At 61.1% G+C, this 45,834-nt stretch carries 32 protein-coding genes (1 of these 32 cut by a window edge); 5 read left to right on the top strand and 27 right to left on the bottom strand.

Features of this window, described 5'->3' with window-relative positions:
- Positions 1-514 precede the first annotated feature (514 nt).
- The 18 genes from HMPREF2874_RS02230 to HMPREF2874_RS02145 form a co-directional block, all read right to left on the bottom strand.
- The gene (locus HMPREF2874_RS02230; RefSeq protein WP_070648793.1) at positions 515-763 is read right to left on the bottom strand and encodes a hypothetical protein; all 249 of its coding nucleotides are present in this window, start codon (positions 761-763) and stop codon (positions 515-517) included.
- Between the two features lie 526 nt (positions 764-1,289).
- The gene (locus HMPREF2874_RS02225; RefSeq protein ID WP_070648792.1) at positions 1,290-4,685 is read right to left on the bottom strand and encodes a type I restriction endonuclease subunit R, EcoR124 family; all 3,396 of its coding nucleotides are present in this window, start codon (positions 4,683-4,685) and stop codon (positions 1,290-1,292) included.
- 178 nt (positions 4,686-4,863) lie between these two features.
- The gene (locus HMPREF2874_RS02220) at positions 4,864-6,042 is read right to left on the bottom strand and encodes a restriction endonuclease subunit S (protein WP_070648800.1); all 1,179 of its coding nucleotides are present in this window, start codon (positions 6,040-6,042) and stop codon (positions 4,864-4,866) included.
- Positions 6,043-6,053: 11 nt separating this feature from the next.
- Entirely contained in the window at positions 6,054-7,688 is a 1,635-nt protein-coding gene (locus tag HMPREF2874_RS02215) for a type I restriction-modification system subunit M (RefSeq protein WP_070648791.1), read from the bottom strand.
- A 563-nt stretch (positions 7,689-8,251) separates the two neighbouring features.
- Positions 8,252-10,828, bottom strand: coding sequence for a RelA/SpoT family protein (locus HMPREF2874_RS02210; protein ID WP_246823749.1), 2,577 nt, complete (start codon positions 10,826-10,828; stop codon positions 8,252-8,254).
- A 263-nt stretch (positions 10,829-11,091) separates the two neighbouring features.
- Positions 11,092-12,240, bottom strand: coding sequence for a protein translocase subunit SecF (gene secF, locus HMPREF2874_RS02205; protein WP_070484540.1), 1,149 nt, complete (start codon positions 12,238-12,240; stop codon positions 11,092-11,094).
- A gap of 2 nt (positions 12,241-12,242) precedes the next feature.
- A complete protein-coding gene (secD, locus tag HMPREF2874_RS02200; protein WP_070648790.1) occupies positions 12,243-13,946 on the bottom strand; it encodes a protein translocase subunit SecD in 1,704 nt (567 codons plus the stop codon).
- Between the two features lie 110 nt (positions 13,947-14,056).
- Entirely contained in the window at positions 14,057-14,431 is a 375-nt protein-coding gene (yajC, locus tag HMPREF2874_RS02195; protein WP_070648789.1) for a preprotein translocase subunit YajC, read from the bottom strand.
- Between the two features lie 307 nt (positions 14,432-14,738).
- Positions 14,739-15,725, bottom strand: coding sequence for a Holliday junction branch migration DNA helicase RuvB (gene ruvB, locus HMPREF2874_RS02190; protein WP_192830500.1), 987 nt, complete (start codon positions 15,723-15,725; stop codon positions 14,739-14,741).
- A 199-nt stretch (positions 15,726-15,924) separates the two neighbouring features.
- Positions 15,925-16,545, bottom strand: a complete 621-nt coding sequence (gene ruvA / locus HMPREF2874_RS02185; RefSeq protein WP_070648787.1) for a Holliday junction branch migration protein RuvA — start codon at positions 16,543-16,545, stop codon at positions 15,925-15,927.
- Positions 16,546-16,754: 209 nt separating this feature from the next.
- Positions 16,755-17,411, bottom strand: coding sequence for a crossover junction endodeoxyribonuclease RuvC (gene ruvC, locus HMPREF2874_RS02180; protein ID WP_070648798.1), 657 nt, complete (start codon positions 17,409-17,411; stop codon positions 16,755-16,757).
- 271 nt (positions 17,412-17,682) lie between these two features.
- A complete protein-coding gene (locus HMPREF2874_RS02175) occupies positions 17,683-18,441 on the bottom strand; it encodes a YebC/PmpR family DNA-binding transcriptional regulator (RefSeq protein ID WP_070648786.1) in 759 nt (252 codons plus the stop codon).
- Positions 18,442-18,588: 147 nt separating this feature from the next.
- Positions 18,589-19,356, bottom strand: a complete 768-nt coding sequence (locus HMPREF2874_RS02170; RefSeq protein ID WP_070648785.1) for a type 1 glutamine amidotransferase — start codon at positions 19,354-19,356, stop codon at positions 18,589-18,591.
- A complete protein-coding gene (locus tag HMPREF2874_RS02165; RefSeq protein ID WP_070648784.1) occupies positions 19,356-20,639 on the bottom strand; it encodes a Mur ligase family protein in 1,284 nt (427 codons plus the stop codon). Before HMPREF2874_RS02165 ends, HMPREF2874_RS02170 begins: the two co-directional genes overlap by 1 nt.
- A gap of 99 nt (positions 20,640-20,738) precedes the next feature.
- Entirely contained in the window at positions 20,739-21,872 is a 1,134-nt protein-coding gene (locus HMPREF2874_RS02160) for a hypothetical protein (protein ID WP_070648783.1), read from the bottom strand.
- A gap of 131 nt (positions 21,873-22,003) precedes the next feature.
- On the bottom strand, positions 22,004-22,576 hold the full coding sequence (locus tag HMPREF2874_RS02155) for an HIT family protein (RefSeq protein WP_049332458.1): 573 nt from the start codon (positions 22,574-22,576) through the stop codon (positions 22,004-22,006).
- A 146-nt stretch (positions 22,577-22,722) separates the two neighbouring features.
- Positions 22,723-23,292 carry a hypothetical protein gene (locus tag HMPREF2874_RS02150; protein WP_070648782.1) on the bottom strand — a complete coding sequence of 190 codons (570 nt, stop codon included), beginning with the start codon at positions 23,290-23,292 and terminating at the stop codon, positions 22,723-22,725.
- 380 nt (positions 23,293-23,672) lie between these two features.
- Complete coding sequence (locus tag HMPREF2874_RS02145; RefSeq protein WP_070648781.1) at positions 23,673-25,346, bottom strand: potassium channel family protein; 1,674 nt, start codon at positions 25,344-25,346, stop codon at positions 23,673-23,675.
- Positions 25,347-25,459: 113 nt separating this feature from the next.
- Between HMPREF2874_RS02145 and HMPREF2874_RS09130 the strand changes: the two genes are divergently transcribed.
- The 3 genes from HMPREF2874_RS09130 to HMPREF2874_RS02135 all read left to right on the top strand — a co-directional run bounded on the left by HMPREF2874_RS09130 (position 25,460) and on the right by HMPREF2874_RS02135 (position 30,040).
- Positions 25,460-25,690, top strand: a complete 231-nt coding sequence (locus HMPREF2874_RS09130) for a hypothetical protein (protein ID WP_141744435.1) — start codon at positions 25,460-25,462, stop codon at positions 25,688-25,690.
- Positions 25,691-25,938: 248 nt separating this feature from the next.
- Positions 25,939-28,848 (top strand): FAD-binding and (Fe-S)-binding domain-containing protein, encoded by a 2,910-nt coding sequence (locus HMPREF2874_RS02140; protein WP_070648780.1) that lies wholly within the window; start codon positions 25,939-25,941, stop codon positions 28,846-28,848.
- A 184-nt stretch (positions 28,849-29,032) separates the two neighbouring features.
- Complete coding sequence (locus HMPREF2874_RS02135; protein WP_070648779.1) at positions 29,033-30,040, top strand: GIY-YIG nuclease family protein; 1,008 nt, start codon at positions 29,033-29,035, stop codon at positions 30,038-30,040.
- Positions 30,041-30,119: 79 nt separating this feature from the next.
- On the opposite strand, the gene HMPREF2874_RS02130 is transcribed toward HMPREF2874_RS02135, so the two are convergent.
- The 7 genes from HMPREF2874_RS02130 to HMPREF2874_RS02100 all read right to left on the bottom strand — a co-directional run bounded on the left by HMPREF2874_RS02130 (position 30,120) and on the right by HMPREF2874_RS02100 (position 39,613).
- On the bottom strand, positions 30,120-30,398 hold the full coding sequence (locus tag HMPREF2874_RS02130; protein WP_070648778.1) for an aminotransferase: 279 nt from the start codon (positions 30,396-30,398) through the stop codon (positions 30,120-30,122).
- Between the two features lie 418 nt (positions 30,399-30,816).
- On the bottom strand, positions 30,817-31,335 hold the full coding sequence (locus HMPREF2874_RS02125; protein WP_083309815.1) for an HXXEE domain-containing protein: 519 nt from the start codon (positions 31,333-31,335) through the stop codon (positions 30,817-30,819).
- A gap of 219 nt (positions 31,336-31,554) precedes the next feature.
- The gene (thrS, locus tag HMPREF2874_RS02120) at positions 31,555-33,588 is read right to left on the bottom strand and encodes a threonine--tRNA ligase (protein WP_070648777.1); all 2,034 of its coding nucleotides are present in this window, start codon (positions 33,586-33,588) and stop codon (positions 31,555-31,557) included.
- 131 nt (positions 33,589-33,719) lie between these two features.
- The gene (locus HMPREF2874_RS09475; RefSeq protein ID WP_083309814.1) at positions 33,720-34,130 is read right to left on the bottom strand and encodes an ArsR/SmtB family transcription factor; all 411 of its coding nucleotides are present in this window, start codon (positions 34,128-34,130) and stop codon (positions 33,720-33,722) included.
- Positions 34,131-34,245: 115 nt separating this feature from the next.
- A complete protein-coding gene (locus HMPREF2874_RS02110; protein ID WP_246823748.1) occupies positions 34,246-37,191 on the bottom strand; it encodes a Rib/alpha-like domain-containing protein in 2,946 nt (981 codons plus the stop codon).
- A gap of 762 nt (positions 37,192-37,953) precedes the next feature.
- Positions 37,954-38,844: a fumarylacetoacetate hydrolase family protein gene (locus tag HMPREF2874_RS02105; RefSeq protein WP_070648776.1), complete on the bottom strand. Its 891-nt coding sequence runs from the start codon at positions 38,842-38,844 to the stop codon at positions 37,954-37,956.
- A 70-nt stretch (positions 38,845-38,914) separates the two neighbouring features.
- Positions 38,915-39,613 carry a lipoate--protein ligase family protein gene (locus HMPREF2874_RS02100; RefSeq protein ID WP_070648775.1) on the bottom strand — a complete coding sequence of 233 codons (699 nt, stop codon included), beginning with the start codon at positions 39,611-39,613 and terminating at the stop codon, positions 38,915-38,917.
- A 371-nt stretch (positions 39,614-39,984) separates the two neighbouring features.
- Here HMPREF2874_RS02100 and HMPREF2874_RS02095 point away from each other — a divergent pair, with 371 nt between their 5' ends.
- Together HMPREF2874_RS02095 and HMPREF2874_RS02090 are read left to right on the top strand one after the other, a co-directional pair.
- A complete protein-coding gene (locus HMPREF2874_RS02095) occupies positions 39,985-41,484 on the top strand; it encodes an anion permease (protein ID WP_070648774.1) in 1,500 nt (499 codons plus the stop codon).
- Between the two features lie 236 nt (positions 41,485-41,720).
- Entirely contained in the window at positions 41,721-43,232 is a 1,512-nt protein-coding gene (locus HMPREF2874_RS02090; protein WP_070648773.1) for a glycoside hydrolase family 1 protein, read from the top strand.
- Between the two features lie 102 nt (positions 43,233-43,334).
- Here HMPREF2874_RS02090 and HMPREF2874_RS02085 read toward each other — a convergent pair whose 3' ends face one another.
- The gene (locus HMPREF2874_RS02085; protein WP_070648772.1) at positions 43,335-44,453 is read right to left on the bottom strand and encodes a GNAT family N-acetyltransferase; all 1,119 of its coding nucleotides are present in this window, start codon (positions 44,451-44,453) and stop codon (positions 43,335-43,337) included.
- A gap of 144 nt (positions 44,454-44,597) precedes the next feature.
- Positions 44,598-45,834 carry the 3' end of an excinuclease ABC subunit UvrA gene (gene uvrA / locus HMPREF2874_RS02080; protein WP_070648771.1) on the bottom strand. It continues 1,652 nt past the right edge of the window, so the window shows 1,237 of its 2,889 coding nt (coding positions 1,653-2,889); its start codon lies beyond the right edge, outside the window; its stop codon occupies positions 44,598-44,600.

Genomic DNA, 45,834 nt, shown 5'->3' with positions numbered 1-45,834 from the left:
CGCCTCGGTAGCCGAAGCCGAGGCCGAAGCAGTCTCACTCGGTGCGGTGGAGGCGGCGGCTGCCGCCTCGTTATTTGCCTGCTGACCGCATGCCGCGAGCAGGCTGGCCAGACTGAAGAGTGCGCCGCCGCTCAGCAGTGCGCGGCGAGTCAAAACGGATTCAGGTCCCATTGGGTGCTCCAATCGTCGGTGATGGTGTGTATGTGCTAGTCGAGAAGCTTTCTTTAGATACATCAACGTATCCAAAAGCGACCAGACAAGGTTTCCTACGCTATCAACGCACCGGCGCATCACTATGAGTCCCAGAACCACCCTACAGGAAATTTAGCCATGTTTGCACTCTTTTGCGGTTTATGACAGTCAAAAAACCGCAATACATTATTTTCGCTATCAAACAACATTTGCCTACCGCAACGATGCCTATACTCTTACGGCAACGAAGCCACTTCCGTCAGGCCATCACATCGCCAAAATGCAGGGCCCTACTCCCCCGGCGGGTCCGCCGCGTCCTGACTCAGACGGCGAGCGCGTACATGTCGCGGAGGGCCTCTTCTGCCTCGTCGAGGGCGTATCCGCTCTGGCAGAGCGCGTCACAGCCGTTACCGTAGCGGAGGCCGGCGAGGAACTCGCGGTCGGTGACTTCAGGCAGATGTTCCATGAGGTATTCGCCGTTGTCGGTAAAGAAGTCGTCGATGTTGGCGGCGTCCTGGCCGGAGCAGAAGGTGCGGAAGTCTTCATCGCTGTAGTAGCCATCCGTGTACATGGGTTTCTCCTTTGGTCGTTCGATGGAGGAATGAGAACGCGTCGTTGTTCTCTACCACCAAAGGTACGGGGCACCCCTGACAAGATAAGGGGCTGTACCGCCCACGCCGGAGAAAATACACAAAAAATATTGTGTGACGAGGGGTTTTCTGGAGGTGCACTCCCCCGCCAAACTCCCCCGCCGTGCGGAAGATTAGGTGCGGACGGGCTTGCCTCCTGTGTGCAGTTGCCCCCCCTCCCATACACCGGACGGAAATTCAGTCATGGGTTACGGACTTCGATCATGGGTTAGTGACTTTGAGCTGGGGTTTTAACCCTCACCAAAGTCACTAACTCATTGCCAAAATCGGCACCGGGCAGAGGAGCTGCCCAGCAGCGTAGATCTGTGCCGATACCGGCCCTCCCCCACAAACGGCGAGAAGCCACATGTGTTTCGAGCAGCCACCAAAGAAGTGGCTTTTCGAAACACATGTGGCTTCTGGGCGGATTACCGCAGGCTACCGCCGGTTACAGCACGTCACCGCGGGTTATTCTCCGCCAAGGAACGGCATGAAGCGGACGATGTGCTTCTCCAGCTTCTGCTTCACGCGCTTCGCCTTGGTTGCTGCGTCTTCGGTTTTCGCACCGCCGAGCTTGCCGCCGAAGAGCGAGATTTTGCCCTTGACCAGGCGGCTGATCTTGCCGGGGATGGTGCGGCGGTTTTCCTTGAGTGCACGGTTGACGACGCGCTGGGTCTCTGCGGAGTCCAGCTCTTCGTCCTTCACGATGGTGTCTTCTTCGCGGGTGCGGCGGTCGGTCACGTAGTGGTGGAAGTGTTCCTGCACGTCGTGGTCTTCGGACTCGTTCAGGTAGGTGTCGAAGTAGTCCTCGATGATATCGCCGCTTTCGCGCAGGTCGGCGTCGTTACGAATTGCGAGGCGCACGCGGTCGCGGAAGTGCTCCACGCTGTCCTGCGCGGTTTCGGAGGTGCCGCTCTCCCCTGTCGCCTTGCCGTGGCGTGCGGCGCGGGCTGCCTTGACGAGCTCCAGGATGTAGAGCACACCGACTTCCTGCTGCCTGACCAGTTCGGTCAGGAAGGATACGCGATCAAATAGGTCAACTGCGGTCGGCTTTTCTTCGCCTTCGCCGGTTTCGCTGTCGGCGCTGTCCTTCGCTTCTTCCTGTTCGCGGCGCAGTTCGCGGGCTTCTTCGTAGATGTCGTTGTAGACACCGGTGTAGCCCTGCATGTCGTAGTCGCTGATGAGTTCGTTGCCGCCGTCGCGGATGAACTCGTCGTGCACGCGCAGTTCCTGCTGCAGTTTAAGCACCTGGTTCATCAGCTCGATGTAGCGGGCCTTGTCTTCGGTGGTGTCCACGGTGATGGAGCCGCCCTCGTCGATGGGGAATTCTTCGCGCAGGTCGGAGACGGCCTTGTCGTATGCGGCGTAGGCTTCCTTGTAGGGTCGGGTAAACGCGATGTCGAGGGCGGACTGGCCGCTGCTGTTTTCGGTGTCGCCGAAGAGGGTGAAGGCGTCCTTGGTTGCCTGTTCGAGGTCGCGGAAGCACACGATGTTGCCGGAGGGCTTGAGCGAGTTGAGGATTCGGTTGGTGCGGCTGTATGCCTGTACCAGGCCGTGCATCTTCAGGTTCTTGTCTACCCAGAGGGTGTTGACGGTCTTGGAGTCAAAGCCGGTCAGGAACATGTTCACGACAATGAGCAGATCCAGCTCACGCATCTTCATCTTGCGGGAGACGTCCTTGTAGTAGTTGTCGAAGGAGTCGCCGTCGGTGCTGAAGTTGGTGCCGAACATGGTGTTGTAGTCTTCGAGGTAGCCGTCCATGCGGCAACCGGTGCCTTCGGTGGCGAAGGTGAAGTTTTCTTCTTCGCCGAAGGTGTCGAAGAGCTGCCCGCCGTTGCCCTGCGAGTAGATGATGGCGACCTTGAGCTTCTGTTCGGGGCGCAGGGTGCCGTCTGCGATGCGTTCTTCTTGCAGGGTGTTGAGGGTGTCGTAGTAGGTGCAGGCAGCATCAATAGACGAGGTTGCCAGGATTGAGTTGAAGCCGCGCACGCGCTCTACGTAGTGTTTGGTGACGCCCTTGATGGTGCGGGTCTTTTTGACCTCGTAGCTGGTGGCTGCGCTCTGGTTGGTTTTGCGGTCGTAGTTGTCCAGGATGTAGGTGGCTACGGCTTCGATGCGTTCGGGGCTTTCGAGTACTTCCTTGCTCTTTGCGAACTTTTCGAGTTCCTTCGCGTCGGGGGTTTCGGCGCGTTCGGCGGCAATTTCTTCTGCGTAGGAGGTTTCTTCGAGTTCGGCGAAGTGGGGGCTGGTGTTGGTGTATTCCAGGTGAAATTTCAGCACGTTCTTGTCGTTGATGGCGTCGACGACGGTGTAGGTGTGCAGGCAGTCGCCGAAGACTTTGACGGTGGTGGTGCCGGGGCCGCCTGCGGAGTTTTCGTTGAAGATGGGGGTGCCGGTGAAGCCGAACATGCTGTACTTCTTGAAGCTCTTCTTGATGGCGGTGTTCATGCGGCCGAACTGGGAGCGGTGACATTCGTCGAAGATGATGGCTACGCGCTGGCCGTAGACGGGGTGTTCGGAGTCGGCGGTGATGAGGTTGGACAGCTTGTGGATGGTGGTGACCACGATGTTGGTTCCGCGGTCGGCGAGGCGGTTGCTGAGTTCGCGAGTGCTGCCGGTGGAGCTGACGGAGTCTGCCTGGAAGTTGTTGTATTCGAGCATGGTCTGGTAGTCGAGGTCCTTGCGGTCCACGACGAAGATGACCTTGTCGACGAGTCCGGTTTCTGCCAGGCGGCGTGCGGTTTTGAAGCTGGTGAGGGTCTTGCCGCTGCCGGTGGTGTGCCAGATGTAGCCGCCGGCTTCTTTGGTGCCGAGAATCTTAGGGTTGTTGTTGGCGATTTCGACGCGCTTAATGATTTTCTCGGTTGCCGCGATCTGGTAGGGGCGCATGACGAGCAGGTCCTGGCCTACGGTGAAGATGCAGTAGCGGGTCAGGATGTTGGCGAGGGTGTGGCGGGTGAGGAAGGTGCGCGCGAAGAGGATTAGGTCGTTGATGCGGTTGTTCTGTTCGTCTGACCAGTAGCTGGTGAAGTCGAAGCTCTTGCCTGCGGAGCCGCCGGAGTCGGTCTTACGGCTGGCGGTCTGCTGGTCTTCGACGTGCTTGTGGCGCACGGTGTTGGAGTAGTACTTGGTTTCGAAGCCGTTGCTGATGATGAAGATCTGGGCGTATTCGAAGAGGCGGTGCTGGTCCTGCTGGAAGCCTTCGTTCTGGTAGCGTTCGATCTGGTTGAAGGCTTCGCGGATGCTTACGTTGCGCTTCTTGAGTTCGATGTGTACGAGGGGTAGGCCGTTGACGAGGATGGTCACGTCGTAGCGGTTGAGTACTTTGCCGTTGGGGGCGGGTACGCGGTACTGGTTGATGACCTGCATGTGGTTGCGTGCGGGGTAGGCGGCGTCGATGAGCATGATGTTGCGCAGGGTGCCGTCTTCGAGGCGGAAGTCGATGAAGCGTTCTTCCTGGATGAGCTTGGCCTTCTCCAGGATGCCGTCGTTGGAGCGGGCGATGTGTTCGGTGAGCAGGCGGGCGAATTCTTCGTCGGTGAAGTGGAAGCCGCTGTTGGGGCCGTATGCGCCTTCTTCGGGGCGGGTGTTGAGGCGTTCGAGCTGTTCGCGCAGGTTGCGGATGAGCGCGGCTTCATCGGTGAGGCGCGGCAGGTAGTCGTAGCCCTGGGTTTTGAGGGTTTCGATGAGTTCGGCTTCGAGCTGCGCTTCGCTCTGGTGCTCACGCTTCTTCTGGTGCTGGGCCTTCCATTCCTTGTAGAGGCCAGTTCCCTTGAGCTTGGCAATGACGGTGAAGTCGTCTGAGCTGAGGATGCTTTCGGTGCGTCCTTCAGTGGGGCGGGGGTGGTTGGGTACGGTTTCCACGGGGTGCTCCTTTGCGTAGGGGTTGAGTGTGTGGATGGTCGGGCTCGGGGTTGGGGAGCCCGGTTTGTTGAGTGTGGTTGAGGTATGTGGTTGAGGTGTGGGGCCCGTGCAGGGATGGTGGGTGGCCACTACCCCTGCACGGGATTCACGCGTGATGCGCAGTTTGATGCGCGGGTGTCTACTGGTTTTCGCCCTTGCGGGGGAAGGTGAGTAGCTGGTCACGGTAGTACTCGTATTGGCTGCGACGCGCTGCGAGCTCTGCGGGTAGACCCTCGGAGAGGCTGGTGGTCAGGGTGTCGAAGCGGTCGAGAATATCGACAATGCGCTGCTGCTCTTCCAGAGAAGGAAGCGGAATCTCAATTGTTTCAAGATTCTTTCCCGATACTCGTCGAACTTTTGTACCGGTAATATGGCGAAGCTTCTGCCGCTGGAAGTCATGAGTTGTAAAGAAATATGAAACATACTTCGGGTTCATCTCATGACGGTAGATGTACGCATCTCCACTGATACCGGCAGGCGTTTCTCCAAGCCAGGCTAGAGCTTTACAGACATCTTCATCATTCTCACTAGTCGTGGCAATGACAAGATTTCCCTTTTCGGCTTTTCGAAGTTTGTCATAGACTTCATCATTGGCATACGACAAAGTCTTATCTTCGTGCAATCCGTAGCGGGTGAAAACCTGACCATAGTGAATGACAGGATTTCCAGATTCCTGCAAGTCCTTTTTCTGCAGCCCATTTCCACGAACAAAAGTTCCTAGAGATCCCAAGGGAACGCGGGGGCAGTCGAGGGCTTCGAAGAGCGAATCACGGTAGTACTCGTATTGCAGAGTACGCGCTTCCAGCTCCGCTTCCAGCTCCGCTTCCAGGTTCGTGAATTTGTCGAGAATTTCAACAATCGCTTCCTGAATCTCCAGCGGCGGAACAGGAACCTCAATATTCGAATACTTAGAAATCCACTGTCGAGCATGGTCAGACGAGTTATACACAATGCACTGCATCGCATAATAGACATACTTAAAAAGTGAATCAGTCCCACTCTTTAAAGTAAGCATCTTCATAGCACTCGACTTAGCTTTAAACGGGAATTCAACCCATTTAAAAGCAGTCGTAAAGTCATCAAAAATAATGACAGGCTCTTCCTTAGATGCAGGGTAAATACCCTCGGCCTCATTCGTATAACCGAGAATAAACGTTTTACCCGCAGTCAGCACCGGCGTAGGGTACGAGTCGTCATAGTCCTTAGACGATACAAGGTACTTCGTCGGCTGCTCATAGCCAAGGAGCTCACCCAGCGGGCGGTACTCAACCCCGTCTGGGCAGAGCTCAGCCACCAGGCGGTCAATATAATTCGTCACGTCCGCCACGATTACTCGCCGCCTTCCAGGCGCGCCACAATAGCGTCAATCTCCACGCGCAACTGAGCCTGACGAGCCACAATGTTCTCAATACGAGAATTCAGCTCAACAATATCCACACGCTCACGCGTGTCCTCCGGCTCAACCCAGCTCGACACCGCCAGGTTCGCCTCCTGCTCCAGCAGCTTCTCCACCGGAATCAGCGCCGAGAAATGCTCACGCTCCTCACGAGCCGCCAGCACATCCAGAATCTTCTCACGGTGCGCCTTACCCAGAATATTCTGGTTCGTGCCCTTATCAAAGAGCTGCGAAGCATCCACGAACAGCACCGAATGATCCTTACGGCGACCCTTCTTCAGCACCAAAATGCAGGTCGCAATGCTCGTACCGTAGAACAGGTTGGCGGGCAGCTGAATCACCGCATCCACCACGTTCTGCTTCAGCAGGTACTCACGAATCTTGCGCTCCGTACCGCCACGGTACAGCACACCCGGGAACTCAACGATAGCCGCCGTACCAGCCTCATCCAGCGACGCCAGCATATGCATCGTAAACGCCAGGTCAGCCTTCGACTTCGGCGCCAAAACCGCCGCCGGAGCGTAACGGTCATCGTGAATCAGAGTCGGGTCATCATCGCCCTTCCACTTCGTCGAATAGGGCGGGTTAGACACAATCGCACCAAACGGCTCCTCAAAATCGCCGCCCGCACCACCGCGGTGCTTCGGGTCAATCAGAGTATCACCGTGCGCAATACTGAAATCATCCACCGGCACACCGTGCAGCATCATGTTCATACGGCACAGGTTATAGGTCGTCAGGTTAATCTCCTGACCCACAAAACGCAGGCCGTCCGAGTTCTTACCCAGCTCACGCTTAACCTTCAACAGCAGCGAACCCGAACCACATGCAGGGTCATACACGGTACGAATCTGCTCGGCGTCACGGCCATCCATGGCGATCTTCGCCAGCAGCTCTGAAACCTCCTGCGGAGTGTAGTACTCGCCGCCGCTCTTACCCGCATTCGCCGCGTACATGCCCATCAGGTACTCGTAGGCGTCACCGAAAGCGTCGTTCTCGCTATCCTCGTAACCCTTCTCAAGGTTCATGTCCGCCACAGCGTCCATGAGCTTGAGCAGGTTCTCGTGACGAGCCGCCGGGCTCACACCCAGCTTATTCGAATCCAGCACAAAGTCGTCGAAAAGGCCCTTCACGTTATCCTCAGACTCGGTGCCACGCGCCGACTCTTCAAACGCCTTGAACACGTTCGCCAGAGTCTCGTTTAGGTTCTGATTATGAGGGGCGTTCTTGTACACATTCGAGAACAGCTGCGAGGGTAGCAACAGGAAGCCGCGCTCATTAATGAAGTAATCCTTAGCGTCCTCGTTTTTCTTAAACACGTCATCCGATAGGTCTTCAAAACGCCCCGGCATTTCAATTCTCTGAGCCTCAACAAAGCGCACCTGGCTCTCAGAGAGGTAACGGTAGAAAAGCATGCCCAGCACGTACTGCTTAAAGTCCCAGCCGTCTACCGAACCACGCAGGTCATTCGCAATACGCCAAATCGTGGAGTGCAGCTGCGCACGCTCCGCATTGCGGTTACGGTGCTCGTCAGTAGTAGCGGAAGAATCCGTAGACTGCGTCGTCATGGGGGCGGTCAACCTCTCATCAGTAATCGTTTCCACAGTCGAAGAAACGTCAAACATTCGGAACCCGTGCGGTCCCGGTCGTACACATGCGCCAACTCAGGTATAGATGCCTTACGCGGTGGGAGCGTTCGTAGCTTCCACAAGCCATTTCGTACCCGGCGGCGCGAACTCTTTCAGTATACGGGTTCACCCGACCCCGTACTCACCGGTTCGTCATCACTGAGCCTCCGCTGCGAAGCCCACCGCTAAACCACGCTCCCTCCCACTCCCCCGCCGAACCCTACTGCGCGGGAAATTCGGTCATGAGTTACGGACTTTGACCATGGGTTAGTGACTTTAGGCTGGGGTTTTAACCCCCACCAAAGTCACTAACCCATTACCAAAAATCAGCGCCGGGCTGAGGTGGCTACTCGGCAGCGTAAATCCGTGCCGATACCGCGCACCTCCCCCTCCTTCACAACCCGTTTAATGGCGAGAAGCCACATGTGTTTCGAGAAGCCACCAAAGAAGTGGTTTTTCGAAACACATGTGGCTTTTCGGCGTCTTAAGGCGTATAGAAGAGCCTACGCCTCCGAGGGCTTCGCGCCGGTCAGGCGGTACGCCTTGTACACGCCCGTCACGTTACGGACCACGTTCAGCACGTGCTCCAGCATGAAGCGGTCACCCAGCTCCAGGGCGAAGCGGTCCACCACGGTGCGATCCTCCGAAGTGTGCACGCGCGCATCCAGAATGTTCACGCCCGACTCAGAGATCGCGCGAATCAGGTCGCTTAGCAGGCCCTTACGATCCAGCGCCTCCACCTGAATCTGCACACGGTACGTAGCGGACGGCGAAGACGCCCACTCGACCGTCGTCACGCGCGGCTCCTCGTCAGCGTTACGCATGTTCGGGCAGTCGCGGCGGTGCACCGAAATGCCGTTGTAACGGGTCACAATACCGATAATGTCATCCGGCGGGACCGGGGTGCAGCAGCGCGCAATCTTCGTCAGCACACCCTCAGCGCCCGGCACAATCACGCCGTTATCGCCAATCGCCTTGCGGGTCGACTTCAGCAGTGTCTCGTCAAAGTCGCTGACCTCAACCTCGGGTGCCGGCTCGTCGCCGCGGTGCACCTCAACGAGGGTGTCAATGACCTGCTTCGGCGCAATCTCGTGCTCACCAATCGCACGGTACAGCGACGCCACATCGTTCTTGTGCAGCAGCTGAGCCACCTGAGTCATAATCTCCGGGCTCATCATCTTCTGCAGCGGCAGCTCACTGTTGCGCATGCTCTTGGTGAGCATCTCGCGGCCGGCGAGCAGCGCCTCCAGGCGGCGTTCCTTCGCGAAGTACTGGCGAATCTTCGTGCGAGCGCGCGAGGAACGAACGAACTTCAGCCAGTCCTCGCTGGGTCCGGCGTCTTCGTTCTTCGTGGTCATGATCTCCACGGTGGCGCCGGTGGGCAGGACCGTGTGCAGCGGCACGAGGCGGCCGTTGACCTTCGCGCCGACGGTACGGTCGCCGACCTCGCTGTGGATGGCGTAGGCGAAGTCCACGGGGGTGGAGCCGTTGGGCAGGGCGATTGCCTCGCCGTTGGGGGTGAGAACCACGATTTCGTCGGTATCGAGGGTGTCAGCGAGCGACTCGTAGAACTTCTCCGACTCCGGGTTGGAGTTCGAAATCTCCGCAATAGACTGCAGGATGCCGACGTTCATCATCGCCGAGGTCTGGGTGCCCGGCTCCTTCGGGTCCTTCGCGGGCGCGCCGCCACGAGCCGCGACCTTCTCGCCGCGCGATGCCGCCTTGTAGCGCCAGTGCGCAGCCACACCGTACTCGGCTTCTTCGTGCATCTTGTAGGTGCGGATCTGAATCTCAAGCGGCAGGTTGCCCGGACCGTACACGGTCAGGTGCAGCGACTGGTAGTTGTTGTTCTTCGGGTTCTTAATGTAGTCCTTGAAACGGCCGGTCATCGACGGCCACAGGGACAGCACGTGGCCGAGCACGGTGTAACATTCCGCCTCTTCCTCAACCATGATGCGCACCGCGAGGATGTCATTAATCTCGTCGAAGCTGCGGCCCTTCGTCTTCATCTTCTGATGAATCGAATAGTAGTGCTTCGGGCGGCCCGTCACGGTCGCGTCGATGCCCACGTCTTTCAGACGCTCCGTAATCTTGGTGCGTGCCTCGTTCAGGAACTTTTCGAGCGCGGGGGTGCGTTCACCAACCATGCGCACCATCTCGGCGTAAATCTCCGGGCTCATAGCGGCGAAGGACAGGTCCTCCAGCTCCCACTTAATCGTGTTCAAGCCCAGGCGGTGCGCAAGCGGCGCGTAAATCTTCAGGGTCTCCTCCGCCTTCTTCGCGGCGGAAGCCTGCGGCACGAAACGCCAGGTGCGGGCGTTGTGCAGGCGGTCGGCAAGCTTGATGAGCAGCACGCGGATGTCCTTGCTCATGGACAGCACGAGCTTACGGATCGTCTCGATGGAGGCGTTCTCACCGTACGTCATCTTATCCAGCTTGGTCACGCCATCGACCAGGTAGGCGACTTCCTCGCCGAACTCCTCGGTGAGCTGCTCCATCGTGTAGTCAGTGTCTTCCACCGTGTCGTGCAACAGACCGGCGGCGAGCACGGGGCCGGTCGCACCCATCTCCGCAAGAATCGCGGTCACAGCCACCGGGTGGGTGATGTACGGGTCGCCACTCTTACGCTTCTGGCCCTCGTGGTAGTGGTTCGCCACCTCGTAGGCGCGCTGCAGCACGCGGATATCCTCGTCGGGGTGGTAGCGGCGCACCGCGCGCACGACCGGCGCGATCATGGGCGAGAAGTGAATCGTTTCGCCGTTCGCGTCGGAGGTTTGCATGGTGGTGCGGCCGCCAAAGACCAGGCGGTTCGGCCTGCGCCCACCGGCAGCCATGACGCGGTGCGAGCCGCGGTGCTTCTTCGCGACGGATGCATCCGGCTCGGGCAGGGGAATCGGGCCGGCGGGGCGAACCGCAGGCTTGTCCTCGGCTTCCGCAGCAGGATGCGCTGCGGTGTTCTGGTCAGCCGCGGCTCGCTTAGCTTCGGCCCGATTCGGCGCGGGCTGGGAGGGCTTCACCTGGGCAGCCTCGTTCGGCGCGGGGGTCTCAGCGTTGGCGTTCACGGCAGGTTCTGCACTCATTCCAGGCTCCTTCGGGCTCACGATAATCAGCCGCGCGCTCGGGTTCCTCATCGTTGAAAGCTACCACCGGGCCGGTTGGCTGGCTCACACGCGGGCGCACAGCTTCTTCTACTCTTATCGTACCCAGCGGCCCGGAAGGCACCAAACTATGCGGCGTTTTGACACGCCCCAACCGCACACGCCCGGGCAGGCTAAACCGGGCACGCTAAAGGGGAGCCGACACCTTTCGGTATCGACTCCCCCAGCATCGGCGAGAACGCGGGCTACTCGCTTACGTTCACTCGATGAATCTCAATCGTCGCGCGGGCCGACTTCTTGACCGACTTCTTGGCGGGTGCCTCCGCGGAATCCTCGGAGCCCTCATTGCCAGAGTCTTCGGAGCCCTCAGAGTCAGACTCCTCAGCCTCTTCGTCGTCCTTGAAGTCGCCGTTCTCAACCTTCGCGGTGTGCTCACGAATCTTAGCCTCACCCAGGCGGAGCGTCGCGTACAGCGGGGCGGACACGAACAGCGTACCGAACATGCCCACCAGAATACCCACGAACAGCGACAGCGACAGGTCCTGCAGCGTACCCGCACCCAGCATGAACGCACCAATGAACAGGATCGCGCCCACCGGCAGAACACCCACGATTGCGGTGTTAATCGAGCGGACCAGCGTCTGGTTCACGGCCAGGTTAATCTGCTCGGCAAAGGTCGTGTCGCGGCGTTCCAGCACGCCGTCCGTATTCTCGCGAATCTTATCGAACACCACCACCGAGTCGTACAGCGAGTAGCTCAGAATCGTCAGGAAGCCGATAATTGCACTCGGAGTAATCTCAAAGCCGAACGCGGCGTACAGGCCGACCGTCACCACCACGGTGAAGAACAGACCCGCAATCGAGGCCAGCGACATCTTCCAGGTGCGGAAGTAGAAGGCCATGCCCACCAGGGCCAGAATCACGAACACCACGAGGCCCCAGAAGGCCTGTCGAGTCACATCCGCACCCCAGGTCGGGCCCACGAACGAGGAGGTCACGTCATTCTCAGAGACACCGTACGCCTCCTGCAGGGCCTTCTTCACCTGCAGGGTCTCGTCGTCGCTGAGCTTGCTCATCTGCGCGCGAATCGTGCCCGGCGCAATATTGGTCACGTGAACCTCGGAGGCATCCTTCGCCTTCTCGTGAATGACGCGCTCGCCGGTTGCGACATCGACGTGCGCGGTCTTCGAGACCACGAACTCCGAACCGCCGCGGAAGTCAATACCCAGGTTGAAGCCTCCGCCAACCGCCGGAATCAGAACTGAGACGGCCATCAGCAGCGCGGCCAGGGCCAGCCACAGGCGGCGCTTACCCACGAAGGGGTACGAGCGGGCACCCGAGTGCAGGTCGTTACCGAAGCGGGCAAAAGCATTAGGTTTCACATCGGTAGCCATGCCTAGCTCTCCTTCTTCTCGTCCGAAGCGGAAGCGGCGTCGTCGGAGGCCGACTCCTCAGCCGCACGTTCCGCACGGCGACGCTCGGCGATGCTCAGCTGCTTCTCCTCCGGGGTGCGGATGCGACCGGCACCGCGGTACAGCGGCGTGGAACCCAGCGACTCAGGCGACAGGCCCGAGTGGCGGTGACCCTCGCCGAAGTAACGGGTGTTCGCCAGCAGGGTCAGCGCCGGGTGGGTGAACAGGTACACCACCAGAAGGTCGGCGATTGCGGTCAGGCCCAGCGTGAACGCGAAGCCCTTCACCGAACCCACAGACACCACGTACAGCACCACGGCGGCCAGCAGGTTCACGGCCTTCGAGGCCAGAATCGTGCGGGATGCGCGCTTCCAACCGTGGTTCACGGCCGAGGGAATCGTGCGGCCCGCACGAATCTCATCACGAATACGCTCAAAGTACACGATGAACGAGTCGGCCGTCGCACCAATCGCCACGATCAGACCGGCCACGCCCGCCAGGGACAGGCGGTAGTTCAGGGCCCAACCCAGCAGGGCAATCGCCTCGTACGAAATGATGCCGGCAACCACCAGCGACGCAATCGTCACGAAGCCCAGCAGGCGGTACTGGAACAGCGAGTAGATGAACACCAGCAGCAGACCGATCAGGCCGGTCAGCAGACCCACGCGCAGCTGCTCCGAACCCAGGGTTGCAGAAATCTGCTGCTCCGACTGAATCGTGAAGCTAATCGGCAGGGCGCCATACTTCAGCTGATCGGCGAGAGCCTTAGCCTCCTGCTCGGTGAATTTACCGGTAATCTGCGGCTTACCGTCAGAAATCACGGCCTGCGAAATCGGGGCGGACAGCACCTTGCCGTCCAGCATAATCGCGAAGCGAGCACGCGCATCAGAAGAGTTCTGGGCGCGAATCGCGTTCAGGCGGGAGGTGATGTTCTGGAACTTCTCGCGGGCGGCATCGTTGAACTGAATGGTCACAGCCCAGCGACCGGTGGTTACGCCCTGGCCGCTGGTCTCCTGGGTGTGGCTCGCGGTAGAAATATCGCTACCGTTCAGCTCCACGGGACCCAGAATGTACTTCTCCTTGCCGTCGGTGGAGCAGGCCACCATCGGCTTGGTCGGGTCGGCGCTATCCGCGTCCTCGCTGCGGGCCGCGGTGCAGTCCTTCGCCTCGTACTGCTTGTACAGGTCGGCGGTAATCCAGTTGCGGTCCGAACCGTCGGTCGGCTCGGCGGTCGGCTTGGGTAGCTTGTCGTCCGCGGTGCGGGATCCCTCGGCAACCGCGGCGCCTTCACCGGCCACCAGGACCGGGCGGAACGTCATATTTGCGGATGCCTGAATCAGCTGACGGGTCTCGGAGCTAATCGTGCCGGGAACCGAGACGACCACGTTGTTACCCGAGCCGAAGGAGGTGGTGACCTCCGCCTCAGACACGCCGGCGCCGTCAACGCGCTGACGAATAATCTCAACCGCCTGGTTCAGCTGCTCCTGGGTAACGTTCCCGTCCGATGATCCGTTGACCTTCGGGGAGAGAATCATCTGCGTACCACCCGAGAGGTCCAGGGCCAGTTTCGGTGCCCAGGAGCCTCCCGAGTAGGTGCTGCCGAAGATGCCGGCAGCCATCACAACCATGAGCAGGACCATCGAGAGGAGCGCCCCTCGCGCGGCTGCAAGCGGTGAACGCTTAGCCATAATGTTCCTTCTATGAGTATTTTCGTGTGTAGATTTGGTGTTCTACAGATTCCTTAGCGGACGCGAAAACCCGACGCCGAGTGCGCGGCGCCGGGTCGTTCGGTCTTAAGTTACTGGGCGGTCTTCGAGGAGTCCTCGGAGACGCCGCCTTCCGCGGGAGCCTGAGATTCCGCGGATGCCGGCTCGACGTCCTCGGTCAGGGGTGCGGCGGGGGCCTCGTCCTCAACAACGCTCATAATTGCGTTCAGCGCCACGGTGATAACAACGCCCTTAGCCAGCTCCAGCTGAATCTTATTGTCATCGAAATCGGTGCTGACGACGGTGCCGTAGAAGCCGGAACCGGTCATAACCTGAGTGCCGGGGACGAGAGACTGCTGCATTGCACGCAGTTCCTCCATCTGCTTACGCTGACGCTTCTGGGCGGAGAACATCATCCATGCCAGGAACGCCATCATGGCAATCATAATCAGGAGGTTAAAATCCATGGTCTCACTTTCACATCCGCACCCGCGCCGCTCACCGCGCGGGTTGAGCGTGCTAAAAGGCGTGGAATCGTAGATACAGTACGTATCCATCCTACGCGAGAGCAGGAGCTTTAGCGCACCGAACCAGCGTTTTTGTGAGGTTTACCTGAGTTTTATCCAGCCCGTGGCGTAATTTTTTGTCGCCGGCAGGGCTCGGCGACGCCGACAGAGCCTGCAGAAGAGTTGTTGCGAACGCGTAGAAGAGCCCGCGGGAGGGGCGATACCTCCCACGGGCTACTTGCTGTATGTCTTGGCCGGTGCGGCGGCTCTAGAGCTGAATCTCGGGGGCCTCCAGACCCAGGTGTTCCCAGGCCGCGGGTAGGGCCACGCGACCGCGCGGGGTGCGACCAATCAGGCCCTCGCGCACCAGGTAGGGCTCCGCCACTGTCTCCACGGTCTCGGTCTCCTCCCCCACCGCAATGGCGAGGGTGGACAGGCCAACCGGCCCACCGCCGAACTTGTGGATGAGCGATTCCAGCACGGCGCGGTCCAGGCGATCCAGGCCGCGCGAATCAACCTCGTACATGTCCAGGGCGGTCGCGGCATCACGCGCGTTGATGCGGTCCACGCCGTTCACCAGGGCCCAGTCGCGCACGCGGCGCAGCAGGCGGTTCGCAATACGGGGCGTGCCGCGGGAGCGACCCGCAATCTCGGTGAAGCCCTCGGAGGTAATCTGCATGTCCATCAGGCCGGCGCTACGGCGCAGCACCAGCTCCAGCTCCTCAACCGAGTAGAACTCCAGGTGACCGGTAAAGCCAAAGCGGTCGCGCAGAGGCCCGGGCAGCAGACCCGCGCGAGTTGTTGCGCCCACCAGGGTGAACTGCGGAAGCTCCAGCGGAATGGAGGTCGCGCCGGCACCCTTACCCACCACGATGTCCACACGGAAGTCTTCCATCGCCATGTAGAGCATTTCCTCGGCCGGGCGGCTCATGCGGTGAATCTCGTCGAGGAACAGCACCTCGCCGGGGGTCAGCGAAGACAGAATCGCCGCCAAATCCCCGGAATGTTGAATCGCGGGGCCGGAGGTGATGCGCAGGGGCGCGTCCATCTCGGCCGCAATAATCATGGCCAGGGTGGTCTTACCCAGGCCGGGCGGGCCCGAAAGCAGCACGTGATCGGCGCTGCGGCCGCGCATCTTCGAGGCCTCCAGCACGAGGGAAAGCTGCTGGCGCACGCGGCGCTGACCCACGAAGTCGTCTAGGGACTTGGGGCGCAGGGCCGCCTCAATCATCTTCTCTTCGGGCTCTTCTTCCATCGCGACCAGGCGCTGCGCGGGCGCACCCGGGACGCCGGGCACCTGACCGGGGAAATACCCGCCGGAAACCGGGGATGCCGCGGCCTGCGGATCGTAGGGGTTCTGGGTCATAAAATTCTTCTTTCGTGGAGTGAGTGAGGCGCAAGGTAACGGGCGCACCAAAATCGACCGGGGTCAGTCAAAGGCTCGGCGAGCGGCCCTAGTGGCGACCCACCGTGTTCTGCGTACCCAGGGATGCGAGCACGCCGCGCAGAGCCACGCCCACCGGCTCGCTCTCGGCGGCGGGATTGTGCTTCACGTACGCGTCGATGGCGGCGGAGGCGTCCTTCTCGCTCCAGCCCAGGGAGGTCAGCGCATCCAGCACCTGCGGCTTCCACACGATGCCCTGGCTCAGCGGCAGCTCATCGGTCTGGCCGTCGCTCAGAATCAGCTTGCCGGCAAGCTCCAGTACGATGCGGCGGGCACCCTTCGGGCCGATGCCCGGAACCTTCGTGAAGGCCTTGTCGTCACCGGTGGCCACGGCTCGCTCCACCTCCGCGGCGGTGTGCACGCTCAGCACCGCCAGGGCGATGCGAGGGCCGATGCCCGAGACCGAGAGCATCATGTCAAAGACCTCACGCTCGGCAGGCTCCGAAAAACCGTAGAGGGTCATGGATTCCTCGCGCACGATCATGGTGGTCAGCACGGTGGCCTCCTCCCCCGTGCGCAGCTTGGAGAGAGTGCGCGCGGTGGCGTGCACCAGCATGCCGAAACCATTAACGTCAATCACCGCGTGGTCAAGCCCCACCTGGGCCACGCGGCCGGTCAGCGATGCAATCATTCTCTCCACCTTTCAACGCCCCGCGCCGGGGCGAACGATACTGCACTCCCCCGCGGCCTGCTGTACCGCCGGCGCGCATCGGGGCCGGCGGGTGTGCCGCGGGAAGCTACTATCAGTATATTAGAATATTTCTTCTGAAATCAAGGGATATTCGAATTCTTTAGCGAATCCGGCTCTCGATACATTCGAAGGGTAACGAGTCGGAACCCTTAGCGGCGGGCCTTAGCCTCCGCTTCCATCCAGGCGCGCTGCGCGGGGGTCAGCGCACCCGCACGGCGAGCCTTCGCGGGCCGCGATCCCTGGTGCGTCTGCGTCTGCGCCGACATGTTAATACCCGAGCCGATGCCGCCACCGCGCCAGCCGTGACAGATGGCGATGGCCAGCGCATCGGCCGCGTCCGCGGGCTTCGGCATGGCGTTCAAGCCCAAAATGCGGGTCACCATGCGACCCACCGAGGCCTTATCCGCGCGACCGCTACCGGTCACCGCCGCCTTCACCTCGGAGGGCGTATGGAAGAACACCGGCACGCCGCGCATCGCCGCGGCAGAAATCACCGCGCCCGAGGCGTGCGCCGTACCAATCACCGTGTTCACCTGCTCCTGCGCAAAGACGCGCTCAATCGCCAGGGCGTCGGGCCGGTAGGTGTCCAGCCAATGCGAGGCCGCGTTGAAAATCCAGAGGATGCGCTGGTCCAGCGTGCGGGCCGGGTCGGTGCCCGCCACGCCCACATTCACGAAGTGCGCCTTGCGGTCCGCGGTCATGTCCAGCATTGAGAAGCCGCAGCGCGTGAGGCCGGGGTCCACGCCCATGATGCGGGTCGCCCCCGACACGCGGTCCACGGCGGCGACCGTATGGTTTTCGCGCATGCTATCGCGCGCGGCGGATGCAGCGTTCACGTGTGCTTTCCTTCCAAAGTTCGCGGGGTCTCAAAGTTCGCGGGGTCTTCACATGGTCTTCGCGGGGTAAGGTCTGCAATACCGCAGTCCGCGGGGCCGCCAGTCAGAGCACAGCCGGGCGTTTAGGTCGGGCGCCGACCGGCATAACGTTCAAAAGCCACCTCCCGCCGGGTCCACGCGCGGTGGACCGGCCGGGAAGTGGCTTCAGGGCACGCTCAAAAGTGGCGCGCTCGGGCGGTGACTACTCGGCTTCCAGCTGAGCAGCAACCTCGTCAGAGACGTTAGCGTTCGAGTAGACGTTCTGCACGTCGTCCAGTTCCTCGATAGCGTCTGCCAGCTTCAGGAACTTCTTGGCGCCCTCGGCGTCCAGGTCGACCTGCATGGTCGGGCGGAAGACCGGGTCGTCATTGTTGTACTCCAGGCCGGCCTCGTCCAGAGCCTTACGGATCTCGGGCAGGTCGGTTGCTGCGGAAACAACGGTGAAGATATCGCCCTCGTCCAGAACCTCTTCGGCACCGGCATCCAGAACGGCCATCAGAACGTCGTCCTCGGTCAGACCCTCGGTCTTGGTGACCTCGGCAACGCCCTTACGCTCAAACAGGAAGGCCACGGAACCCTGGTCAGCCATGGTGCCGCCGTTACGGGTCACGGCCAGGCGAACCTCAGACGCTGCACGGTTACGGTTATCGGTCAGACACTCGATGTACAGGGCGGTACCCTGCGGGCCGCGTGCCTCGTACATGATTTCGGTGTAGTCGATGGTCTCACCGGTCAGGCCGGCGCCACGCTTGATAGCGCGGTCAATGTTGTCGTTGGGGACGGAGTTCTTCTTCGCCTTCGACACAGCAAGGTCAAGAGCGGGGTTACCGGCGATATCGGCGCCACCCATACGTGCCGCAACCTCAATAGCCTTAATGAACTTCGCGAAAGCCTTCGCGCGCTTGGCGTCGATAGCGGCCTTCTTGTGCTTAGTAGTCGCCCATTTAGAGTGACCGGACATTCGTATCTCCCTTAGTCAAAACCTCTGCGCGGGCACGGCGAAACGTTCCGCGCACTGTACTATAACTCAATCAACTATACCGTAGCGGAGGCGCGCACCACCTCTTAGAGTGCACGCCAGCGCCCGGAATAGCACGTCAGTGAACCGCTAGCGGGGGCGAGACGCGGCCGAGGCGCGCGCCTTCTCCACCAGCGAGTCGTCAATCGCGTTCGGCGTGAACTCGCCGAAGCGACGAATCGCGGCCTGCTCAATCAGGTAGTCCGCAATCTTCGGGTTCTTCGGCAGCAGCGAGCCGTGCAGGTAGGTGCCGATGACGTTGTGCACGCGTGCACCCTCGTAAGAGTCCGTCACGTTGTTGCCCTCGCCCTTGGTCACGGTGGCCAGCGGGGTGCATCCGGAACCCAGGTAGGTCAGGCCCGAGTGGTTCTCAAAACCGATGACGGTGCCGAACTTCTCGGACTCCTCCACGATGTTGCCAATCAGGCGTTCGTCGCCGCCGACCGTGTGCGCATCGAAGATGTTGATGCCCTTGAGCACCTCGCCCTCGCGGGTGCGGAACTCCTTGCCGAACAGCTGGTACAGGCCGCAGATGACGAGCATGGGCACGCCGTCCTCGGCCAGCGAGCGCAGGGTGCCGCCGATGGCGTGCAGGTCGTCCTGAATCACGGACTGGCCGGAGTCCTGGCCGCCGCCGCCGAGGATAATGTCGACGTCCTCGGGGAAGGGCTGGCCGGGGTTGTGGTCCAGAATCTGCACGTCGAAGCCGTGTGCCTGCGCGCGGCGGGCCAGCGCCAGGGTGTTGCCCCAGTCGCCGTAGATGTTCATGTCCAGCGGGTAGAGCTGCACGATGCGCAGCGTCTTGCCGTTGTTCGGGCCGGGCGCCGGGGTGCCCTCAAAAGTGTGGGTTGCCGTCATTATGAGACCTTCTCAACGTCGGTAATCTTTGCCAGCTCTTCACGCAGGGCCAGCATGGCGGTGTAGGTGCAGAAGATGCGCATGGGGGCATCCCCGCTGGAGGCGATGAACTGCTTGAGCGCATCGGCCAGGTTCTCGTCGACCTCGCCGACCTTCACGCCGTCGTGTTCCAGGCGCAGCGCCATATCCCAGGCGCGCACGCCCGAGACCATCTGCACGCCAGTGCCGCGCAGGCCGTCGAAGTCAACATCCCACAGCCAAGACACGTCACGACCGTCAGCGTACTGGTCGTTAATCGTAATCATGGTGGCGTAGTCGTCAGCGTTCGCGCTGGCCAGGGACAGGCGGAAGCCGCTGGGGTTCTTCACGAGCAGCAGCTGCAGCGGGCGGCCGTTCACGTTCAGGGTCTCACCGCGACCGAAGGCGGGAGTAATCTTCGCCAACTCTGCGATGAGCTTATCTTCATCGAGCTTCTCGCCCATGACGGCGCGGGTCAGGGCCATCGCGCCGGCGGCGTTGAAGATGTTGTAGATGCCGTACAGGTTAATCTCACCGACTCGCTCCGCACCCGCCACATCGAAGGTTGCGGAGGTGCCTGAGAACGCGGTCAGGGTGACGTCTGCCTCGGGCAGGGTCTGCTTCGCGACGGTTCCGCCGCGCATCTCGTCGTCCGAGGGGAAGTAGGAGCGCAGGGACTCGGCCAGACCGTAGTAGTTGACCTTCACGCCCGGCTGCACGTTCTCGGCGAGGGAGCGGATGCGCGGGTCCTCGCGGTTGAGCACCACGGTGTTGGTGGTTGCGGCGGCCACGGTCGCGAGCATGCGGCGGGTTGTGTCAATCTCGCCGAAGCGGTCCAGCTGGTCGCGGAGCACGTTCAGCAGCAGCGCGTAGTCGGGCTTGACGGCCTTGACGAAGTGCACGGCGTGCGCCTCGTCGAGTTCCAGCACTGCGATGTCGGCCTCAAGCTTGCCGGTGAGGGTCATCTCGCCCAACAGGGCGGCGGCCACACCGCGCACGAAGTTGGAGCCGGTGCGGTTGGTGAAGACCTTCAGGCCCTGCGCTTCGAGCAGCTGAACGGCCATCTTCGTGGTGGTGGTCTTACCGTTCGTGCCAGAGACGACGACCACGCCGTAGGGCAGCTTCGCGAGCTCTTCGGCTACGAACTGCGGGTGCAATTTTTCCATGACGAGGCCGGGGAACGCGGAGCCGCCACCGCGAAGCTTAGTCGCGTAGCGCACGCCCTGACCCAGAAGGCGAATGAGGGGTTTGGACATGCTTACCATTTTAGTACACGCGCACGGTGCCGCTGAAGGGTGCGGCGGGGGCGTTCGCTCAGGCCAAAACGGGCCGCGGCGGGTTTGAACTGTGCCGGGCGGGCGGCTTTAGAAGAGCGAGCCCTGCACCCTCACCCGCGTGAATCCCCGGTCGGGAACCACCAGCAGGTTGCGCCACTCTGCGGTGTTGACGAGGAACGCGGCGTCGGGGTCGCCCACGTGGGCGCTCACAAACTGGCCCGCCGCACCCGTGCAGAAGAACCCGGCCGTGCTGCCGCCCAGCATCGAGTCGCACGGTGCGAGCGGTTCCGGGTTGCGCGCGCGCAGGGCCGCGTACGGGCGGTTCATCGCCAGGGAGGGAACCCACGGCTCATCCAGGGCGGATAGCTGCAGGTCGGGCTCCCTCGCCAGGAACTCGGTGAGGGCGGCACGGGCGCGGGCCACCGCATCCTCGTGGGCGGTGCGCAGCTGAGCACCCGGGAGCGGATGCGTCCAGGCGCGGTACTTGCTCGCCACCTGTTTGACCTGGCCGATTCCGGCGAGGGCGGTCACGGCGTCCTCGGCGCGGCGTATGGTCAGCCCGTCCGGGGCAAGCGCAATGTAGGTGGCCGTGGCGACGGCCTGCTCGTCGAGGCGTCGCGGGGTTGAGGGCAGGGAGCTCGTGCCGACCTTGTGGGTACCGTCTGGGAACGTGGCGATGTAGAGGCGGTGCTCCAGCATGGCGTAGGCGCGCATGGATTCGGTGAGCGTTCCGGGGTACAGGTGCGCGCTGTGCAGGGCGGTGAATTCGTCGCGGGCGGCGCATCGGGGGCACTGTTGGCCCCGGTCGATGCGAGCGGCCTCGGGGCACGGGTGACGGCGGGTTCCGGGGGCGCGGGGGTCGGTCGAGCCGGTCGTGTAGCCGGAGCAGAAGCGGTACGGCGCGCCGGATGCGTCGAGGGCCACGCGCAGGCCCAGGTAGGCCCCGGGGGTTAGCGGCACCCGGAGGCGTCGGCCCGCGGGGCGCACTGGCAGTTCGGCTTCCGCGGGGCCTGCCTCGTTCGGTCCGGGTTGGCCCGGTTCGGCCTCGACGGCCTCTAGCTCGAGTACGGGGCGGCGGTCCACCCAGCGCAGCTGCCGCCACACGAGGGCGCGCGGAGCGGTTTCGCCGCCAACGCCGGCGGCAGGTTCGGTGGAGCAGGCCTCGGCACCGTCGAGGGTGTTCTCGAGGAAGGCGTTCTCAAGCAGATTGGGGTAATCCATGACTATCAACTCTAGCGGTTTGAACGGCCCGAGAAGCGCTGCAGAGCGGCAAAGAGCCGGCCCGGCGGGGCACCGCGAAAGAACGCTCTCAAAAGCGTCGCGAGCCCGAGAGATAAGAAGTACGGGCCGACCTAGCTCAGGCGGGCGAACCCCTCCGCGAGCGCCGAACGCATGTCGTCCAGGGTGCGCGACATGGTTTTGGTCTGGGCAATAATCGGCAGGAAATTGGTATCGCCGCTCCACCGCGGCAGAATGTGCTGGTGCAGATGGTCGGCAATTCCCGCGCCGCCCACCTTGCCCTGGTTAATACCAATGTTGAAGCCGTCGTTGTGCGAAACCTCGCGCAGAACCTTCATGGCGAGCTGGGTCAGCTGCGCGATCTCCAGGGTTTCCGCCTCGGTCGCGTCGTCGTAGAAGGGAATGTGGCGGTACGGGCACACGAGCAGGTGCCCGGGGTTGTACGGGTAGAGGTTGAGAATCACGAAGGCGTGCTCGCCGCGGTGCACGATTAGAGACTCCTCGTCGCTGCGGCCGGGGGCGGTGCAGAACGGGCAGGTCTTTTCGGTGTAGTCCTTCTGCCCGCCGCTCACGTAGGCGGTGCGGTGCGGGGTCCACAGGCGCTGGAACTGGTCGGGTGCGCCGGGTAGCTCGAAGGAATCCTGCACCGAGGGTGCGGCGGTCTCGGGGGTCGTGTTCTCGCTCATAGTCCCATTCTATAGCGTTTTCACGTTCCTACCAGGGGCGTCCACGGGTCGGCAGCGTGGGTCGGCAGAGGCCCCGCGGCAGAAGCTAAAAGGGGCGCCGGTCCCGTCCACAAGAACGAAACCGGCGCCCCTCAACGCTACGGGCTCTAGCCCTCGAACTTCGTCAGCTGCACCGTGCGAGTCTCACCGCGGAAGGTGAAGGAGAAGGTCAGCATGCCGTCGCGCACCGCAAATTCCTTTTCGGATTCCGAAGATGCCAGCGGGTTGCTGTCCATCGTTCGGCGGTCGCCGACCGAGGTCCAGCTGTAATCCCCCTGACCGGCCTCGAAGGTTCCGACCCAGACGACCGTGGCCATCTCTTCATAGTTGAGGTGGTAGGTCACGGTGATCTTATTGCCGCGCACCACGGCAGCCACGTAGTTCTCGGTATCACCGAGCTGCAGCCACGTGCTCTCCGTCTGCGATGCGTCATCGCGCGGAACGTAGGTCTCGGAACTGGAGGAGGGAACCTCGGAGATAATCTGAATTTCCGAGGTTGCCGCGCCGGACGGGGTGGCACGAGCGGAGGCGAACGAGGCGTCATCGACGGTGACCGTTCGGGCGGCCAGGGATGCACCATTCGATGAGCTAGAAGCGCCGGCCGTTGTGGAGGCGCACATGCCCAGGGTGAGCGCACCGGTCAGAGCCAGCACGCCCAGAGTGGTTTTAGAAGCCACGGATTGCTCCTATTGATATGAGTGTTTGAGTGAGAGTTGTGAGTGCATGCCGGAACGAAACGAACATAAAACAACACCCCGTAGCACGCGGGCTACAGGGTGTCTTCGTACGCCAGCACGTAGATAGTGTATCCGCAGTGGTGACCTATTGTGTAGACCTACTAGGCATCTTGAGCGATAGTTTCCTCACATTTTGACTTTTTGGGGAATAGTTTCGAGCTAACCACCCGGGGTGTCTCGCGGCCACAATGAGGGGTTGATGCGCTGTAAATTATATGTTGCTTACCGTTGGATTAAGTGCGTTCAAGGTGTTTCGATACGTTTTGAGGGGAGCACCTGCTCGTACCCTCCCAAACCCCTCGAGACAGGGCCTCCCGAAGCTACTTGCGGGAACGGAATGAGAACTTCTCACGAATAATCGTGAAGGTCTGGCGGGTTTCCTCCAGCAGGGCCACGGGCTCCTGCTCGGACACATCCTCGCGCACCGCAACCTCGCTACCGGTAGCGCGACCGGTCTCGGCACCAGAGTCAGCGCGGTCAGCGGCAGCCCGGCGGCTGAATCCAGCCCACTCTTCACTCGGGCCTTCAGCTCCCGAACCGCCACCCCAACCAGCGGCGGGCACATCCGTCGCCTCGGGTACCGGACGAACACCGTCCTCGTCCACCACTTCCCGAAGCGTGTAGGCCGGGTTATCGCGGCGGGCGTACTCGCGGGCCAGCAGGGCACGCAACTCAGAAATCTCCTGGCGAAGATTGTCCACGTCAGCCTTGGTTGCGGGGTACTCCTGCTCCTCCCTGCCACCAAACTTTTCGATAATCCAGCTCGCGAGCGCACCGGTAGCAACCGCGACCAAGCCCCCGCCGTACAGCATGACGATCACGGCGATGACCCTGCCGATACCGGTGACCGGGTAAACGTCTCCGTAGCCGACCGTGGCGAGGGTCGTGAACATCCACCAGTAGGCGGTGGGCAGGTCACGAATCATCGCGCCCGGCTCGGAGGACTCCACCGAATAGATCGACAGGGCAAACATGATGATGAAGATCGCGGTGTATCCGAAGAGCTTCACCGCCAGCTCTGAGAGCCTCTTATATTGGCGGTTGGCGGTCATATAAATCATGGAGAGGAAGCTGACAATACGCCACGCGGGCAGCAGCACAATCGCCAGGTTCATCAGGTTATGCGTGATGAAGTAGAGTCGCCGCGGCGCCAAGTACAGGCGAATGCAGTAGTCGGCGGCGAATAGGCCCCACAGGATCATCTGAATGATGTTGAGGTACGCGTCGTACGGCTCCTGAATGCGTGTGCTCATGATGGGCGCGGCGAACGCGAGCAGGTACAGTACGGACGCCACGAACATGGGCGTGGAGGAGCGTTCCTCCCACGCCGCCAGGTTCTTCTCGCCGCGGTACTTGCTGAGCGTGCGGAACAGGCGGGTGCGCGGGGCGCGACGCGGCGGGTCCGTGACGGTGCGGGTGACCGTGCGGATAGTCGTGGTGTGCGTTTCAGGTTCGCCTACATCAATAATCTCGGCGTCACCATCGGGGTTACCCTGGGTGCCCGCTTTCTGGTCGCCCTTGCCGTGCGGGTGATGCGTGGTGCGGGTGATGCGACGCTCCTCGCGGTGCGTACCGTCCGGCGCATCGGTGGTGGCGTATTCTTCGACGACCTCTTCGTAGTCGTCGGGGTCCAGGTCGGTGGAGTAGACGGAGTGGGTGCTGTCCAGGCGGGCGCTATCAATCTGCACGGCATCAACCTGTACTGCCTCCATGCCGGGGGCGGTAGCCTCTGCGGGGCTACTTGCTGCAGCACTAGTTTTGGCGGCACTGGATTCTGCCGGTGCCGACTGGGTATAACCAGCCTTCGTGGTATTCTCAGCGGCGGCTTCAGATGCGGTAGTTTCAGATGCAACAGTTTCAGGGCGCGCAGACGCACCCACCGGGCTGTTCCCCGGAATATTGCCCGAGGTATTCCCCGAGGTATTCCCCGAGGTATTGGGTGCTGTGCCGTTCTTTACCGTGTTGTCTGTCTGGTTCTGTTCTGCCTTATCCATAGTGTGAATGATACTCCACGCCGTTGCGTTTGCGTTTCTATTTCGTTGCACTGTGACCTTGTGCTGTGACCTTTGGGCGGCGGTCTTTACACCGCGGTTTTGTGCACGATACTGTGTCGAAATCGGGCGGCGGTTCGGTTGCGGTGGAGAACCGTTCGGGTGCGAAGATGACGGTGTATTGTGCGGGTGTGGATCGTAAGGAGCGTAGTGTGCCTGCGGGTGGCCGCGTGTTTGTGGAGGATTTGGGGGTGCGTGCTTCGGCGGGTTCTCCCCTATTTTGTGGTGTGGTGACTTCTGATAGTACTGCTAGCTGGAATGTTACGGCCCTCGGCGGCCGCGCCTAAGAAAAACTCAAACCGGATTGTGGGAGGTGGGCGCGCCTCCACAGATACGCTCGAGCAACCCCGCACGATGAGCATAATACCCCCGGGAAGCCCGCCAACACGCGGCACACCCCGCCGCTCGCTTCGGTGTAAAACCGACACCCCGTATGGTGACAAGTAGTCGCCAAGCTTAGCCATAGCTAAGCGGAAAAGACGGTGTTCAAGAGCACATACTGAAAGGTAAGACAGTCTCACTAAGGAGATTCATCATGACCACCGTTGTGTCAAACACTTCCAAAGCACTCAAGTCCCCCTACGAGGACACCCTCAAGCGTCTACTCTCCGATGCGCGCGCAGAAGCCGTCGAATCCAGCGTCTCCGAACTCGAGCGCCTGGCAATCTCCCACGACGCATCCCACTACCTGCTCGTGCCCGCCGGCCTGGTCCGCCCCGACTCCGCCGAAGACGTCGCCAACATCTTCCGCGCAGCCGGCGACCTCGGCCTGCCGCTGACCTTCCGCTCCGGCGGCACCTCCCTCTCCGGCCAGTCCAGCGGTGACGGCCTCATGGTCGACACCCGCCGCCACTTCAAGAAGATTGAGGTCCTTGAAGACGGCAAGAAGGTTCGCGTGCAGCCCGGCGCGACCATCATGATGGTCAACAACTACCTGGCGCCCTACGGCTACAAGCTCGGCCCCGACCCGGCATCATGGTCCGCCTGCACCATCGGTGGCGTGGTCGCTAACAACTCCTCTGGCATGTCTTCGGGCACCAAGTACAACACGTACAACACCCTGGACTCCATGGTGTTCGTACTGCCCAGCGGCACCATCATTGACACCGCTGAGCCGGACGCTGACCAGAAGCTACGCTCCCTCGAGCCCGAGCTCCACGAGGGCCTGCTGCGCCTGCGCAAGCGCGTGACCGAGAACCCCGAGTCCATGGCGAAGATTCGCCAGCAGTACTCCATGAAGAACACCATGGGTTACGGCCTGAACTCCCTGGTCGACTTCGAAACCCCCGTGGACATTCTGCAGCACCTGCTGATTGGTTCGGAAGGTACCCTCGGCTTCGTTGCTTCGGCAACCTACCGCACCCTGCCGATTCTGAAGAACACTTCGACCGGCCTGCTCGTGTTCAACAACCTGCTGGATGCCGCACGCTCCGTGCCCGAGCTGGTCGCCAACAAGCTGGCCACCGTCGAGCTCATGGACGCCACCAGCATCCGCGTGGCTCAGCGTACCGGCCAGGCCGCCGAGGCGCTCGCCGCCATCGACGTGAAGGATCACGCCGCCCTGCTGGTCGAGTTCCAGGGCAACTCCGAGCAGGAGCTGAACGACCTGGCCGCCGCTGCCGCCCCCATGTTCAAGAACCTGCCGGTCACCTCCCCCGTGTCGATGACCAGCAAGCTGTCCGAGCGTAACGCCCTGTGGGCTGCACGCCGCGGCCTGTACACCACCGTCGCTGGTAACCGCCGCTCCGGCACCAACGCACTGCTGGAAGACGTGGTCGTGCCCGTCGAGGTTCTGGGTAACACCTGTAGCGACCTGACCAAGCTGTTCGACGCACACGGCTACCAGGATTCCGTGATCTTCGGTCACGCGAAGGACGGTAACATCCACTTCATGCTGAATGAGCAGTTCCGCGACCCGAAGCAGCTGGACCGTTACCGCGACTTCACCGAGGAAATGGTGCAGCTGATTCTGGGTAACGACGGCTCGCTGAAGGCTGAGCACGGTACCGGCCGCATCATGGCTCCGTTCGTGAGCCGCCAGTTCGGTGACGAGCTCTTCGACGTGATGCGCCAGATCAAGCGCCTGATTGACCCGAAGGGCTTCATGAACCCGGGCGTTCTGCTGGTCGAGCCGGATACCGACTACGTGACCAATCTGAAGGTCGCCGAGACCGTCGAGGAAGAAGTCGACCGCTGTGTGGAGTGCGGCTACTGCGAGCCGGTCTGCCCCTCCCGCAACCTGACCCTCACCCCGCGTAAGCGCATCGTGCTGCGCCGTGAGATTGCCGCCGCCGAGGCGAACGGCGACCACGAGCTGGCCGAGCGTCTGCGCAAGGAGTACGAGTACAACGGTATTGAGACCTGCGCCGTGGACGGCATGTGCCAGACCCGCTGCCCCGTGAACATCAACACCGGTGACCTGATTCGCCGCCTGCGTTCCGAGAACCAGGACAAGCTGGCCGCCGCCGGCTGGAAGGTCGCCGCACAGCAGTGGGGCGTCATGGATAAGGTTGCCGGCAAGTCCCTGACCGTGGCCAAGAAGATGCCGTTCCCCCTCGTGCACGGCACCACCACCATTGCCCGTAAGATCATGGGCGACGACATGGTTCCCTCCTACAAGAAGGACCTGCCGGTCGGCGGCCCGGCACGTAAGCCGCATAAGGACGCTAACGCTGAGATTGTGTTCTTCCCCGCCTGCGTGAACTCCATGTTCGGCGGCGTGGACGGCGAAGATAAGCACGACCCGATCAACGCAACCCAGGCGTTCATCCGCCTGTGCGAGCGTACCGGCGTGAAGTACCGCATCCCGGACAACATTGGCGAGATGTGCTGCGCTACCCCGTGGAAGTCGAAGGGCTTCACCGACGGCTACTCGATTATGAGCGACCGCGTGCTGAAGTCCCTGTGGGAGGCTACCGACGGTGGCCGCCTGCCGGTCGTGTGTGACGCTTCGTCCTGTACTGAGGGCCTTGAGGTGATGCGCGAGAAGGTTATTAAGGCGCTTGAGCACAAGATTGTGAACGGCCTGAAGCCGGGCGAGCCGGACTTCTCGCGTCTGCGCATGTACGATGCGGTTCAGTTCGCCGCCGACAACATGCTGGACAAGCTGACCGTGTCTGCTCCCCTGCCGTCGGTTGCCCTGCACCCGACCTGCTCCATGACCCACCTGGGCACTCAGCCTGCGTTCGAGAAGATTGCGAACGCGATGAGTGACGACGTGTACGTGCCGAAGCACTGGGGTTGCTGTGGCTACGCGGGTGACCGCGGTATGCTGCACCCCGAGCTGACCGCAAGCGCTACCGAGGCTGAGTCTGCCGAGCTGAGCGAGCAGAAGGAATTCGCCGCATACATTTCGGCGAACCGCACCTGCGAGCAGGGTATGACCGAGGCGACCGGCCACACCTACCAGAACGTGCTGCAGCTGCTGGAGCGCACCACCCGCTAAGGGCTGAGCGCATAACAACCGTATAAAGAAGGGACCCGGCGGGCTATCTGATGGATAGCCTGCCGGGTCTTTTTGATGACTTGAAGTATCTCGCAGGAATCAATAACCCTGTATTATTGCTACTCAGGAACCCTATAAGGGTCTCATCTCGATTGTTCACTCACAACGGCAGCGAAGGAGCACCGTGTCTATCACCCCGACTACTGTTCAGCTATATACAACTCTTTGGGAGGGCGATGTTGTAGAGCGTGTTACTTACCAGCTCTATAACCGAAACATTACGATTGATAAGCTCCCCCGCACTCTGCTTGAGAAATACAAAAACGAAGAGGAACTGCATTTCTCCGGTATCTACTTCCTCACGAATTCCTCAGCAAACGACCCCCGCCTGTATATTGGCCAGGCGGCAAAACGCCTGAATGGAAATGGGCTGATAGGCCGTATTCGTGAGCATGACCGCTCTAAAGATTTCTGGGATACCGCGTATCTGATTACTTCCACCGACAATTCTTGGGAAGCGACGGAACTGAACTACCTGGAAAGCGCGTTCTGTCGTGAGGCTCAGAAGGTTGGCAGATATCGTCTGGAGAATGGCATTATCCCCTTCGCCGGAAATATCGCAAAAGTGAAGAAAGCAATTCTGCGTTCCCTCGTCCTTGAAGTTCTACTGATGCTACGCGCGAGTGGTCACCGCATGTTTGAGCCCATCACCCCGAAGAAGGCTAAGTCGACGGGTACAGAGGTAACAGCGAATGCACCGGCTGATGATTCTTCTACTATTTCTCAGCCGGAAGAAGCTCAGCTCCCTGCCGCTTTGGCTGATGCAGTATTCCGCATTAAGCGCAAGGAGTTGAAGCATCCGGCTCGCGCTCGGATTGTCAATATCTCTGGTACTCGTGTGGGCGTTGAGGTATTTGAGGGTGAGCTTCTGCCGGTGCGTGCACCGAAGAAGGCCGAGGCGCGCTATCTGAAGGATTTGGAGGCTTTGGAAGCTACCCGCGCTGAGCAGGTTGCCGCCGGTCACCTGGATGGTTTGAAGATTGTGAAACCGATTGAGTTTACAAGCCAGTCTGCTGCTTCCCGTTTTGTTCTGGGCGGCGCTTCGAGCGGTAATGCGGATTGGGTTTTGGAAACTGATCCGAACATTTCGCTGGGTGGGTTCCTGCAGAACCTTGACGGTTCTCAGAACTAATCCCCTGTGTGCTGTATATGAGAAGACCCGGCGGGTACTACATCTTTAGTACCCGTCGGGTTTTCTACTAGTTTTAGGATTACCCAGCCTGATTGCTCTCGCTCTCGAAGAGGCGGTCGCAAAGTTCCCCGTCAGCTTCGGTCACGATAATGACCGGCTTACCACCCGCAATCTTGCGTACGCGGGCGAGCGTGTCAGCCTCATCTTCACCGGGAGCCACAGGGACCACCTGACACTCCCCTCTCGCCTTCTGCGCAGCGAGCGCAACAAGTGCTCTATGTTCCGGATTTCGGCGAGCAGACAGGTTGAAACGACCCGCAATACGAGCCCGCTCCTTCATCACCTCGACGCTTGCCATACCTTCGCCCCTTTCAAAATGCACTTCAACAGCAAAGCCTGCTAATTCTTCGTGAACAAACTTGGCTTCCCGAAAAACCCGGCGGGCTATCCGATGGATAGCCCGCCGGGTCCGTTTTCGTCTGCTACAGCACTTATTTTCGACTATTAAATAGTCCAATAATCAATACTGCTATTGAGATGCCGTATAGAATTCCAAGCACCATGTCGCTGACATTTGACACTACGTTCAAGATAATTGCCAGGATCAAGAACAGCATCCCAACAGGAACATACTTATTCGACTTCATACGCTCGTGCTCCCTCAATATTCAACAGCGATACGCCATTTCAGGGCTATATTAAATAGCTGCAATATACATAATATTGATTTTTGAGAAAATTGTCAAAATTGAGAGGAATCCAGCGATTGTCTTATGTTACATCTTTTTCATTGCGTTTTCAGCAATTTTACGAGTCACTACCCCCATTATCCAGTGAACAAATATCAAATTTAGAAACATTAAAATTACACACAGAATGGATGCTGCAACTATACTTTCAAAAGCAAGCCCCAAATATTCAATGGAACTATATACTAAATAAACACTACCCGGAAAAAGTACAATGCTTGAAATTAGCGACGGAATATACCTCCTTACTACGATGCTTTGCGCTATATGAATTAATAAATGTATCAAGAATGCGATAAACACACCTGTCCACACTATATACACTTTCCATATTGTAGCCACATAAGTCACTACAATACATATCACATATTCTTCAAGCACCGCAACCGAAAATCCCTCAGTACTGAAGTTTCTATACAATTTTCGAAGGATACTATATTTTTCTATTAGGTCAAGATTTTTTTCAAACCATACCCTAAAACCTACTATCTCCTCCATCTCATGGACCATAAAAATAACAGGAAACAACCACAGATTTACTTCCACTTTCACCTTCTAAATATCTAGATTTAATTACATAGACCGAATAATTCCTTGCCGTTATTATTTTTTAAATATAATCATCATTTCAATTATAAGACCGTGGTGAAAATTTTAGGCTGAAACACTCCTCTTTTTAGAATACTCAAAGAGACCACCCCCTCCGCAGCTTGTCGCCGCAAAGGGGGTGGTTTCTATATGCGAGCTAGACCAGACAGCCTAGTGCTACTCAGCAGCCTCAGTGCTGGGCTTGGGGTCTTCGTTCACGCGGTTGCGGATATGCTCCACAATACGTGCCACAGCCTCATCCACGGGCACGCCGTTCTCCTGCTTGTTACCGCGGAAACGGAACGAAACAGCGCCGTGCTCCGCATCCTCACCGCCGGCAATCAGAATGAACGGAACCTTCTCAGTAGACGCGGTACGAATCTTCTTGGTGAAGCGATCCGAACCGTAATCCACCTCAACACGCACGCCGTGCGCACGCAGCTTGTCCGCGATCTCGGTCATGTAGTCGTTGAACGCCTCAGCCACGGGAACACCAATGACCTGAACCGGCGACAGCCATGCCGGGAACGCACCCGCATAGTGCTCAGTCAGCACGCCCAGGAAGCGCTCAATCGAGCCGAACTTCGCCGAGTGAATCATGACCGGCTCCTGCACGGTACCGTCAGCAGCCTGGTACTCCAGACCGAAACGGCTCGGCTGGTTGAAGTCGTACTGCACGGTCGACATCTGCCAGGTACGGCCAATCGCGTCCTTCGCCTGAACCGAAATCTTCGGGCCGTAGAACGCAGCACCACCCGGATCCGGAACGAGCTCCAGACCGGTCTCCTTCGCAACCTGCTCCAGAACCGCGGTAGCCGCCTCCCACTGCTCATCAGTACCGATGAACTTATCCTTCTTATCACCCTCAGTGTCGCGAGTCGACAGCTCAAGGTAGAAGTCAGTCATGCCGAAGTCCTCAAGCAGGCTCAGCATGAACTTCAGCAGGTGACGCACCTCGTCCGGTGCCTGCTCCTTGGTCACATACGAGTGCGAGTCGTCCTGGGTAATCATGCGCACGCGGGTCAGGCCCTGCAGCACGCCGGACTTCTCGTCACGGTACACGGTGCCGAACTCGAAGAAACGCAGCGGCAACTCACGGTACGAACGGCCACGAGAACGGTAAATCTCGTTGTGCATCGGGCAGTTCATAGCCTTCAGGCGGTAGTTACCGTTGTCCAGCTCCATGGGCGGGAACATGCCATCCGCGTAGTACGGAAGGTGACCGGAAGTGTAGAACAGGTCTTCCTTCGAAATGTGCGGGGTGCTGACGTACTGGAAGCCCTCCTGAATGTGGCGGGTGCGCACGTAGTCTTCCATCTCGCGCTTAATCACGCCACCCTTGGGGTGAATCACCGGCAGGCCGGGACCAATGGTCTTCGGGAAGGAGAACAGGTCCAGCTCACGGCCCAGACGGCGGTGGTCGCGGCGCTCCGCCTCAGCGATGCGCTCCTTGTAGGCGACCAGCTCGTCCTTAGTCGGCCATGCGGTACCGTAAATACGCTGCAGCATGGGGTTCTTCTCAGAACCGCGCCAGTACGCGCCACCGGCACGCATCAGGGCGTAACCGTTAGCAATCAGCTTGGTGTTCGGCAGGTGCGGGCCGCGGCAGAGGTCCTTCCAGACGGTCTCGCCGGTCTTCGGGTGCACGTTGTCGTAGATGGTGATTTCACCCTCGCCGACCTCCACGGATGCGCCCTCGGCAGCATCCGCGCCAGAACCGGGGCCCTGGCTCAGGGAGAGCAGCTCCAGCTTGTACGGCTCGTTCGCCATCTCGGCGACGGCCTCGTCGTGGGTGACCACGCGGCGGCGGAACAGCTGACCGGACTTGATGATCTTCATCATCGACTTCTCGATCTTCTTCAGATCTTCCGGGGTGAAGGGCTCAGCCACATCAAAGTCAAAGTAGAAGCCGTCAGTAATGTACGGGCCAATACCCAGCTTGGCGTCCTTACGGTACTCCTGCACCGCCTGCGCCATCACGTGCGCGGCAGAGTGGCGCAGAACGTTCAGGCCGTCCGGCTCATGAATGAAAACCGGCTCAACGGAATCGCCAGCAGACAGCTCGTGGGAGAGATCAACCAGCACGCCGTTCACGCGTGCCACAACGATCTTCGGGTCGTCAGCGAACAGCTCAGCGGCAGTCTTCGCGGTGACCTCGCGTTCCTCACCGGAAACGCTAATAACAATTGCTGAAGAATCAGCGGCAGACATAAGTCTCCTTAACTCAGGCGCTCGCGGCCGCTCGGGGCGCCGCGGGTGCGCATACTATTCCGCACTGTACTGGTGCACGGACACACACCATCTTACAACGGCTCCCAGCCAACGCTCAGCTTGAGGGCGGACTAGTCCGCATGATGCTCACGCGTATGCTCGTGAACGTCAGTCACAATGTGACTAATATGATGGTCCTTCAGACGATAAATCGTGGTGCGGCCGTGCTGCTCGCGGTCAATCACGTGCGCCTCACGCAGGATGCGCAGGTGATGCGAGGCCAGCGGCTGAGAAATACCCAGGCAGGTGTGCAGCTCGCTCACGCTGTGCGGGCGGTGCACCAGGTGGTGCGCAATGGCCAGGCGCAGCGGGTTCGCGAGCGCCGAGAAGATTGCCACGGACGGGCCGAACTGCTCCTCCCAGTCCTTGGGGCCGCTCCCCTCGAAAAGAGGTGCGGAGGCGGGCGCCCCGGTAGCGTGGTCGGCGTGGTGGGTGTTAGCTTCGGCGGAATTTTCGTGGTGGTCTTCGTGGTGGCTAGTCATAGTATTTTCACCTTATGTACAGGTGCGGGGCACGTCAAGGAAGTTACGCCTGCGCGGCGTGCTTTCTTGACGTGCCCCTCTCCCCTATGTGCGCTAATACTGCTGGTGCGTCCGGCTAGCGGTTAGCGACTGCCACCTGCAGGTAACCCTCGGAGGACTTCACGCCCTTGTCGGTCACCGCGCGGTAGCGAACCAGCGGCGCGAAACCCTGCTTCGACTTGGCGGTCACCGCAATGCCCTGGGTGCCGTCGGGCAGGTTCACCACGCGGTAGGTGCCGTACTCGTCGCTGTAGGAGCTGACGACCTGGCCGCGCTGGTTCAGCAGCTCCAGCTTCTTCACGGTCTCACCGCGGCTGAACGCGCCGAAGGAAGCCTCGTCGTTGTTCAGCACCGCCACGTTCTGGGTGGTACCCGAGTACAGCGAGACCGAATCCTCGCGGGCAATCGGGCTGTTCTTATCCACAACGTGCACCTTCAGCGGGATCGAGTACAGCTGCGCGGCTGCACCCTTCTTCGCCTTCACGTCGGACATGCGGGCGGGTGCCTTGCCGGTGCGGTTCACGGTAATCTTCGAACCATTATCGCGACGCAGGTCCCAGGTGGTGCCGGTGACCTCGTGGGTATTCAGATCAATCGAGTAGGTGCCGGTCTTGCCGTTGGAGGCAAAACGAATACCGGTCTCAGCGCTGGAGAACTGGCCACCAGCGGTGTTGACCTTCTCCTTGTTCACCCAGCGGCTGGGGCGGAAGTTCGGGGTCTGCTCGATTTCCTGGAAATTGTAGTCGCGGGCGTAACGGTAGTTCGGGGAGACCTTGTGGCTCTGGTGCACGCTCTGCGCCACGGCGGTTTCACCCGAGTAGACGGTGGCGTGATGCTCTGCCGGCTGGTAAATCACGCCGGACCCGGTTCCGGTCTTGCCGTAGGAGTCAGCGGGGAAGCTGAACTTCACGGCGCCCGAGGCCTGGTTCACCGCGGTCGCCTGGCTGTCGGCGTCGCTGATGCGCGGCGCATCCGGGGTGCGCACGGTGGCGCGGCGAACGCGCAGGCTGCGTGCGGTCACGGGGCGTGCAATCTTCTCCGCGGCGCCCTGCTTATCCTTATCGGCGGCGTTATCCGCCGCGTTATCGGTGACGGCCTTCGCATCGGTGGCGGCGTTCGTCTCGGGAACCTGCAGGCCCTCGCGGCGGGCGGCGTTCTCTGCGGACTCGGTGTAGTTCACCGGCATCCACTGCACCTGCTGCCACGGGAACTGGTTGCCCGTAAAGCCGCTGGGCACGAAGTTCGCGAACATGGCGGCCAGCTGCGGGTCTTCCTTGTACACGTTCTTACCCTGGCGCGCGTAGGGCGCGTAGGAGCTGGGAGCCTCCAGGTTGAAGGCGTTGGTGAAGAGGTTGTGGTCCGTCAGGATGAAGCCGTATTCCTTCATCGCGGTCAGGATCATGCGGGTGAGCTGGTCGTCCGCGTGGCCGGTGTTGGCCAGGAACTCCTCCACGTCGAAGCTGGCGGGCAGGAAGCCACGCTGGCCGGCACGCGGTGCGTTCGGGTACTTGGAAAGGTCCAGCTTGCCGTCGGTACCCTTCGCGGGGAAGGAAGCGCTCATGGCGGCGTAGTCGGCGGCAGTAATGGAGACCATGTGGTTGATCTTGCCGGCCTTCAGCTCGTCCACGCCAATCTGGGTGAGCTCGTTGGCCATGCCCACGACCGAGGAGGTGCCGTTCTTGAGGGTCAGCCAGTAGTTGTCCTCGCCCACGCCCTCGAAGTTGGGCTTGGCGAGCATGTAGCCGCCCGAGGAGACGTGGTAGGTCGCAGGGTAGTCCACCGCCACGGGAATATCCACGGTGCCGCGGGTTCCTGCAGGCACCTTGTAGGTAATCTCACCGGTGGTCTCGTTGATGGACGCGCCGGGCACATTCTTGGCCAGGCGGAACTTGGCGCCGCGCGCGATCGGGTACGAGGTGCGGGCGTTGCCGGACTTCACGTCGATGCTTACGGGGGCCTTGATGGTCACGGTCTGACCGGCGTTGCCGCGGCCCACGGTCTCGTACTGAATCTTGGCGCTCTTGGGGGTGGAGGCGTTGCCGCCGCCAACCTGCACACGGGCGGTGCTGGTGTAGGTCTGGGCGTCGGCGTCCTTCACGAACTTGAAGTAGGAACGCCAGATGCCGGTCGCCTCGTCGTACAGGGCGAGGGACTGGTCACCCGAGAGGCCGTGGTCTTCGGCCAGCCAGCCCGGAATCGGCACGCCGCCGGTCAGGATGCGCTTATTCTCAGCCTTGGCGTTAACGCGCTGATCGCGGGAGACGACCTCGACATACTCCTGGTGCGGGTTGGCGGAGTTCACCGCGAGGGTCGGGATGTTCTCGTGGGCGCCAACGGTCTGGGAGCGGTCCTTGCGGACGGTACCCGCGTTAATGGCGGTGGTGACGGGGTGGTTACCGGCGTCCGCGCTGTACTCGAGGAAGGTGCGGCTGATCTCGCTGCTGTTGGGGGCAACGGCTTCGGTGCCGGTGAGCTTCTGCGCGGCGAAGGAGTCGCTGGCGAGCTTGCCACTCAGGGGCGAGGTGTTCTCGGTGGTAATCAGGTTTTCCCGAGTCAGGGACGAGTTCACCGGTGCCAGGGTGTTGATGGTCTTTGCCTGCTGGTCTTCGTTCCAGTAGCAGGTGGGGCCGGGTGCCACGGAGGTGAGGGTTGCGAGGGTCGGCACGTTCTTCTGGCCGGCCTCAACGCAATTGGTTTCGCTGGAGGTGCCTTGCGTGGTCGTCGAAGCGGCGGGAGCCGCGAAGGTTGCCGGCAGGTTGGCGCCGGTGATGGCGGTGGCCAGTGCCGCGGTGACGGCGAGGGATGCGCGGCGGCGGCCGGCAACGCGCGGGTTCGCGTGTTGCTCCGAGCCGGCGGCCAGGCCCGTCGCTGAGGTTAGCGCGAGGGCCTGCGTAAAGTTCTGCGCGGCGGCCTCAGCAGTGGTACCGCGGGGTTCTGTACCTGGTTTTTGGGTGCAGTAATGGTCATGCGTTTTTCTTCCGTTCGTGTCGGCTTGTTTGAGTGAGTGCGTTTGTATGAACAAACACGGACGTGAGTGAAATATTCGTCTGCGAGTGCGTTGCGACGCCCCGAGAAACTGGCAGGAATTCCCAGGAAACTCTCAGACAATCCCCATACCCTACCGATTCCCGAGGGGTAAGCGCAAAACGAGAATGTGACAGTAACCACCCATATAGTCGCTAAAGGTTTAGGTTCAGGGTGAATTATCACTGCACTGTAATGTATTTACAGGTGTTCGTTTCAAAAGAATTTGCACCCGAGTGCCTAAGCCTTCCTCCTAGTCAGAGGAAACTCCCGACGAAAAACAAAAAATCCGCACCCTTCCCCGAAATGGTGCACCAAACAAGCCCACTGTGACCCCCGACATGACAAATGTTGAATTTCTCACACTCGGCCACATCCTGGGACTCCTGCCCCATCGCACCCCCGTAGCCACCCCGCCACAAACACCTCGAACCCCTTCGCGCGAGGGTGAAATCGGGGTAAAGGGTGAAGGTTTTTACACCCTAATCCCGCTCTTGCGCACAGATTAATCATTCATTCCTGCAATTTTTCTTACCCTAGAATGTAATCCCCCTTGCGCGGTTTCCACTAGGCAGATAAGGCATAAAAGGGCATCCCACCCGCGCCTTGCCGACGCGGATGGGATGCATAAGTATTCAGTTCTGGAGGCCTTCTGAGGACCCGGGCGAAGGGCCGCAATCCGGGCCTTTTCAACAGGAACCGGCACGAAACCGTATCGGCCGAACCGGTCCCGCATCGTCCCTATCCTGCAGACACTCCCCTACAGCGCGCCTGCCTCCGAGCAGACATTCACCAGCTCGCCGATGCCCTCGATGCGGGTGCGCACCTCCTGCCCCGGCTTCAGCCACCGGCGCGGATGCAGCGAAAGCCCCACACCGGCGGGCGTACCCGTGGCCACGATATCGCCGGGCTCCAGGGTCATGAACCGCGAAATATACGACAGCAGGTACGCGGGGCTGAACAGCATGTCCGCGGTCGAGCCGCGCTGACGCACCTCACCGTCTACCGCGCAGGTCAGCTCCAGGCCGGCAAGCGGATCCACCTCGTCGGCGCTCACGATGACCGGGCCGAACGGAGTCATCGCATCCCAGTTCTTACCCTGGAACCACTCCGAAGAACGCCCTTGCCAATCACGCACCGACACGTCGTTGATGACCGTGTAGCCCATCAGCGCCTCAAGCGCCTGCTCCTCGGTGGCGTTGCGCAGGCGCACCCCGACCACCAGGCCCAGCTCAACCTCCCAGTCGACCTTCGTGCTGCCCGTGCCGTCGTCGGCGGGCATGCGAATCTGATCATTCGGGCCGATGAGCGCGTTCGAGAACTTCGCAAAGAGCGCCGGGTACTCGGGCACCGGCAGGTTCATCTCTTCGGCGTGGTCGCGGTAGTTCAGGCCGGCGCACACGACCTTGCCGGGCTTATCCAGCGGCCGCACGAAGGGCAGGGATTCCCAGAGCTGCTCGCTGTGACCCATGACCGTCGCGCCGTTCTCCTTCAGAATCGACAGCGCGTTCTTCGGGTCGCCAAAGTTCAGGCGGAACCGGCTGTAGAAATTGAGCAGAGGGCTCAACTTGGCCGGCAGCTCGTACACGGTCTCCTCGAAGAAGCAGACCGCGCGGCTGCCCTTCGAGTCTTTAATCTGTGCCCAACGCATATGCGCTCCTTTGCTTTACTCTAGTGCGTTTACTGTGTACGGATGTTCCGGGGCTCCCCCCTCGGGCCGCCTACTTGAAGCCGTGGCTCGCGTAGGCCTCCACGATGGCGTCCTCAAGGTCCTCCATGAGCAGGCTCGGGTTCGCATCCTGCGCCGCGCCCACCGTGGCGGGGTCGAGGTCCATGCCGAGAGCACGGTACACATCAGCGGTGACCGCCCGCAGAGGCGCAGAATCGGAGACCACGATGCCGGTGCTAAACCACCAGCCGCCGGTCACCACGCGCTGGGCGGTGCCGACCAGTTTGATGCGGCCACCACCTGCGGAGGCGGGCAGCTGCGCGTGCACCGAATACTCGCCGGGGCAGTACTCCCCCGGAATCTCGCCCATGCGCGCATCCACGCCGACCTCGCGCAACGCCTGTGCGTACATGGAACCGAACAGTTCGTAGCGTAGGGTGTTGCCGCTGCGGGCGTCGGAGGCGGGCTGAAAATGGTCCACGACCAGGCACCCCTGATGGTATGCGGCGGCATGCCCACCGACCTTACGCACTAGCACCTCGAAGCCGTGCTCAGCACACGCCGCAGAGGCTTCCGCGAAGCCGGAGTTCAGCTCGTCACGGCGGCCGAACGCGACCGTCGGGTTCGGCTGATACATGCGTAGGGTGGCTTCACGCTTGCCGGTTGCCACCTCGCGGAGCATCTGCACCGTCTGCTCGTGGTGAATGAGGATATCACCCGACTCGGGCGTGGTTTCTCGAATAATCTGCACGTTCCTATTTTACGTTGCGCTCGTCACGCTGGCGTGTGGGTTGCGGAGCGTCTCAAGGGCGGCCCAGGAACAGCTCAGGGGTAGCCCAAGGGCGGCGCGTTCCTCAGCGCTCCCCCGGCGTTCTCCCAGCGTTCTCTCCCGGTCATTTTCCCGCCGCATCCCCCGCCGCCCATACGCGGCATCATACCCACATTTTTATGCCGAATTTATTCACTCCGTGAATCCAAACCATTACGATTAAAGGACTACGTGGCATCCCACACGTTGCCACAAGTACACAACACAGCATGACAACGCAGAAGAAACGCGCACACCGTGACGGAACCACCCGCCACGGACCAAACTGTACGTTTCATATAAGGAGTACGGACATGTCACAGTCCACCAACACAGCGGCACCCGCCGCCGCAACCAAACCGGAGGTGAACGGCAAGGACGCGAACGCAGCCCGCAAGCAGCGAAACAAGCTGATTCTGCACGTTGCCATCATCCTTGTAGCGACCCTCGCCATCTGGTTCGTTCCCGCCCCCGAAGGCGTCGACCCGCGCGGCATGCACATGCTCGCCATCTTCGTCGGCACCATCCTCGGCCTGATCCTGCAGCCGCTACCGACCCCGTCAGTGGCGCTTGTTGGCCTGGGCGCCGCAATGATTACCGGCACCATGGCGGCAAAGAACGAGGCGCTGACCGGCTTCGGTAACTCCTCCATCTGGATTATTGTTGCCGCGTTCTTCATCGCCGACGGCTTCCTCATCACCGGTCTGGGCAAGCGCATCGCACTGCTGTTCGTGCGTGCGCTCGGCAAGTCCTCGCTCGGTCTGTCCTACGGTATGGCAATCACCGACCTGGTGCTCGCCCCCGCCACCCCCTCCAACACGGCGCGTGCCGGTGGCGTGATTTACCCGATTATCCGTTCCCTCTCCGAGGTCAACGGCTCCACGAACGAGACCCCCGAATCGCGCCGTAAGCTCGGTTCCTACCTGCTCATGACCGAGGCGCAGGTCAACACCATCACCGCGGCAATGTTCCTGACCGCAATGGCGGGTAACCCGCTGGCGCAGAAGTTCGCGCACGACCGCGGCATCAACCTTGACTGGGGCACCTGGGCGCTTGCGGCAATCGTTCCCGGCCTTGCGGCACTGATTGTGATGCCGTGGATTATGTCGAAGATTTACCCGCCGACCATCAAGAAGACCCCGGACGCACCCGAGCACGCCCGCCAGGAACTGCACGAAATGGGCCCCATGAGCTCCAAGGAATGGATCATACTCGGCACCTTTGTGATGCTGCTGGTCCTGTGGGTTACCGGTACTTCCCTGGGTATTGACGCCACCAGCGCAGCATTCTTCGGCATCGCAATTCTGCTGGTCACCAAGGTCCTGACCTGGAAGGACCTGGCGAAGAACTCCAGCGCATGGTCCACCCTCATCTTCTTCGCCGTACTCGTCGGTATGGCAGACCACCTGAAGAAGCTCAAGGTCGTGGACTGGATTGGTCAGCAGGCGGCGAACAGCGTCAGCGGCATGGCGTGGCCCATGGCGTTCGCGGTCCTGGTTCTGGCGTACTTCTTCATCCACTATATGTTCGCTTCGAACACCGCGCAGATTGTGGCACTGTACGCTGTGTTCCTCGGTGCGGCGGTTACCGCGGGTGTTCCGCCGATGTTTGCGGCGCTGTTCCTCGGCTTCATGGGTAACCTGATTGGTGGTATCACCCACTACGCCTCCGGCCCGGCCGGCGTGTACTACGGTTCCGGATACTTCAGCGTGGGCGAATGGTTCAAGGTCGGTTTCATGGCCGCTATCGTGAACCTCGTCATCTGGGGTTCTGTCGGTACCGCATGGCTGTTCGCACTCGGCTTCGCTAACTAGTAGCGCAAGCCCCGCGGCGGCTTAGCTCAGCGTCAAGCACTGTATAAAAGCCCGGCAATCGCTGCATAAAGGCCCGGTATTCTCACGTGAATTTTCGTGTGAGGATGCCGGGCTTTTCAGCGCCCGCTGGATGCTCCGCACGGCGGTTTTTGGCGCGGTTTACAGTGCAAAACCTAGCAATCCCCCACCCCCTCCGTTAGGGTAGAAGAAAGACCCACAGCACCCTGGAGGACGCCGTGCATCAGGACCAGCACACTACTGCCCAAGCCAGCACCCAAACCACCACCCTGCCCAGCAGCAACCCCGCGCAGCTCAGTAGCCCGGCGCTCACCGAGCCGCAGCCGCTCGGCGCGTTCCCCGCCGGTTTCCTCTTCGGAGGCGCCACCGCCGCCAACCAGTTCGAGGGCGCCTGGAACGAAGACGGCAAGGGCCCCAGTCTGCAGGATGTGCTGCCCGCCGGCGGCCTGTACCCGCGCACCGCAGAGCCCACCGAGGACAACCTCAAGCTGGAGGGCATCGACTTCTACCACCGCTACCGCGAAGACATCGCACTGCTCGCGGAGATGGGGTTTAAGGTCTTCCGCTTCTCCATCGCCTGGTCGCGCATCTTCCCCCGCGGCGACGAAGAAACCCCGAACGAGGCGGGCCTCGCCTTCTACGACCGCGTGCTCGACGAGCTCGAAAAGCACGGCATGGAGCCGCTCATCACCCTCAGCCACTACGAAACCCCGCTGCACCTGGTCGAAGCGTACAACGGCTGGACCAGCCGCGAACTCATCGGCTTCTACGAATGCTACGCCCGCACCGTGTTCGCCCGCTACGGCAAGCGCGTAAAGTACTGGCTGACCTTCAACGAAATCAACTCGATGCTGCACCTGCCGTTCATGTCCGGCGGTATTAACACCCCGGCGGATCAGCTCAGCGACGCCGACCTCTACCAGGCGATGCACCACGAGCTGGTCGCCTCCGCGCGCGCCACCGCGGCGGCTCGCGAACTCGCGCCCGGCGCGCAGATTGGTTGCATGATTCTTGCCATGCCCACCTACCCGCTCACCCCCGACCCTGCCGACGTACTCGCCGCCATGCAGGCGGAACAGGCGAACTTCGCGTTCGGCGACGTGCACGTGCGCGGCGCCTACCCCGGCTACTTCCTGCGAGCCCTGCGTGAGAAGGGCGTGGAGCTGAACATCACCGAGCAGGACCGCGAAGACCTGAAGAACACCGTGGATTTCGTGTCGTTCAGCTACTACATGTCCACCTGCGCGACCGGCGACCCGGCACGCGGCGAGCGCGGCGAAGGCAACATCCTCGGCGGCGTGGCGAACCCGACCCTGCCCGCCAGCGAATGGGGCTGGCAGATCGACCCGACCGGCCTGCGCGTGGTCCTCAACCAGTACTGGGACCGCTGGCAGAAGCCGCTGTTCATCGTGGAGAACGGCCTGGGCGCACGCGACGAGCTGGTCGAGGTGGACGGCGAACTCACCGTGGAAGATGACTACCGCATCGACTACCTGCGCCAGCACCTGCACGCCGTACGCGAGGCGATTGAGGATGGCGTGAACGTGCTCGGCTACACCACCTGGGGATGCATCGACATGATTAGCGCCTCCACCGCGCAGATGTCCAAGCGCTACGGGTTCATCTACGTGGACCGTAACGACGACGGCACCGGCACCCTGGAGCGTTACCGCAAGAAGTCCTTCCACTGGTACCGCGAGGTGATTGCCAGCAACGGTGCGGAGCTGTAACCGGTCAGGTTCTACCCCCGCCCCGCGAAACTAGCACGCGAAACTCAGCATATAAAAGGCCCCCGAGACTCCGAATCTCGGGGGCCTTTACGTACATAATGCCTAGTCCATGGGCAGGTCGTTCATGCTGGTGGAAACGTACTCCCACCAGGTCGGCACCAGCCCCGCGTTCAACGCAACCCGCTGCGACAGCATGTGCGACGGGCTCGTACCGTAGAACGGCAGGTACCCTTCCGCCAGGGTCAGGCGTGCGGCATCGCGCACCAGGGCACTCGCAATACCCGCGCCGCGGAAGGCGGGCAGCACATCAATACCGATCTGACGCATAATCGGCGAGTCGTCGCTCATACCCACCATGGCTACCGGGTCGGCATTTGCGGGGATGCCGGCACCTTCGGTGTCACCGGCGCCGTCTACAGCGTAGGCGGCGAGCACCAGCACATCCGGGCGGCGTTCACTAAAGCCCAGGGCGTTTGAGTAACGCTTATCCCCGCGGAACGACTCGATCTGCTCTTCGCTCAGCAGGTCCACGCGCAGGCGGGTTACGCGCGCTTCCGTATCCTCCGGGGCAACCTCAAGCGCCCCCGCGGAGGCGTTCGCCTCCCTGCGAATAGTGCGCTCGCCGGTGATTTCGGCAAGCAGTGCCGCCTTCAGCTCGGCGGGGTCGACGCGGCGCATCATGCCCACACCGGGCACGGCGCACTTGACCTCCTGCGCCTGCACGCCCTCGGGTACGACCGAGTTCAGCAGGGCGCGGCCGGGCGTATAGTAGATGCTCGTGCCGCTAACCTGCTGGGTGTAGGGGGTGAGCAGTTCGTTAAGCTGGCGAAGCTGTGCATAGTCGCCCAGCCAGTTCGACTGGTCGCCGAGCATGTAGTCGATGGCTTTGTCCAGCACGCGCGGATGCTTGGCGCAGAGAATGCCTACGCTCGCGTAGTTGGCGACGCGCAGCTCCCAGATGTCGTCGTTGCGGCGGCGTGTGGCACCCATCTTCTCGGAGGGAGGCTGCACGGTGGCGAGTAGCGGTAGGCTCTCGGCCTCAGGATTGTCGCGCATCTCTTGAAGGGCGCGGCTAATCGACCCGGGCGCCTGGCAGAAGTCCGCCTCAAGCTGGGTGTGCAGGATGTGCCGCGCCCGGTCCAGGGTGGTCACGGCACCGCGACGCGCACCGAGGGCGGCGAGCTTGGCTTGGGCTGCTTTGACGCGATCTTCGGTGTTCACGGGGTCCTCTCGTTCGTCATTGAGTTTTTGGTTGAGATGCGGTCACCGCATCCCGCCGCAGTGTCATCGACGGGGAGACGGGGCGGCAATACGGTCTCAGCCCGACCCTACGCGCCACACGGGCGCGGGGTCGGGCTGCCTACGCTATTTCAGAATTTCCGCCAGGAAGGCGCCGGTGTGCGAGCCTTTGACGGTCGCCACGTGCTCCGGGGTACCTTCGGCGATGACGGTGCCGCCGCCGCTACCGCCTTCGGGACCCATGTCGACAATCCAGTCAGCGCACTTGATGACGTCCAAGTTGTGCTCGATGGTGATGACGCTATTGCCCTTGTCAACCAGCGATTGCAGCACGGCGAGCAGCTTGCGGATGTCTTCAAAGTGCAGGCCGGTGGTCGGCTCGTCCAGCACGTAGATGGAGCGGCCGTTGGAGCGCTTCTGCAGTTCGGTTGCGAGCTTCACGCGCTGCGCCTCACCGCCGGAGAGGGTGGTTGCGGGCTGTCCCAGGCGAATGTAGCCCAGGCCCACGTCCACGAGGGTGTTCAGGTGGCGCGCAATCGGAGTGAACGCGGCGAAGAACTCTGCGGCCTCCTCCACGGGCATTTCGAGCACGTCGGCGATGGTCTTGCCCTTGTAGTGCACCTCGAGGGTTTCGCGGTTGTAGCGCTTGCCGTGGCAGGTTTCGCAGGGCACGTACACGTCCGGCAGGAAGTTCATTTCAATCTTCAGGGTGCCGTCGCCGGAGCAGTCCTCGCAGCGGCCGCCCTTCACGTTGAAGGAGAAGCGACCCGGGGTGTAACCGCGCATTTTCGCCTCGCTGGTCTCTGCGAACAGCTTGCGGATGTGGTCGAACACGCCCGTGTAGGTGGCGGGATTCGAGCGCGGGGTACGGCCGATGGGCGACTGATCCACGTGAATGACCTTGTCCAGGTGTTCCAAGCCGTCGATGCTCTTGTGGCGGCCGGGCACCTGCTTGGCGCCGTTGAGCTTGTTCGCCAGGGAGGTGTACAGAATGTCGTTGACCAGGGTGGATTTACCCGAGCCGGACACGCCGGTCACCGCGGTGAACACGCCCAGGGGGAAGGACACGGTCACGTTCTTGAGGTTGTTTTCGCGGGCGCCGCGCACGGTCAGCTGGCGCTTCTTGTCCACGGGGCGGCGGGAGGCGGGCACCTCGATGCGGCGGCGGCCAGCCATGTAGTCGCCGGTAATGGATTTGGTGTTCTTCAGCAGCTCCTCAAAGCTACCGGAGTGCACGATTTCACCGCCGTGCTCGCCGGCGCCGGGTCCTACGTCCACGATCCAGTCGGCTTCGCGCATGGTGTCTTCGTCGTGCTCAACCACGATAAGCGTGTTGCCCATGTCGCGCAGCTTGGTGAGGGTT

Source organism: Rothia sp. HMSC068F09 (genome assembly GCF_001812775.1).
Lineage (GTDB): Bacteria > Actinomycetota > Actinomycetes > Actinomycetales > Micrococcaceae > Rothia > Rothia mucilaginosa_A.
This window is presented reverse-complemented; position numbering and strand designations above follow the sequence as displayed.

Excerpts from the sequence above, each read along its gene's own strand:
- HMPREF2874_RS02155 (WP_049332458.1), bottom strand. The coding sequence starts at position 22,576 with ATGAGCGAGAACACGACCCCCGAGACCGCCGCACCCTCGGTGCAGGAT.
- HMPREF2874_RS02175 (WP_070648786.1), bottom strand. The coding sequence starts at position 18,441 with ATGTCCGGTCACTCTAAATGGGCGACTACTAAGCACAAGAAGGCCGCT.
- ruvA (WP_070648787.1), bottom strand. The coding sequence starts at position 16,545 with ATGATTGCATCGCTGACCGGCCGCGTGGCCCAGGTGGGGCTTGACCAC.
- secD (WP_070648790.1), bottom strand. The coding sequence starts at position 13,946 with ATGGCTAAGCGTTCACCGCTTGCAGCCGCGCGAGGGGCGCTCCTCTCG.
- HMPREF2874_RS02095 (WP_070648774.1), top strand. The coding sequence starts at position 39,985 with ATGTCACAGTCCACCAACACAGCGGCACCCGCCGCCGCAACCAAACCG.
- HMPREF2874_RS02170 (WP_070648785.1), bottom strand. The coding sequence starts at position 19,356 with ATGACGGCAACCCACACTTTTGAGGGCACCCCGGCGCCCGGCCCGAAC.
- HMPREF2874_RS02210 (WP_246823749.1), bottom strand. The coding sequence starts at position 10,828 with ATGAGTGCAGAACCTGCCGTGAACGCCAACGCTGAGACCCCCGCGCCG.
- HMPREF2874_RS02160 (WP_070648783.1), bottom strand. The coding sequence starts at position 21,872 with ATGGATTACCCCAATCTGCTTGAGAACGCCTTCCTCGAGAACACCCTC.
- ruvC (WP_070648798.1), bottom strand. The coding sequence starts at position 17,411 with ATGCGCGAAAACCATACGGTCGCCGCCGTGGACCGCGTGTCGGGGGCG.
- ruvB (WP_192830500.1), bottom strand. The coding sequence starts at position 15,725 with ATGGAAGAAGAGCCCGAAGAGAAGATGATTGAGGCGGCCCTGCGCCCC.
- HMPREF2874_RS02230 (WP_070648793.1), bottom strand. The coding sequence starts at position 763 with ATGTACACGGATGGCTACTACAGCGATGAAGACTTCCGCACCTTCTGC.
- HMPREF2874_RS02215 (WP_070648791.1), bottom strand. The coding sequence starts at position 7,688 with ATGACGACGCAGTCTACGGATTCTTCCGCTACTACTGACGAGCACCGT.
- secF (WP_070484540.1), bottom strand. The coding sequence starts at position 12,240 with ATGGCTACCGATGTGAAACCTAATGCTTTTGCCCGCTTCGGTAACGAC.
- HMPREF2874_RS02130 (WP_070648778.1), bottom strand. The coding sequence starts at position 30,398 with ATGGCAAGCGTCGAGGTGATGAAGGAGCGGGCTCGTATTGCGGGTCGT.
- yajC (WP_070648789.1), bottom strand. The coding sequence starts at position 14,431 with ATGGATTTTAACCTCCTGATTATGATTGCCATGATGGCGTTCCTGGCA.
- thrS (WP_070648777.1), bottom strand. The coding sequence starts at position 33,588 with ATGTCTGCCGCTGATTCTTCAGCAATTGTTATTAGCGTTTCCGGTGAG.
- HMPREF2874_RS02165 (WP_070648784.1), bottom strand. The coding sequence starts at position 20,639 with ATGGTAAGCATGTCCAAACCCCTCATTCGCCTTCTGGGTCAGGGCGTG.
- HMPREF2874_RS02105 (WP_070648776.1), bottom strand. The coding sequence starts at position 38,844 with ATGCGTTGGGCACAGATTAAAGACTCGAAGGGCAGCCGCGCGGTCTGC.
- HMPREF2874_RS09475 (WP_083309814.1), bottom strand. The coding sequence starts at position 34,130 with ATGACTAGCCACCACGAAGACCACCACGAAAATTCCGCCGAAGCTAAC.
- HMPREF2874_RS02145 (WP_070648781.1), bottom strand. The coding sequence starts at position 25,346 with ATGGATAAGGCAGAACAGAACCAGACAGACAACACGGTAAAGAACGGC.
- HMPREF2874_RS02140 (WP_070648780.1), top strand. The coding sequence starts at position 25,939 with ATGACCACCGTTGTGTCAAACACTTCCAAAGCACTCAAGTCCCCCTAC.